Annotated in this window: 37 protein-coding genes and 3 pseudogenes; 23 read left to right on the forward strand and 17 right to left on the reverse strand. The window is 53.7% G+C overall.

Annotated features, from left to right (window positions below):
* Window positions 1-375 (forward strand): annotated as a pseudogene (locus tag DW088_RS14370) (transposase); the annotation flags it as partial.
* 798 nt (window positions 376-1,173) lie between these two features.
* Here DW088_RS14370 and DW088_RS14375 read toward each other — a convergent pair.
* The 8 genes from DW088_RS14375 to DW088_RS14410 all read right to left on the reverse strand — a co-directional run bounded on the left by DW088_RS14375 (window position 1,174) and on the right by DW088_RS14410 (window position 7,894).
* Window positions 1,174-2,523, reverse strand: a complete 1,350-nt coding sequence (locus tag DW088_RS14375; RefSeq protein WP_118361596.1) for an ATP-binding protein — start codon at window positions 2,521-2,523, stop codon at window positions 1,174-1,176.
* 318 nt (window positions 2,524-2,841) lie between these two features.
* Window positions 2,842-3,339 carry a hypothetical protein gene (locus tag DW088_RS14380; protein ID WP_118361598.1) on the reverse strand — a complete coding sequence of 166 codons (498 nt, stop codon included), beginning with the start codon at window positions 3,337-3,339 and terminating at the stop codon, window positions 2,842-2,844.
* Window positions 3,336-4,187, reverse strand: coding sequence for a metal ABC transporter permease (locus tag DW088_RS14385; RefSeq protein WP_118361600.1), 852 nt, complete (start codon window positions 4,185-4,187; stop codon window positions 3,336-3,338). The genes DW088_RS14380 and DW088_RS14385 overlap by 4 nt, the downstream gene beginning before the upstream one ends.
* The gene (locus DW088_RS14390) at window positions 4,187-4,882 is read right to left on the reverse strand and encodes a metal ABC transporter ATP-binding protein (protein ID WP_118361602.1); all 696 of its coding nucleotides are present in this window, start codon (window positions 4,880-4,882) and stop codon (window positions 4,187-4,189) included. Before DW088_RS14390 ends, DW088_RS14385 begins: the two co-directional genes overlap by 1 nt.
* Before the next feature lie 15 nt (window positions 4,883-4,897).
* Window positions 4,898-6,400, reverse strand: coding sequence for a metal ABC transporter solute-binding protein, Zn/Mn family (locus tag DW088_RS14395; protein WP_118361604.1), 1,503 nt, complete (start codon window positions 6,398-6,400; stop codon window positions 4,898-4,900).
* A 111-nt stretch (window positions 6,401-6,511) separates the two neighbouring features.
* Window positions 6,512-6,808 carry a hypothetical protein gene (locus tag DW088_RS14400; protein WP_118361606.1) on the reverse strand — a complete coding sequence of 99 codons (297 nt, stop codon included), beginning with the start codon at window positions 6,806-6,808 and terminating at the stop codon, window positions 6,512-6,514.
* 34 nt (window positions 6,809-6,842) lie between these two features.
* Window positions 6,843-7,235 carry a Fur family transcriptional regulator gene (locus tag DW088_RS14405; RefSeq protein ID WP_118361608.1) on the reverse strand — a complete coding sequence of 131 codons (393 nt, stop codon included), beginning with the start codon at window positions 7,233-7,235 and terminating at the stop codon, window positions 6,843-6,845.
* Between the two features lie 59 nt (window positions 7,236-7,294).
* On the reverse strand, window positions 7,295-7,894 hold the full coding sequence (locus tag DW088_RS14410) for a recombinase family protein (RefSeq protein ID WP_118361610.1): 600 nt from the start codon (window positions 7,892-7,894) through the stop codon (window positions 7,295-7,297).
* Between the two features lie 184 nt (window positions 7,895-8,078).
* On the opposite strand from DW088_RS14410, the gene DW088_RS14415 reads away from it, so the two are divergent.
* From DW088_RS14415 to DW088_RS14430, 4 genes are all read left to right on the forward strand, one after another.
* On the forward strand, window positions 8,079-8,393 hold the full coding sequence (locus DW088_RS14415; protein ID WP_118361612.1) for an ArsR/SmtB family transcription factor: 315 nt from the start codon (window positions 8,079-8,081) through the stop codon (window positions 8,391-8,393).
* Window positions 8,394-8,491: 98 nt separating this feature from the next.
* Window positions 8,492-8,950, forward strand: coding sequence for a radical SAM protein (locus DW088_RS14420; RefSeq protein WP_118361614.1), 459 nt, complete (start codon window positions 8,492-8,494; stop codon window positions 8,948-8,950).
* Window positions 8,951-8,971: 21 nt separating this feature from the next.
* Window positions 8,972-9,376, forward strand: a complete 405-nt coding sequence (locus DW088_RS14425; protein ID WP_118361616.1) for a hypothetical protein — start codon at window positions 8,972-8,974, stop codon at window positions 9,374-9,376.
* Between the two features lie 144 nt (window positions 9,377-9,520).
* Entirely contained in the window at window positions 9,521-10,684 is a 1,164-nt protein-coding gene (locus DW088_RS14430) for a GntR family transcriptional regulator (RefSeq protein ID WP_118361618.1), read from the forward strand.
* A gap of 140 nt (window positions 10,685-10,824) precedes the next feature.
* Here the strand turns inward: DW088_RS14430 and DW088_RS14435 are convergent, their stop codons facing one another.
* The 4 genes from DW088_RS14435 to DW088_RS14450 form a co-directional block, all read right to left on the reverse strand.
* Window positions 10,825-11,790, reverse strand: coding sequence for a hypothetical protein (locus DW088_RS14435; RefSeq protein ID WP_147356583.1), 966 nt, complete (start codon window positions 11,788-11,790; stop codon window positions 10,825-10,827).
* 102 nt (window positions 11,791-11,892) lie between these two features.
* The gene (locus DW088_RS14440) at window positions 11,893-12,498 is read right to left on the reverse strand and encodes a hypothetical protein (protein WP_118361622.1); all 606 of its coding nucleotides are present in this window, start codon (window positions 12,496-12,498) and stop codon (window positions 11,893-11,895) included.
* Between the two features lie 107 nt (window positions 12,499-12,605).
* Complete coding sequence (locus DW088_RS14445; protein ID WP_118361624.1) at window positions 12,606-13,382, reverse strand: SDR family NAD(P)-dependent oxidoreductase; 777 nt, start codon at window positions 13,380-13,382, stop codon at window positions 12,606-12,608.
* Between the two features lie 56 nt (window positions 13,383-13,438).
* A complete protein-coding gene (locus tag DW088_RS14450) occupies window positions 13,439-13,939 on the reverse strand; it encodes a VOC family protein (protein WP_118361626.1) in 501 nt (166 codons plus the stop codon).
* Window positions 13,940-14,789: 850 nt separating this feature from the next.
* On the opposite strand from DW088_RS14450, the gene DW088_RS14455 reads away from it, so the two are divergent.
* From DW088_RS14455 to DW088_RS14510, 12 genes and pseudogenes are all read left to right on the forward strand, one after another.
* On the forward strand, window positions 14,790-15,848 hold the full coding sequence (locus DW088_RS14455; RefSeq protein WP_118361628.1) for a zinc-dependent alcohol dehydrogenase: 1,059 nt from the start codon (window positions 14,790-14,792) through the stop codon (window positions 15,846-15,848).
* A 46-nt stretch (window positions 15,849-15,894) separates the two neighbouring features.
* A pseudogene (locus tag DW088_RS16470) lies at window positions 15,895-16,428 on the forward strand (oxidoreductase); the annotation flags it as partial.
* A gap of 6 nt (window positions 16,429-16,434) precedes the next feature.
* Entirely contained in the window at window positions 16,435-16,941 is a 507-nt protein-coding gene (locus tag DW088_RS14465) for an FAD-dependent oxidoreductase (RefSeq protein WP_243029981.1), read from the forward strand.
* Window positions 16,942-17,016: 75 nt separating this feature from the next.
* On the forward strand, window positions 17,017-18,150 hold the full coding sequence (iolN, locus tag DW088_RS14470) for a 3-dehydro-scyllo-inosose hydrolase (RefSeq protein ID WP_243029977.1): 1,134 nt from the start codon (window positions 17,017-17,019) through the stop codon (window positions 18,148-18,150).
* A 97-nt stretch (window positions 18,151-18,247) separates the two neighbouring features.
* Entirely contained in the window at window positions 18,248-19,099 is an 852-nt protein-coding gene (locus DW088_RS14475) for a transketolase (protein ID WP_118361634.1), read from the forward strand.
* Window positions 19,100-19,114: 15 nt separating this feature from the next.
* Window positions 19,115-20,086: a transketolase family protein gene (locus tag DW088_RS14480; RefSeq protein ID WP_118361636.1), complete on the forward strand. Its 972-nt coding sequence runs from the start codon at window positions 19,115-19,117 to the stop codon at window positions 20,084-20,086.
* Window positions 20,087-20,465: 379 nt separating this feature from the next.
* Window positions 20,466-21,587 carry a 4-hydroxybutyrate dehydrogenase gene (locus tag DW088_RS14485; protein ID WP_118361638.1) on the forward strand — a complete coding sequence of 374 codons (1,122 nt, stop codon included), beginning with the start codon at window positions 20,466-20,468 and terminating at the stop codon, window positions 21,585-21,587.
* An 18-nt stretch (window positions 21,588-21,605) separates the two neighbouring features.
* The gene (locus tag DW088_RS14490; RefSeq protein ID WP_118361640.1) at window positions 21,606-22,937 is read left to right on the forward strand and encodes an acetyl-CoA hydrolase/transferase family protein; all 1,332 of its coding nucleotides are present in this window, start codon (window positions 21,606-21,608) and stop codon (window positions 22,935-22,937) included.
* Window positions 22,938-23,185: 248 nt separating this feature from the next.
* The gene (locus tag DW088_RS14495) at window positions 23,186-24,631 is read left to right on the forward strand and encodes a 4-hydroxyphenylacetate 3-hydroxylase family protein (protein WP_442861193.1); all 1,446 of its coding nucleotides are present in this window, start codon (window positions 23,186-23,188) and stop codon (window positions 24,629-24,631) included.
* Between the two features lie 270 nt (window positions 24,632-24,901).
* A complete protein-coding gene (locus tag DW088_RS14500) occupies window positions 24,902-25,639 on the forward strand; it encodes a sulfite exporter TauE/SafE family protein (RefSeq protein WP_118361642.1) in 738 nt (245 codons plus the stop codon).
* 108 nt (window positions 25,640-25,747) lie between these two features.
* Window positions 25,748-27,250, forward strand: a complete 1,503-nt coding sequence (locus tag DW088_RS14505) for a sodium:solute symporter family protein (protein WP_158574717.1) — start codon at window positions 25,748-25,750, stop codon at window positions 27,248-27,250.
* An 867-nt stretch (window positions 27,251-28,117) separates the two neighbouring features.
* Complete coding sequence (locus tag DW088_RS14510) at window positions 28,118-28,690, forward strand: recombinase family protein (protein WP_118361646.1); 573 nt, start codon at window positions 28,118-28,120, stop codon at window positions 28,688-28,690.
* 297 nt (window positions 28,691-28,987) lie between these two features.
* On the opposite strand, the gene DW088_RS14515 is transcribed toward DW088_RS14510, so the two are convergent.
* Together DW088_RS14515 and DW088_RS14520 are read right to left on the reverse strand one after the other, a co-directional pair.
* On the reverse strand, window positions 28,988-29,779 hold the full coding sequence (locus tag DW088_RS14515; protein ID WP_118361648.1) for a helix-turn-helix domain-containing protein: 792 nt from the start codon (window positions 29,777-29,779) through the stop codon (window positions 28,988-28,990).
* Between the two features lie 18 nt (window positions 29,780-29,797).
* A complete protein-coding gene (locus DW088_RS14520; RefSeq protein ID WP_118361650.1) occupies window positions 29,798-30,844 on the reverse strand; it encodes a LacI family DNA-binding transcriptional regulator in 1,047 nt (348 codons plus the stop codon).
* A 551-nt stretch (window positions 30,845-31,395) separates the two neighbouring features.
* Here DW088_RS14520 and DW088_RS14525 point away from each other — a divergent pair.
* The 5 genes from DW088_RS14525 to DW088_RS14545 all read left to right on the forward strand — a co-directional run bounded on the left by DW088_RS14525 (window position 31,396) and on the right by DW088_RS14545 (window position 37,175).
* Window positions 31,396-32,415, forward strand: a complete 1,020-nt coding sequence (locus DW088_RS14525; RefSeq protein WP_118361652.1) for a sugar ABC transporter substrate-binding protein — start codon at window positions 31,396-31,398, stop codon at window positions 32,413-32,415.
* Between the two features lie 100 nt (window positions 32,416-32,515).
* Window positions 32,516-34,003, forward strand: coding sequence for a sugar ABC transporter ATP-binding protein (locus DW088_RS14530; RefSeq protein ID WP_117491890.1), 1,488 nt, complete (start codon window positions 32,516-32,518; stop codon window positions 34,001-34,003).
* A gap of 17 nt (window positions 34,004-34,020) precedes the next feature.
* Entirely contained in the window at window positions 34,021-35,007 is a 987-nt protein-coding gene (locus DW088_RS14535) for an ABC transporter permease (RefSeq protein ID WP_117491888.1), read from the forward strand.
* 140 nt (window positions 35,008-35,147) lie between these two features.
* A complete protein-coding gene (locus DW088_RS14540; protein ID WP_117752216.1) occupies window positions 35,148-36,164 on the forward strand; it encodes a Gfo/Idh/MocA family protein in 1,017 nt (338 codons plus the stop codon).
* Between the two features lie 138 nt (window positions 36,165-36,302).
* Window positions 36,303-37,175 carry a sugar phosphate isomerase/epimerase family protein gene (locus DW088_RS14545; protein ID WP_118361654.1) on the forward strand — a complete coding sequence of 291 codons (873 nt, stop codon included), beginning with the start codon at window positions 36,303-36,305 and terminating at the stop codon, window positions 37,173-37,175.
* Window positions 37,176-37,280: 105 nt separating this feature from the next.
* Here DW088_RS14545 and DW088_RS14550 read toward each other — a convergent pair whose 3' ends face one another.
* The 3 genes and pseudogenes from DW088_RS14550 to DW088_RS14565 form a co-directional block, all read right to left on the reverse strand.
* Window positions 37,281-37,802 carry a DUF4367 domain-containing protein gene (locus tag DW088_RS14550; RefSeq protein ID WP_118361656.1) on the reverse strand — a complete coding sequence of 174 codons (522 nt, stop codon included), beginning with the start codon at window positions 37,800-37,802 and terminating at the stop codon, window positions 37,281-37,283.
* Between the two features lie 113 nt (window positions 37,803-37,915).
* A complete protein-coding gene (locus DW088_RS14555) occupies window positions 37,916-39,169 on the reverse strand; it encodes an ATP-binding protein (protein WP_118361658.1) in 1,254 nt (417 codons plus the stop codon).
* A 205-nt stretch (window positions 39,170-39,374) separates the two neighbouring features.
* Window positions 39,375-39,521, reverse strand: a pseudogene (locus DW088_RS14565) (GntR family transcriptional regulator); the annotation flags it as partial.
* A 415-nt stretch (window positions 39,522-39,936) separates the two neighbouring features.
* Between DW088_RS14565 and DW088_RS14570 the strand changes: the two are divergent.
* Window positions 39,937-40,380: a hypothetical protein gene (locus DW088_RS14570; RefSeq protein ID WP_118361662.1), complete on the forward strand. Its 444-nt coding sequence runs from the start codon at window positions 39,937-39,939 to the stop codon at window positions 40,378-40,380.
* Window positions 40,381-40,383 lie beyond the last annotated feature (3 nt).

Raw genomic sequence — 40,383 nt, forward strand, 5'->3', positions numbered from 1 at the left:
CTCCGCGCACGGCTAAGGACTGCGCGTTGCTGCCAATATAAGAACTCTTCGACCGGAGTCGAGGAGTTCCGTAATCGCTCTCTTGCCGGTACGGTGTACCCGGTTTTGTGGGTGGACGCACTGTACGAAAAAGTTCGTGTAGATGCCAGAATTGTCAGCATAGCGGTGCTTATCGTATGCGGTGTGGACGAAAATGGACATCGAAACATCATCGCCGTTGAACCTATGGTCGAGGAATCCAGGAGCTCCTATGGAGTGCTGTTTCAGAATTTGAAGGATCGTGGTCTGTCTACGCCCAAGCTTATCATTTCAGATGCTCACTCTGGGCTGGTTTCGGCAATCCGCGAGTCCTTTCCCGGTGCCTCATACCAGCGTGGTCGGAATCTTTCCGAATGAAAGTTCCTATGTTCGTCTGGTGACAACGTATCTCATGGAATACGCTGAGGACTGGTCTGTCTCCAGAGCTTATCTCAGCCAGGAATCCATTGCGGCAACTCTTACCACCGCAGCCTAACCTCATTTTTTAAGAAGCCCTTTTTGCGAACATTACTTGACGCGGTCCCGCCGTGCGGCTGAAAAACGGGGGGCACGGGGCTTCCAACCGTCAAGCTGGATTTGCACCAGCAAATCCGTTGCTTGTCAGACCATACCACACTTTTTCTTCTCAATAAACAAAACCCGGAGCACACAGCTGAATTTCAAGCTGTGTGCTCCGGGTTTTATTGCTTGGATTGGCGTTCATAAAAATGTTCAAAAGTTTATGTCAGTTTTTGCGATCAAAGGTTGTATCCCATTCGTGAGGGGGCTCTTCCTTTTTAGCAGGTAACAAATCATCAACCGGAAAACTGCTTTATTCATACTTCACTGCTCCATCTTCCTGACAGAAAAGAGTAAGAAATACACGGTCTGAATGAATTTCTGAATTAATAAAGAGATATAACGTTATAAAGTTACACAGTTTTAACGTTACAACTGCACAGGTATATCATAAGAGTAACGCTGGAACTTTATATGCAGGAAATCCCGACGGAAGCTATGGTATTCAGGCGGAATTTTGTGTTTGATATTAAGGCAACATACACCGGTGAATAGCTGTTATGCGTCTGCGGTTGCAGTTTCTCTTTTTTCTATACCAATCAGAGTGTAAAGTTATAAAGTTACAACGTCACAAAGTTACAACTTTTCGCTCTGCGCCCCCGCCAGATACCGTTTGAGCAAAAACGCGCAAAAGTACGGGAACGTATAAATATCGTCACTAAACCCGACATTTCCGGCGGTAAATTTGATGCCATAGTGAATATCCTCATACTTATCGCTGGTGATGAGCGTGCGCAGAGATTTCGCCGTACCTCTCTGGGCCTTGACCTCGACCGGAATGAGCGCGGATGCCGTGCGGACGAAGAAATCCTGCTCGAGCGTAGAGTCCTCGCGCTTGTAGTAATACAGCTGATACCCGGCCTTGACGAGCGCCTCACCGACCACATTCTCATACAGCGCACCCTTGTACACGCCGAGGTTTTTGTTGGCGCGCAAGTCCTCCTGCGCCTCCTCATCGAGCATGGCGACGAGCAGGCCGCTGTCCGCAAAATACAGCTTGTACTTTGTCTCGTCGTAATTGCCCTTGAGCGGCAGTTCGGGGAAATTCAGACAGTAGCAGATGTTGACCATACCGGCATCGTTCAGCCATTCAATGCAGCCGCGGTAATCGCGGAAACGCGCACCGGAGGCGACCTTGGAAATCTGGAATTTCTTGTTGTCCTTGGCAAGCTGGACCGGGATGTGCTGAAACACATTCAAAATGCGGGTCTGGTCCATGCCGTCCGCGTATTTGCGGATGTCCTCCTTGTAGTCCGAGATCAGCTGGCGCTGGGTTTCGAGTGAGCCTTCAAACGTGCCCTTTTCGATGAACTCGCGGACAACGGCGGGCATGCCGCCGAGAATGCAGTAGTTGAGGAACAGCTCGCCGCAGACCGACATTTCCAGTTCGTTGAACGGCGTCAGCGTGCGCATGTGCGTCAGCATATCGTCAATAAAGGCATCGTCGTAGCCGCCGGCCCACAAAAATTCCTCAAAATCCAGCGAGAACATTTCGTAATCGGTCTTGTAGCCGACGCTGTTGCTCTCAATTTTACGGTAGTTGAGACCAAGCATGGAACCGCTGCAAATGACGTCGAACCGGCCGTCGATCTTGAAGAATTTGAGCGCGGTCGCAATGTCGGGAAACTCCTGCAGTTCATCGAAGAAAATCAGGGTTTCACCCTCAATAAAACGCTTAGAAGGGTCGATGCGCGAGATATTTTTGATGATATCCGCCGCTTTGTAGCCGTCCGCGGTGATCATTTTGTACTTTGGCTCCTCCACGAAATTGATCATGATAACGCTCGTGTAGTTGCCCTCGGCAAAGCGCCGAATGGATTCGGTCTTGCCGACCTGCCGCGGCCCTTTGACGATAAGCGGCTTTTTATCCGGATTTGCTTTCCATTCCGACAGAAAAGCGTCGATTTTGCGTTTTAGATAAAGCATTTGGGTTCACCTCTTTGAGGGTATTATACCCCGGCAGAGGAAGAAATGCAATTGCCCGCACAAAATTAAAGGGATAATTTTTAGTTGATTCACATTTTATGAGCGAGTTGTTATGAGTAAATCACATTTTCAAGGTTTTGCTGCCGTGCGGCAGAGGATGTGCAGGTCGTGCAGCTGACCGGCATCAGCAAGTCCACGCTCATCCGCAAGAGGAAGCGGCGGAATATTTGATTCTAACTGTCAGTATCAGATTACTTCTATACAGCAAAAGAGTTGGCATCAGCAGATAATCTGGCTGATGCCAACTCTTTTTATGTTTTAAGACAACACCGCATTGACCAGCCGATAGCAGGTGAACCCGTCCGCATCCTTATACGACTCGAACTCCCCGGTAACCGTGATATCCGCGCCGCGCGCCGGATAATCGTCCGGATAGGTCTTATCGTCCCTGCAGACAAATTCCAGACCCTGTGCACAGCAGGCGGTCGCATCCGTGACAACGCATACCACCTGCACCGGCGTATCCGGAATCTGATTGCCGTTCCCGTCCAGCTGCTCGTATACGCCGAACCGTCCGGTCATTTTGATGGTCTTTCCGAAATAGCTGTCCGGGTCGTAATACAGGATGTTCGCCAGCTCGGAATAGAGCATCGTGTCGCTGAGCTCGGTCAGGTCAACCGTATCACCGGCGCCGGATTGGGTATCTGCTGCGGCAGTCTGCTGCGTGTCGGTCCGGATATCCTCGACTGGCTGACCGCAGGCGCAGAGCGAGAGCGCCAGAACACCGGAGAGCAGCGCGCAAAGCGTTTTTCTCATGCCGATGCACCGCCTTTCAGCCGTCCCGCCAGCGTAAACAGGCCGAACGCCGCGATATCCACCGCAACGATGGTCGAGCCGACCGGCGTGCCCGCCAGAATGGACAGCAGGATGCCGCACACCGCGCAGAACACCGACAGCACCGCCGAGCAGATCGTCACCGAGCGAAAGCTCTGATACACGCGCATCGCTGAAAGCGCCGGAAAAATAACGAGCGCGGAAATGAGCAGCGAGCCGACCAGATTCATCGCCAGCACGATAACGACCGCGATCGTTACCGCGATGAGCAGATTGTACAGGTTCGCTTTTGTATCGACCGCCTTGGCGAAAGCCTCGTCAAAGGTGACGGCGAAGATCTTGTTGTAAAACAGTACGAACACGATGACCACCACGACCGACAGCGCCGCACACAGCCGCACCTCCCCCCGGGTCAGAGTCAGTATCGAGGTTGAACCAAACAGCGTGCTGCACACATCGCCGGACAGGTTGGAGGAAGTAGAGAACAGATTCATCAGCAGATAGCCAAAGGCGAGAGAGCCGACCGACAGCATCGCGATCGCGGCATCGCCCTTGATTTTAGTGTTCTGTCCGGTGCGGAGCAGCAGGATGGCGCACACGACGGTAACGCCGAGCGTGAGCGGCATATCATCGGTCATGCCGATAACAGCGGCGATGGACATACCGCCGAACGCCACATGGGAAAGTCCGTCACCGATAAACGAGAAGCGCTTGAGTACGAGCGTTACGCCGAGCAGAGAGGAGCACAGCGCAATGAGTACGCCGACGATCAGCGCGTAGCGCACGAACGGATACGCCCAGTAAGCAGAAAGTTTCTGGAAAACAGCCATCACTGTGCATCACCGCCTTTCGGTGCGAATTTGGTCTGATAAGCTGCCTGCGTGCCGAAAAACGGCGCATCGCCGGTCAGCAGGATATGCGTGGCATAGCGCTCGGCGGCGGAAATATCGTGCGAGATCATGATAATCGTAATGCCGTCCTCGCGGTTGAGCCGGTCGATGAGCGCGTACATTTCGGCGGCAGCTTTGGGGTCCAGGCCGGTCACAGGCTCATCGAGCAGCAGGATTTTACGGGTGGCGCACAGGGCGCGCGCGAGCAGCACGCGCTGCTGCTGTCCGCCGGAAAGTTCGCGGTAGCAGCGCTTTGCAAGCGGCGTGATGTGCATTTTCTCCATCGCATCGGCGGCAAGCTGCTTTTCCGCTCTGCGGTAGAACGGGCGCAGTCCGCACCGCGCCTGACAGCCGGACAGGACGATTTCCCGCACCGAAGCCGGAAAATCCTTCTGCACATCGGTCTGCTGCGGCAGATAGCCAATGGTGTTTTTTCTCAGCCCGTGACCTGCCGCGAGCGATCCGCCGACCGGCGGCAGCAGGCCGAGAATGGTTTTCATCAGTGTGCTCTTGCCGGAACCGTTTTCCCCCACAATACACAGATAATCGCCTGCGCGGACCGTAAAATTCAGGTCACGCAGTACGGCTTTGCCGCCGTAGCCGACCGAGAGATTTTGACAGGTGAGCTGAGTCATATCAAAAATCCTCCCTTAATTCAGTGCCTGCTTGAGCACGCCGAGGTTGTTTTCCATCACGCCGAGATAGGTCGTGCCGTTGGCAGCATCCTCCGAGGTGGTGGCCTGCATGGAGTCCATCGTCAGGATGGGCTGATTCTTTGCCTTGGTGTTCTGCACGATGGTATCGGCAATTTTATGCTGCTTTCCCTCGATGGTCAGCACGCACGGCAGGCTGAGCGCATCTACCTTTTTCGCAAGGAACGACACGGTTTCAAAGCTGGCTTCGCTCTCAGCCGAGCAGCCCGCAAAGGCGGCATAGTAGCTCAGGCCGTAATCATCCACCAGATAGCGGAACGGGAAACGGTCCCCGAACAGAACGGTCTTGCGCTTGCCGGTGTCCACGGCGGTCTGATACGCGGCATCCAGCGCTGCAAGCCGGTCGGTGTAAGCGGTCAGATTGGCCGCATAGGTGTCCTTGTTCTGCTCGTCCAGCTCCTCGAGCGCGTTCGCGATGGCCTCGCACAGCGTTTCCGCATTCTTCAGCGACAGCCAGACGTGCTCGTCGTACTCTTTTTCCTCGTGCTCGAGCATATCTTCCTTGATTTCCTCGCCGCTCATATCCGCCGGATAGTAAGTCGGCCAGTTCTCCATTTCCTGCGACAGCGCATCAAAGCTGTCATTGCCGGCAAAGATATGAAAGTGCTCGGCCTTGCCCGGAGCGATGCCGTGGTCGCTGAACTGAACGAACTTCGGTGCATCGGCATCGCCGCCGGTCTTTTGAAAGAAATAGCGCACGCCGCGGCTGCCGGATTCGTAGTCGTAGATCTGATGTCCCTTGTACTGGTAAACGCCTTTTGCGGCAATGCCGTTTTTGACAAAGCACATGGTATTGTTTGCGGAATCGATCGTAATCTGGGAAACATCGGTCTTATAGCCGGTTTCGTAATAGGCGCGGTATTCCTCGGCGGTCTTGTCGCCGTTCTCCGCCTTGCGTTCCATGACCTCATCGAGCGTGCCGTTCGTCAGGAACGGATAGACAGACTGCCAGTCGCCGTCCCAGTCGGACAGAGTGCGCTCCTGTACATCGCTGTCGTCAAAATGCGAATAGCCGTGATTATGGCCTTCCTCGGCCTGCATGCCCGGCATGGCCTCCTCGGTCTTGACGGTATCCTTGAGCACATCGAGCAGGTTGATGACCCTCCTGTCCTTGTTCGCCGCGCCTGCCAGTGCATCATCGACCCAGCCGTCCGACTCGCCGCCGACATAAAGGAACAGGTCGCAGTCGGCAATCTTTACAATATCGTCTGCGGTCGGCTGATAGCTGTGCAGGTCAACGCCGTTGTCGAGCAGCATGGTAATATCGGCATCATCTGCTTTGTCGCCGAGAATCTGGCGGACCCAGTCGTATTCCGGAAAAATGGTGGTAACGACCTTCAGTTTGCCGCTGTCCTTCTCGATGAGCAGCGTGTTGCCGCAGCCGGTCAGCATACCGAGTGACACGGTGCAGGCTAAAATCAGGGATAAAATACGTTTCATAATGAGATAAACCTCCGAATTTTTCTAAAAATGGGCGCAAAAATACAAGGGCAGCGGCAAAGCCGCACAGACCTGCCCAAAAAGCAAGCCTTACCCCTGTATTACCCATATTTAATTCGAGAGCTTTACCTTGAGGGAAACGAGCGTAAATGTGCAATCGGTTTCCGCACCGAGCGTGATCATGCGGCACAGAAGATACACCACTGCCGCAGCGGCAGCACAGACAGCCGTGGCAGTGCCAAGGCTGTTCAGCAGGTTTTCGCAGAGGTTGATCTGGTGGCAGATGGCGCAGTCCGCGCCGGTGCAGTCATGGTCGGCCTCTGCGGTGATGAAGATAAGAGGGCACAGCATGGCAGCCAGCAGCAGCACCGCCAGCAGGATTTTCGCAATTCTGAGATGCTTTTTCATGTTGTGTCCCTCCTTTGATAACGTGATAACGGTTTTATTTGCGGCAGCTTCTGCACACGCCGAACAGCACGGTTTCGCCGCAGTCGAGCGAAAAACCCTCGCGTTCGTCCAGCTGCGCGGTGAGCCATGCGGCAGTTTGCTCGGACAGGTGAAAGGTCTGTCCGCATTGGGTGCAGGTCATGTGCAGCACGCCCTTGCACGGCGCGGCATCGGTGTATTGATAGAATACCTCGCGTGTGCCGGGTCTGGCACAGCGGCGCACTTTCCCCTCAGCTTCGAGTGCCGCAAGATTGCGGTAAACTGCGCTCAGGCTGATCTTTTCAGCGGCGAGCGCCTGCGCGATCTGCCGGGTGGACAGATGCTCGTCCGGGTGTTCGCTCAGATAGTGCAGCAGCGCCTTTCGCTGCTGGGTGCTGTATTTTGGCATAGCTGCCCCTCCAATCTGCGAACGATTCGCAAATTATTATAACACAGGTTTTCGGTTTGTCAATATGCGAATGGTTCGCAGATTGCAAAAAGCTGCCTCCGCTTCCTCTCCCGGATGAGCGTAGACTTGCTGATGCCGGTGAGCTTGACGACCTGTGCGTAGGAATGGTCCTCAAGCAGAGCCATTGCATTGTCGAGCTGCTCGGTGTCGAACTTGGGCGGACGGCCTTCACGGAAATTCGGGTCGGTGGCGCGCGCGACCGCCTTGCCCTCCTGCGTGCGCTGCACGATCATGTCGCGCTCGAACTGCGCGAATGACAGCAGCACGTTGCGCAGCAGCGTGTTCACCGAGTCGTTGGACAGGATGCCAAGGTTCAATACGTTGATGGTGATGCCCTCGTCGATCATCTCGGTGATGAGGCCGGACGCCTGCGACACCGACCGCGCGAGGCGGTCGAGCTTTGTCACGATGAGCACATCGCCTTTTCGCAGCTGCGCCCGCAGCCTGTCGAACTCCGGTCGGTCCATCTTGGTGCCGGTGAACGTGTCCGTGTAGATTTTTTCCGCGCCCGCCGCCGTCAGCGCCGCCTGCTGCGCCTCCAGACTGTTGCCGTCGCGCGCCTGCGTTTTGGTGGATACTCTCGCGTAGCCGAATATCATGCCAATCCCTCCATTTTCCCGGTTTTGACACCGCGAGTTTTGAATATAGGTTTTGATATCTCTATTATAACTTATGACGCTGAGTTTTGCAATCGGTGGCAATACTTGAAGGTTTTGAGACCATCAAAAGGGAAACTTGAAGAGTACATATTGACATATCGCGAAAACGCGATATAATAGACGCATGGATATAATTGAAATTTGCAAAGCGCTGGGCAATGAGACCCGGCTGAATATTATGCTGTGGCTGCGCGACCCGGGCGCGCATTTTCCTCCGCAGGGACTGCACATTCCGGAAGGAGAGTCCTTCGAGGGCGGCGTGTGCGTCGGCTCGCTGTGCGATAAGGCGGCAGTGGCGCAGAGCACGATGTCGCACTATCTGGATCTGCTGCATAAGGCAGGCCTGCTGGAATCCCGCCGTTACGGCAAGTGGACCTATTACCGACGCAATGAGCAGACCATCCGCGAACTGCGGGACTACATCGAGCACCGGCTGTAATATTCTGTCTGCATGGGCAGGAGCGATCCTGCCCTTCTCTTGAACTGAATAAATCTACATTTCGTGAAATATAAATCAATCGAAAGGAAGGATCTTCAATGCATTATAACGGTCCGATCATCAGACCGCATACCGAGGCGAATGACCTGTTTGTGGAGGTAACAGTCGGCTGCACGCACAACAGCTGCACGTTCTGCAACTTTTACCACGGCTATCCGTTCCGCATGGCGCCGCTGGAGCAGGTCGAGGCGGATCTGCAGGAGGCACGCCGCTACACGGACGACCCGGGACGGATCTGGGCGTCCGGCGGCAACCCGTATGCCATGTCTACCGAGCGTTTGGCAGAGCTGGGACGTCTGTTCAAGAAATATTTCCCGAACACGCCGCTGGCGACCTATGCCCGCGTGGACGACCTGAACCGCAAGACGGTGGAGGAAATGCGGTATCTGCGCGACCTCGGCTGGGACGATCTGGTCATCGGCATTGAAAGCGGCGATGATGATGTGCTCCGCCATGTCAACAAGGGATACACCGCTGCCGATATTCTGGAGGGCTGACGCCGTCTGGAGCAGGCAGGCGTGCGCTACCGCGTGATTTATCTGGGCGGACTTACCGGAAAAGGGCACGGAATCGAAACCGCGTATCGCACTGCCGTGCTGCTCAATCAGCTGCACCCGTATTACCTGTTCCTGACCACGGTTTCCGTGCTGCCGGGTACCGAGCTGTATGAGGAGCGTGCCCGCGGCGAATTTGTCGAAATGGGCGAGCGCGAACGTCTGGACGAGCTTATCACCCTGCTGGACAAGATGAAAAACGATATCCGCGTATTTCAGGTGCCGAACACAACGCGGATCACCTTTGACATCGACCTGCAGAAGGAAAAGGCGGACGTTCTGCCGCAGCTGCGCCGGATCCGCGATGAAACGACCGACGAGGACGAGGCGCGCATGCAGGCGTACCGCGATTCCATGACAGGCGTATAAAAACGCGGTTTTTCGTATCAAAATATACAGAATAGTTCTATATCAAATGCTTGCACCGCCCTCTGAAATATGATACAATATTGTTACGGGCAAGAGATGATATATAGGGGAATTGATACCATTTTTTGATATAGGACGATAACTATGGCAAATTTTAAGTACAAACAGTTAGCCGACTGGCTGAAAGACCAACTGAAGAATGGCACATTTCTTGCCGGACAGAAAATACCGACAGAATCTGATCTGGCGGAGCAGTTCGCGCTCAGCCGCCGCACGGTGCGGCAGGCGGTGCTCATGCTGGAGGAGGAAGGCTATCTGCACCGGATCCAGGGCAGCGGTACCTACGTTACCGAACGGGCAGAGGAGCTTGCACCCGAAAAACCCGAGCCGGCAGCACCGGCAAACAAGCTGATCGGCATTATGCTGAGCGGCGCGCAGCTTTACATCTTTCCGGAGATCGTGCGCGGCGCTTCGGAATATCTGGCGAGCAAGGGCTATCTGCTGAACATGATGTTCAGCGATAACGATTATAATAACGAGCGCAAGCTGCTCGGTAATCTGCTGGCGGCAAAGCCGGCGGGCATTCTGCTGGAGCCGGTCAATCCGGCGATGATCTCGTATAATTACGAGGTCTATGACCAGATCATGCAGAAAACGCCGCTGATCTTCCTGCACAAGGATTATTCCACGCTTGCACCCGCGCTTTCTCTGCATGACCGAGAAGGCGGACGCATTCTGACCGACTATCTGCTGGATCAGGGTCATACGCAGATCGGCACGATCTTTGCCTTTCACGAGCAGACCGGTCAGTCGCGCTATCTGGGCATGCTGGACGCGCTGAACGCGCGCGGCATTTCGCACAGCGAGGAGCTGGAGATCTGGACGCAGCGCGGCAAGGTAGAGGATCTGTTCCAGCCGACCGGCAATCTGCCGCTCATGCGCATGCTGAAAAAGGCAACGGCGATCTTCTGCCACGATGACCGTATCGCCTATATGCTGATCCCGTATCTGCGCTCGATCAACGTCCGCGTGCCGGAAGATATTTCGGTCGTCGGCTATGACGACTGTCTGTATTCAACGCTCGATGTGAAGATCACGACCATGACACACCCCAAGATCCAGTACGGCGTGAACGCCGCAAAGGCAATGCTGGAACTGATCGAATCGCCGGAGACCTTCGATATTACAAAATACGAGGTCATGCCGGAGCTGGTCGTCCGCAGCACGGTAGCGCCGATCGCCGGCGCGGTCCCTGTCCCGGAAGAGAAGCAGGCACCGGAAACAGAAGAAAAAACAGAATCAGAATAACGGAAACCCGGCTTTCCCATAACGGAAAGCCGGGTTTTTCTTCGATCGAGAGGCTGTTAAAAACAGCCTCAAGCAAAGGAGGCAATGCATTACGCACTGCCTCCTTGCTCTTTTTAAGGGAGATGTTAGATAACTTTGGTTTACTGACGGACAACCGCCTCGTTCCGGTACTTGATGAAGGTAGAAATACCGTTCAGTACGAAGTAGCAGATGGTCAGGATAAATGCAATGCTCTTGAAGGTAACAACGGTCATGCTGCCCATGTAGGTCATGAGTGCGATGACAACGATACCAGCCAGAACGATATAGGCGATAACCGAAAGAACGGTGGTGAAGCCCGCGTTCTTGACCGGCTTGTTTTCGCCTGCTGCCAGAGCCGCTTCTGCGTCGCGGTCTACGAGTTCCTTCAGTGCCTGCTCGAATGCAGCATACTCTGCCTGCTCCTTGCTGTAATTGCCGCGGGCGCCCATTGCGCCGGCGAGAACGATGTAGAGAACAGCCGAGATGATGTACTCCGGAATGAAGATGAAGTTGCGGTGCAGCAGACCGCTCTTCAGCATAGCGAATGCGAATACAACGCTGACGATCCACGTGGTAACGGCTGCCCAGTTGATGTTCTGCTCCTTGTACATGGACCAGAAACGGGTGTAGCCGATTTTCGGGAACAGATAGTGCTCGACAATGCAGATCGCGCCGACGCCGACGACTGCCCAGCCGAGGATGGAAACGATATCGCCGATGTTGGTCATGCCGGGGAAGCATGCGAGGATGGTCATCAGCGCACCGACAATATAAGTGACCTGCTTATGCGAAAGCTTGGGCATAAGGGTGTTGAGTGCCAGTGCGGAACGGTAAATGGTCGGGTTTGCGGTTGTCCAGCCTGCAACGACTACGGCACAGATACCGGTCATGCCGAATACGGTGTTGGTAACAGCGCCCGGATCGAGTACGGAAAGCGAGGTGCGCAGAACAGCTGCTGCCGTTGCGCCCATGATCGCAACCGTTACCCATGCGAAGAAGTGACCGACAAACATGCCGATGGCGGTGATATAGCCGTACTTATAGTTCTTTGCGAAGCGGAACAGACCCATATCGTTGCAGCCCATGTGCCATGCAAGGTTGCACAGCCAAGCGAAGCAGGCAACATGTGCGATGGTGTAAGGCTCGGCATTCGGGTTGCCGCTGCCGACGTTGCTGTTGAAGATGTTTCAGATATCAGCAAAGGAGTTGATCTCCACGCCGGTAGCCTGTGCGATCTGCGGGAGCGCTACAACAGCGCCGACGAAGAAGATCGCGATCATCCAGGGTACACAGGTGGAAGAGAACTTTGCGCAAGCGTCAAAGCCGTTTGCCGCAACGATGGTAACGATAATGCCGAGAATGACAACAATGATCGGGAAACCGATGTGTGTCGGGTACCACTCGTGCTGGATCGGAATGTCGGCGGTCTCACGGATCGCGGTACTGGAAACACAGATACCGGACGCCGCAAGCGTGATACTGCAAAGGCTCCATACTAAGTTATAAACCTTCTGTGCGTGCGGACCGAGGATCTTTTTCAGATAGCTGTACAGGGTCAGGCGCGTGCTGGTGCCCAATGTAGCACAGCAGAAGGTGAAGGACAGCATTGCCAGAATGTTGCCGATGATCAGACCCAGAATGATGGATTTCGCAGAGCAGCCCCATGCTACCAGCGTTGCGCCGATAACAAACTCCTGTTGCAGCGATATGCTCGCCGCCGTACAGACCGAAGAAGTTGCCGACGCTGGACAGATTCTTTTCTGAGACAGGACGATCGACCAGAGGCACCGCATTAGGATTTAAATTTCTCATTTTTCCTCCGTTTTCCTCCCTTTGGGAAAAAGGAGGAGGAGCAGCAGAATTCTGCTGCTCCTCAATAGAACTCTACTTATTCTCTATTTTACTCCATTACCTTGCCACCGGCAATAAGTATACCGTTGCCGTTGATGTAAGCGGAGCGGTCATCGCACAGGAATGCGACCAGCTCGCCGACTTCTTCCGGCTCAGCAAGACGACCCATCGGAATGGTGCCTTCCATCTCGGTGAAGTACTCGTCAACTGTCTTGCCTTCCGCAGCGCCGCGCTGTACGAAGGAGTTGCGCAGCAGCGGGGTATTGATATGACCCGGGCATACGGCAACAGCGGTAACGCCGTACTTGCTCAGCTCCATTGCCATTACGTGGGTCATCATCAGAACAGCAGCCTTGGACATGCAGTAGAAGCCGTTGGTAGCCTCTTCCTTGAGTGCGGAAATAGAGGAAGTGCTGATAATGCGGCCTTCGCCGTTTACCTTCATGTGCTTTGCCAGCTCGGAAGCTACGATATAAGCGCCCTTGATGTTAACGTCAACGATCTGGTTGAGCACATCGTCCTCGCAGTCGATCAGCAGGCTGGAGCGGCAGATACCGGCGTTGTTGAACAGGCAGTTGATCTTGCCGAAAGCCTTAACGCCTGCCTCAACCGCTGCAGCGACCTGCTTGCGGTCGGTGGTGTTTGCCTGTACGGCGATCGCCTGACCGCCTGCCTCGTTGATCTCCTGTGCGGTCGCTGCTGCGCCGTCCAGATTCATATCAACGGCGATCACCTTTGCGCCGTAGCCTGCGCATACCTTTGCAGCTGCCTTGCCGATACCGCCTGCTGCGCCCGTAACAAAAAGCACCTTGTCCTGCAGCTTCATAGTTGATTTCTCCTTTTCCTTGTCATTTTTCTTTCTTGCTCTGTAAATGAACTGCGTCAGTCTTTAGCGGCCTTCGCAGATTTTACATAATTGGAGTCCTCGTTGAGCTGTACGATCTCGCAGCAGATACCGTCCGGATCGCGGGAGTATACCCAGCGCCATACCAGCTCACCATCGCGGACACAGTCGTTGATTTCGGAGTGGAACACAACGCCTTCGTCCTTCAGCTTTTTGTAAATGCCCTCGATATCGTCAACATTCACTGCGATATGCGCGGAACCTGCGATGGACGGGTTGCCGTGATACGGAACATTGGTCTTCGGCACTAGATACTGCAGGAACTCGATCTGCAGACCGGCGAGATCGACCATAGCAACCTTGAGCTTGCCGTAGGGATCCTTGAGCATATCGCCCATTACGTACTTGCCCAGCTCGGGACCTTCGTCAACCGTCTGGGTCAGCAGCTTGCCGCCCAGCAGGTCGCAGTAAAAGTGCAGGCTCTTGTCCATATCCATAACGGTATAGCTCATATGCCCGATTCCGACTACTTTTGCCATATTGTTTCCTCCTCTGATTTGGATCAGATGTTTTGCTGCCTTCCGGCGGTGTCGGGATCCTGCCCGATACCATAAGAGAAACAAAACATACCATGATTTATCCCTCTTGCAGCAAAAAAGATAATGTATTGAGTTGAACCGGCTCGTTGGTATGGCTTTATTATAGGCATAATTGCCCGAAAAAGGCAAGTGAATAATGTTCTTTTTTTAACAATTCTACGATATGAATAGATTTCTCTTTTTGAAATTGTGGCAACAGAAGATACTATTATACGAAAGCCACAAAAAAGTTGTTTCATTTTATAACAATACCAATAAAGTGAAAAACACCGCAGTTTGATAAAAAAGTAACAATATGATAAAAGGATATATTACGGTGATTTTTCGCCGAAATACGACTTTGATAACAATATAGCAAACATAATCTGCAAATAAGTTAGCAGCAACTTACTTACGTGGAATGATAAAAGATATCTGTTTTACGGTATGAATGATGTGCAATTAGCATATAAAAGATACAAATATATTGTAAAATATGCAGAAAAGTAATTTATTTTGAAAATTACTATTGTTTTTTCAAGACAAATAGATATAATTTAAGTCACAAGGAAACAACAAATGTTCCAAAATCCTCAAGGCAGGTTGCATCGTCCGAAGTAAGCAGAGAGATTGCTCCGGCACAAGCGAAATCATCGCGTTCACACCGCCAGATCATGTAACAACAAGATCCGGATATTCATTATATCAAACAGAAAGAACAATATCAAGCAGAAAGAACATCTTTGCTTTACATCATCTGCGGGCAGGCGGTTTTCACTGATGAGATGCGCTAATAAGAAAGGAGAAAATCATGAAAGCAAACATCGCGTTTATGCATGGTCCGAAGGACCTCCGAATCGAAAACGTAGAGGTGCCGGAGCTCAAGCCCAATCAGATCCTGATCAAGACGAAGGCATGCGGTATCTGCGGTTCCGACGTACACTGCTATCTGGGCGAGTCCGCTGAGGGCCGTTACGACATTGCACCGTACACGCCGGGTCACGAGGTAGGCGGTCAGGTCATCGGTATCGGCTCGGACGTTTCCACCTTCAAGGTAGGCGACAAGGTAACCGCAGAGTGCGTTCTGGCTTGCGGCCACTGCGCAAACTGCAAGGAAGGCCTCATGCCCTCCGCTTGCCTGAATTTCCGTGAGCTGGGCTTCCGTCCGGACTCCCCCGGCGGCATGGGCGAGTATATCGTGATCGAGGAAGAGTACGCTTACAAGATCCCGGACGACTGGTCTTATGACTGGGGTGCCTGGGTTGAGACCTTCTCCATCGGCTACTTTGGTATCTGGGGCAACGGCGGCTACATCGACGCTTCCGATTACGCTCTGATCATGGGCGCAGGTCCGGTAGGTCTGTCCGCTGCGATGGTTGCTAAGACTTCGGGTGCAAAGGTCGTTGTTGCAGACGTAAACGCAGTTCGCCGCGAGCGCGCACTCAAGTTCGGCGCAGACGTTGTTCTCAATCCGATGGATCCGGATTACTACGATCAGATCAAGGCAGCAACCGACGGCCACGGTCCTTCCGTTATCGCTGAGGCGTCCGGCAGCAACGCTGCACTGGCTGCGATCTTTGACGTTGCAGGTCACAGCTGCCGCGTAAACCTGATCGGTCACTCCATCGGCAGAAAGGTTCCGGTAGAGATCGGCAAGACCATCTGGTCCACCCTGAAGATCAAGGGCTCCGGCGGCACCAAGAACTGGATGCAGCGCACCATCCGTTTCATGAACCAGATCAAGGACCGCTACAACTTCGACGAGCTGACCACCCACCACATTCCGTTCATGGAGCTGGATAAGGGCATGGATCTGGCGATCAACCATCCGGAAGAAGCATTCAAGGTTATGCTGACCTTCGAGGATTGAGTTTCCTCCGATGAATACCGACTATTCCAACACGGACGGCTCCCCGATGGAGCTGATGATGGATTACTATGCACGGCGTGCAAAGGGCGGCGCAGGACTGGTAGTGGTAGAATCCACGACCATTGATCCGACTTCCCGCAACCACGGCGCACAGTCTCAGTTTTCGGATACCTCGTATATCCCGCTTTCCTCCAAGCTGGTGGACAAGATCCATCGCTACGGCGCAAAGGCTGCCATCGAGCTGACGCACTTCGGTGCAGACGGAACGGTCAGCTCAGGCGGCGAGGAACCGGCACCGTCCGATGTTACCTCCCGCGGCGCATAGTATGCCGTTCATGCGATGACGATCGACGATATCCACGCCATGCAGGAGCAGTACGTACAGGCAGTTGTCAACGCAAAGAGCGCCGGCTTTGACGCCGTTACGTTCCACGCAGCACACGGCAACATCATGCCGGAGTTCTTCTCCACCCTGTACAACAAGCGTACCGACTGGTACGGCGGCAGCCTGGAAAACCGCGTCCGCTTTGCCCGCGAGATCGTAGAGATGGCGCGCAAGGCAGTCGGTCCGGCATATCCGCTGATCATGCGTATTTCCGGCGACAAGGTCGTTATCATCGGCGGCGGCGCGACCGGCTGCGAGAGCGCAGAGTTCTTCGGTGCGCAGGAGTACGAGCTGAATGTACACCGTTTGAAGAATTTCGCCGGTGATCTGGATATCACCGTTACCCATAACGACAAGTTCCACAACAAGGACGTTACCATCGTTGAGATGATGCCCGAGCTGGGTATCGGCATGGGCGACTTTGAGAAGCGCATTCTGTTCGCAACGCTCAAGGAAAACGGCGTAAAGAGCATGGTGAACACCAAGGTCTGGAACATTGACGACGGCGTTGTCCGCGTAGTGGACAAGAACCGCGGCGACGTAGTAGAGCTGCCGGCGGATACCGTTATCCTGGCAGGCGGTCTGCGCCCGACCAGCATTGATACGTCGAACGTCACCATTCCGGTATACTCCATCGGCGACGCAGACCGTCCGGGCCGCATTATCAATGCGCTGCTCCAGGCGTACTGCACCGCACGAGAGTTCTAAATATTCTATTCCAATATAAGCTCCGATCCATTTCAATCTATCCAATCAAAAATTCCAAAAAAGGAGAGACAGATCATGTCGAGAAAGACCTACAAAAAGGAAATCATGGGCGAGACCTGGTGGATGACCGATTACCCGCGCATCCAGTTTGAGAACACCAGCAGCGGCCTGCTGAAAAAGCGTATCTGGGAGGCAAGCGTTGAGGAGATCGACAAGATCCTCGAGGACTACGGTCTGCCGGCAGAGTCCGAACTGGGCAAGGGCGGCACCTACATCCAGAACACGCCGCGCCACATCGCAATGGAGAAGCGCCGTAAGAACGACGTTGTCCTGATCCCGATCGGCACCACCGAGAACCACGGCATTCACAACCCGTCCGGTCTGGATACCTACATGGTAACCCAGATCTGCGAAGGCGTTCGCCGCAAGACCGCAAAGATGGGTATCGAAGTTGCGCTGGCTCTGCCTCCGATCAACTACGGCGGCCATCCGTACCACCACGTTGCAATGCCCGGCACTTACATGGTGACCGAGGAAGTTGTTCGCGAGACCCTGATCTACACCATGCTCGGTCTGTGGGATGACGGCTACCGCAAGTTCATTCTGGTAAACAACCACGGTCATAAGTGGATGCTCGAGTCCGCTGTACAGGAATTCTTCAAGCGCTATCAGCTGCCGGCGATCGTTTCCGAGCTGGAGTGGCACCGTGCGATCCGTGAGTTCTGGGTACCGATCGACGAGCCGGATTCTCTGACCACCCACTTCGTACACGCAGACGAGGCAGAGACCGCCGTTGCAAACTTCCTGTTCCCGGATATGGTAGATATGAGCGTATGCGTAGACGCACAGCCGAAGAATCTGGCGCTGGCAGGTCACTACGATACCTCTGTTGACTCTTACGCACGTCCGCATACCTGGTCCGAAGGCGAAGGCCACAACGTCATCGAGCGTTACGGTACGCCGGAAGGTGTCGTAGGCTATCCGAGCCGCGGCGACGCATTCAAGGCAAAGCGCCCGATCGCAGCGATCTGCGAGTACATCACCCTGATGATCCAGGAAATGCTCGAGAAGTATCCGGCAGGCACCGCACCGGTAGAGGGCTTCACCACCCGTCCGGCAGAAGAGGTTGCAGGCTGCTTCAAGGAGCCGCTGAGCGAGGGCTGGGTATCCGTACACGAGCTGCCCAAGCGAGGTATCTTCACCCGATAACTGACGAAAAAGCTGCGTAAACAGCGAAAATAAGAGAATAGCGGAGGCATTTCGCCTCCGCTGCTCTCAAACTATAACGAACAGGAGGGCTTATGTTATGCTGAGTGACGCCCGAATCAATGAACTGAAACGATTTGCCGGAGAGATCCGAATGGAGACGCTCAAGGCGATCTCCCATGTACCGTCCGGACATCTGGGAGGCGCACTGTCCATGGCAGAGGTTCTCTCCGTACTGTATGGGGAGCAGCTCAAGTGCGACCCCGAAAATCCCAAGTGGGAGGACCGCGACTGGCTGGTTCTTTCCAAGGGACACTGTGGTCCCGGTTTGTATGCAGCGCTAGCGCTCAAGGGATTTTTCCCGATGGAAATGCTGGAAACGCTCAACAAGCCGCATACCGATCTGCCGAGCCACGCAGACCGCAACCACACTCCCGGCATTGATATGTGCACCGGCTCTCTGGGTCAGGGCGCGTCCACTGCCGCAGGCGTTGCGATGGGCATGAAAATGGACGGCAATCCGAATTACACCTATCTTATCCTCGGTGACGGCGAGCTGGACGAGGGTCAGGTATGGGAAATGGCGCTTTTCGCCAATACGAAACATCTGGACAATCTGATCGCGTTTGTTGACTACAACAAGCTGCAGATCGACGGCCGTACGGATAACGATGATGTGTGCAATCTGGGCGATATCGCGGCGAAGTTCGCGTCCTTCGGCTGGTATGCACAGACGGTAAACGGCCATGAGGTGGCAGAGATCAACGAAGCCATCGAAAACGCAAAGAAGAACACCGGCTGTCCCTCGGTGATCGTTCTGGATACGATCAAGGGATACGGCTGGAGCAAAACAGCAGGTCAGGTCGGCAGCCACAGCCGCGGCGTATCGCCGGAGGATCTGGCAGAGGCACTGGCAGAAATTCAGGCGGCAATGCCGCCCGAAGGCAAGTAAAAGGAGGCTGAAAGCATGGATCAGGTCATTTTAGCAAAGGAAAACGGCAATGACGTATCGGATATGCGCACAGCCTACTGCGAGGCAATGGTCGAGCTGGCGGAAAAGGACAGCCGGATCGTAGCCGTTGACGCAGACCTTATGAGTGCGATGGGCATGAAGCCTTTCGCAAAGCAATTCCCCGAACGAACGGTGGACTGCGGCATTCAGGAAGCGAACATGATCGGCGTGGCATGCGGCCTGTCGGTCTGGGGCAAGATCCCGTTTGCGCACACGTTTGGTCCGTTCTGCACGCGCCGCGCCTGCGACCAGATCTTTATGTCCGGCGCATACAACAAGGCGAATGTCAAGGTGGTCGGCTCCGACCCCGGCATTACGGCAGCGTACAACGGCGGCACACATATGCCGTTCGAGGATATGGGCATTATGCGCGGCATTCCGACCATGACGGTCGTGGAGCCGACGGATATTGTAATGCTCAAGAATCTGATGCCGCAGATCGCGGACACCTACGGCATGTTCTACATGCGTCTGGTGCGCAAGGGCGTCAGAAAAGTGTATGAACCCGGTTCTACATTCACCATCGGCAAGGCAGTACACCTGCGGGAAGGCAAGGACGTTACCATCATCGCAAGCGGCTACTGTGTTGCGGAGGCGATCAGCGCGGCGAAGATCCTGCAGGAGCAGGGCATTTCGGCACGCGTGCTGAATATGTTCACCTGGAAACCGCTGGACGAGCAGGCTGTCATCGAGGCAGCGGCGGAAACCGGCGCGATCGTTACGGCAGAGAACCACAACGTGATCAACGGTCTTGGTTCTGCGGTGAGCGAGGTGCTGGCAAAGCACAACCCGGCTCCGGTCGAAATGGTCGGCGTACAGGACGAGTTCGGCGAGGTAGGTCCGGTAGATTATCTGCGCGAGCGCTTCGGACTGACGGACGAGAACATCGCTGCGGCAGTGCACCGCGTTCTTCAGCGCAAACATTAATTTGCAGGAATGTGCCGAACTTGTATTGCAATACACTCCTATTTTAATTTTATCTCTCTTTCCAATGCTACAATGCTACTATGTACTCAATACTCAATTCCCTTAAACCCCTTGGCACATTCTGATTCACACCTTTTTTCTTCTAACCCCGGCATGACACGGTGATGCAGCGCCGTGTCATGAACAGGGTAGAGCAATGCAAGTTTCGGCGTAATAATAGATAAGACAAGCCTATTGTAAAGCCGCCTGTTTCAGAGCGGGCGGCTTTTAGTCTTTCGATCGAAACCACGCTTCCGATCGAATTTCCGAAGAAAAACCGCACGAAGCATAAAAATAGAATCACAGCTTTTATTTTCACCAGCAACAGGAGATGTACGATATGAAAAGCTTTAAGATCGTGCCGGCGATCGCGGAATACAGCGATTTTGCGGCATTTGCGAAGGAAATAAACCTCGGTCCCACCGACCTGATCCTGACCAACGAATACATTTACGAACCCACAATCGCGGCGCTGAACCTCGGCTGCCACACCTGTTTTCAGGAGAAGTTCGGCGGCGGCGAGCCGACCGACATCATGGTAGACGCGATCCTCGACAGCCTGCGTGGCAAGAAGTTTGACCGCATTATCGCGGTCGGCGGCGGCACGATCATTGATATCGCCAAGGTGCTTGCCGTTGTGGACAGCACGGACAACGTGGACAGCCTGTATGACAATATGTCCGGTCTGCGCAAGGTGCACAAGCTGTTCATCGTACCGACCACCTGCGGCACCGGTTCGGAAGTGACCAACATTTCTATCATCAACCGTACGACCAAGGGCGTCAAGGTCGGTCTGGTATCGCCCACCATGTTTGCGGACGAAGCCGTCCTCATTCCGGCAATGCTGAACAGTCTGCCCTATCCGGTGTTTGCGACCTCGTCCATTGACGCAATGGTCCACGCCGTAGAAAGCTACCTTTCTCCGAACGCATGCGCACTGAGCGAACTGTTCTCGGAAAAGGCGCTGCACCTCATTCTTTCCTGCTGGAAGGACGCCGTACAGAAGGGCGGCAAGGACGCATGGAAGGAGCACGCGCTTGAATTCCTGCGCGCCTCCAACTACGCCGGCATTGCCTTCGGTCACGCAGGCTGCGCGGCAGTTCATGCGATGGCGTATCCGCTCGGCGGCGTGCACCACATTCCGCACGGACAGGCAAATCAGCTGATGTTTGCGGACGTTATGCGCAAGTACCAGCAGAAAAAGCCGGTCGGCAAGATTAATCAGCTGGAAAAGCTGCTTGCAGCCGAGCTGGGCACCCAGCCGGTATTCGCGCTCAACGCGCTGTACGAGCTGATGGACGATGTGCTCAAAAAGGCGCCGCTGCGCGAGCACGGTGTCACCGAAGACGAGCTGCCGGCATTTGCAAAGAGCGTCATCGAAACCCAGCAGCGTCTGCTCGGCAACAACTATGTGGAGCTGACCGAGGAAGATCTGCTTAACATCTACCAGAAGGCGTTCTAAACCCAAGGAGGAACGGTTATGGAATGGACAAAATATTATCAGGAGCACACGCTGACACCGGAGCAGGCAGTTGGTCTGATCCATGACGGCGACCGCGTTGTATTCGGTCACGCGGTCGGCGAACCGATCATCTTCCAGCGCACCATGGCAGAAATGGCGGAGCAGTTCCATGATGTCGAGGTCGCGCACATGGTTTACCTCGGCTCGGGCGAGTATCTCCAGCCGGGCATGGAGAGCCACTTCCGCCACAATGCACTGTTTGTCGGCGGTCCGGCGCGCAAGGCAATTGCGGAGCACCGTGCAGACTACACGCCGGTGTTCTTCTCGGACGTACCGCGCATGTTCCGCGACGGTACGCTGCCGATCGACGTTTTTGCCTTCACCTGTTCGCCTCCGGACGAGCGCGGTTATGTTTCGCTCGGTCTGTCCTGCGATTACAGCCTGCAGGCAGTAAAATCCGCAAAGACGGTCATTGCAGAGATCAATCCGAATATGCCGCGCACCTATGGAGAGAGCTTCATTCATGTTTCCGAGATCGACGGCTTCCTGTGCGCATGGGAGCCGCTGCCCGAGTCCAGACCGCCGGTCATCGGCGAGGAAGACCGCGCCATCGGCAGATATGTTGCCGACCTGATCCGGGACGGCGACTGCCTGCAGCTTGGTATCGGCGCTGTGCCGGACGCGGTATGCTCGTTCCTCGGCGACAAAAAGGATCTCGGTCTGCACACCGAGATGATCTCGGACGGCGTGCTTCCGCTGCTTGAAAGCGGCGTTATCAACGGCAAGCGCAAGCAGCGTGATGTCTGCAAGGTATGTGTTACCTTCCTGATGGGCACCAAGAAGCTGTACAAATATGTCGATAATAACCCGATCATCAACATGCTGCCGGTCGATGTGTGCAACAATCCGGCGGTCATTTCGGAAAATGACAACGTGGTCTCCATCAACTCCTGCGTAGAAGTTGACCTGCAGGGTCAGGTATGCGCGGAAGCGATCGGTCTGCGGCAGATCTCCGGTATCGGCGGTCAGATGGACTTCGTACGCGGCGCAAACCTGTCGAAAGGCGGTCGGTCCATTATCGCGCTGCACTCCACCACCGCGGACGGCAAGCACTCCAAGATCGTGGCGAACCTGACCGAAGGTGCGCCGGTCACGACCAGCCGCTGCGATGTCAACTATATCGTCACCGAGTACGGCGTGGCGCAGCTGCGCGGCAAAACGCTGCGCGAGCGTGCACAGCAACTCATCGCCATCGCACACCCGAAGTTCCGCAAGGAGCTTGCCGAGGAGTACGAAAAGCGCTTCGGTCTCAAGCTGGAAGAGCCGGCTTCCGAAAAGGCTGCTGTTTAATTTCATATGGACTTACACCGGCCGGACGATTCCCCTATATATCCGGCACAGGGAAATTCCCCTAAGTTTCCGTTGTGCCGCAACAAATCATTTTTGTACAATGCTCCGAAAAAACAGTTCTCGGTTTTTCGGAAAATTCCCTTTATGTTCATGTCTCCTCATGATTTGTCGGCCGGTGTGTTTCCAAATATAATCCCTACATGAAAATGCAGGGAAATCTGTTCCGGGATAAGAAAGAAGGAATCCTTATGATGACAAAAGACCAGTATATCGAGTCCCTGCGCAAGCTGAACCTCAACCTGTACAGCTTCGGCAAGAAGGTCGAGAACGTCGTGGACAATCCGATCGTTCGTCCGTCGCTCAACTCGTTTGCGGCAACGTACGAGCTGGCAGAGGACCCGCAGTACGAAGATCTGATGACGGCAACGTCCAACCTGACCGGCAAAAAGGTAAACCGTTTTACCCATCTGCACCAGTCTACGGACGATCTCATTAAGAAGGTAAAGATGCAGCGTCTGCTCGGTCAGAAGACCGCAGCGTGCTTCCAGCGCTGTGTCGGCATGGACGCAGCAAATGCGGTTTATTCGACTACGTTCGAGACCGATGAAGCTTGCAGCACCAAGTATCACGAGAATTTCGTCAAGTTCTGGACCGATGTGCAGAACAATGACTGGGGTGTTGACGGCGCCATGACCGACGTCAAGGGCGACCGTGGACTGTCCCCGTCCAAGCAGGCGGATCCCGACCTGTTCCTGCACGTTGTAGAGCGCACCGCTGACGGTGTTTATGTTACCGGCGCGAAGGCACACCAGACCGGCTATCTGAACAGCCATTACGTTCTGGTTATGCCGACCATTTCCATGCGTGAAGGCGACGAGGACTACGCGATTTCCTTCGCGTGCCCGACCGACGCAGAAGGCATTACCCTGATTCTGGGCCGTCAGTCCTGCGACACCCGCAAGACCGAGGAATACAACGACATTGATGTCGGCAACAAGGTTTACGGCGGTCACGAGGTTCTGGTTATTTTCGACCGTGTATTTATCCCGAATGACATGATTTTCCTCAACGGCGAGACCCAGTTCGCAGGCATGATGGTAGAGCGCTTTGCAGGCTATCACCGTCAGTCCTACGGCGGCTGCAAGGTTGGTGTAGGCGATGTGCTCATCGGCGCTACCGCACTGGCAGGTGAGATGGCTGGCTCTGCAAAGGCTTCTCATGTTAAGGATAAGCTGATCGAGATGACCCACCTGAACGAAACCCTGTACTGCTGCGGCATTGCATGCTCGTCTCAGGGCACCAAGACCAAGAGCGGCAACTACCTGATCGATCTGCTTCTGGCGAACGTCTGCAAGCAGAATGTCACCCGTTTCCCGTACGAGATCGCGCGTCTGGCACAGGATCTGGCCGGCGGCATCATGGTTACTCAGCCGTCCGAGGCAGATTACCGCAACCCGGCAACCCACGATTACATCGAGAAGTACCTCAAGGGTGTGGCTTCCGTTCCGACCGAGGACCGCATGCGTCTGCTGCGCCTGATCGAGAACATGACCATGGGCACCGCTGCTGTCGGCTACCTGCCCGAGTCCATGCACGGCGCAGGCTCGCCGCAGGCACAGCGCATTATGATCGCCCGTCAGTCCAACATGGAAATGAAGAAGGAACTGGCGAAGAAGATCGCGCGGATCAAGTAAATCAACGTCATTTCTGTAGGTCTGCCGTGCCTGTGACGGCGCTCCGGTTCCATGTCAAAAGTGGAGTATGTCTGACCGGAACGCAGGAGCAGCACAGCAGACGCACTGAAAACAGCACACAAAAGGAGGCAGCGTGATATGGCAAAACTCATCGGTTTATACCTTCTGACAATGGTATTCATGGCATTTTTGTTCATTGCACAAGCCTCTTCGGGCTTTATCGTACAGACGTTTCCGCTCTGGTAGCATGCCGGGAAGGAGGAAAACAGCATGACACTTTCCATCGCGGTTTACAGCTTTGTCGTTATTATGATCGCCTACATCGTCAAGGGACTGGTCGGCTTCGGTGATCCGCTGCTGTCCAATCCGCTTTTGGCAATGCGGCTGGACAACAAGGACATCACACCGGCGCTGCTGCCGGTGTCGCTGATCCTCAACGCGGTCATCGTGTGGAAGAACCGGCATTCGCTGGCGCTGCGCACGGTCGCGCCGATCGCATTCTGGGTCATGCTGGGTACGATCCCGGGCACGCTGCTGCTCAAGGTGAGCGCGCCGTGGATCCTCAAAGCGGTCCTCGGTGTGTTCATCATGGGTCTGGGCGTGGAAATGCTCACCCGTAAGGAAAACAGCTCATCGCAGCCGAACGCCGTCGCACAGGCGGTCATCTGCCTTGCGTCCGGTATGATGGGCGGACTGTTCGGGATCAATCTGCTGTTTCTGGTCTATCTGGAGCGTACCGCAAAGGGCAGAGGAGAATTCCGCGGCAGTATCTGCTTCGTGTTCCTCGTGGAGAACATTTTCCGCATGATCGTGTACGGCGCAAACGGCGTGTTCACGCCGCTGAGCTGGCAGATCGCGGCGCTGTCCATTCCGGCGGCGCTCATCGGCATGTGGATCGGCGGCTGTATCGACCGCCATATCGACGAGACCCAGATCCGGCGGATCATTATTTATGTGTTCATCCTCGGCGGTCTGAGCGTGCTGGTAAAGGCGCTGCTGAGTATGTAATATCCGGCTGCTGAAAACACAGGCAGACCGAAAGTTATTTTCGGTCTTCCTTTGATATACATATTTCATTGAAACAATATGCAAAACGAAGGAGGCAATGATGAAAAGATGAAATGGGACATTATTATCTGCGTTGTGGTATTCAACGTAGCAGCCATGCTGATTGCCGGCTGGTATACCAATCGCAGTAATAAGAAGCAGAATCAAACTTTGGATATGGCAACCGGCGGACGCAGTCTAGGTGCGTTTGCGGTCGGTTCAACGCTTTGTATGACGCTGCTAGGCAGCGGCAACATCACCGGCACCTATGAGGGCGTTTACACAACCGGACTTTCCGTTCTCTGGCATTCCATGGGCAACGGCTTTGCCCTGTGTCTCGGTGCGGCAAGCATTATGATCTGGGCTCGTCGCATGCGTGTTACTACAACAGGCGAAATGCTGACAAAACTGTACGGAAAGGTGCTTGCCGTTATCGTCAGCGCCTTCAATATCGTAGTCGGTTTTGCGGTAGCCTGCTGTGAGATTCAGGCGCTCGGCATTGCGATCAACGCGGTAACCGGCATGGAACTGCGTTCGGCAGTTATCGTGGCTACGATCCTTGCATTGATGTACATCCTGATCGGTGGCATGAAGCAAGGCGCACTGCTCAATCAGGTCTTTATCGTTGTGCTGTATATCGGTGTTATTCTGGTATTTATCATGGTCGGCAAAATGCTGCCCGACGGAAGCTATAACTCGATCCGCGATTACTATGCGGCGAACGGCAAGATGGAAATGTTGTCGATCACCGGTGGAATGCAGCATTTCTTTACGATCGCGCTGCCGCTTGTCATGTCGAATTTCTTCTGCCATATGTCGGGACAGTATCTCATGCAGACTGCCTGCTCCGCAAAGAGCGAAAAGGCAATCCGCCACACCGTATGGTGGGTCGGACCGGTCAATTGTATCGTAGCCGCAACTTCGGCCGTTGTTGCACTGGTGGCAAATACCATGCCGGCATATGAACATCTGGATGCCAAGACCCAGACCATGGCTATGCTGGTAGGCGAGCTGCCGCACTGGCTGGTTATTGTGTTCCTGATCGCCTTTACCGTCGGTATTCTTTCCACCTTTGCAAGCTTTGTAATGAGCAGCGCTACAACGATCACAGTTGATTTCGTTGCGCTGTATCGTCCGAATATGACCGGCACCGAAAAGAACCGTTATATCCGCATTGGTCTGGTCGTCAGTGCGGCGATCATCGCTATTCTGGCACAGTTCCTGCCTACGGTCATCGTACTGTTCCAGTGGCTGTTTGCACAGATGCTGCCGATCATCTTCTTCCTGATCATCGGTCTGTTCTGGAAGCGCAACACCGGTCTGGCGGTTGCAACGATGGCATTGACCTGGATCGTTACCAATGTCTGGACCTTTACTTCTCTGCCAGCCGTACTCGGCATGGAAAACATCAATATGATCTGGATCATTCTTGCAATCACACTGATCATGCAGATCATCGGCAATCTGATCCTGCCGGGTCGCAAGGGTTATTTCCGCAGTGATGACTGGTTCGAGTCCGAACAGTTCGCAATCTATGAACGTGAAAAGCACGGTCTTTCGGAGGTAGAGTAAATGGATTTAGGATATGTATTTGTAGCGCAAGCCTTTGGCATTCAGTTGATCTGGGCGCTTGCTGTACTGCTGCTGGAGAAAACCGTATTCCGTCGTCTGGGACAGAAAAGAGGGAAGTAACAATGGGTGAAAATTTCCTGATGATGCTTCTCGAAGCATTGATCGCGTTTTTTGTGATCGTCGGTATGATCGGCATTCGCAAGGAGAAAAACCGCAAATAGTCCATAAAAATATTGCTATACTCGATAAAGCAGCCAGTGCCCTGCCAAAATTGGCAGGGCACTGGTGTGTTGCGTGCTATCTAAAAGAAGGTCCGGACTAGTACAGCAATCGCAGGATCAAGGCAAAATTGAAGGACTTGCCGCCTGCTATTCACAGACAGCAAACCCTTTCGGCAGCTTGAACCATTTTTGCTTTGAAATATTGTCTGACTTCATCTGTTCCGGCGAGAGTACGCAGGCGTATTGACAGCAAAGTTTGCACGCGCAAATGATCGCTTTTTGCCGTGAAACTACCGCCCGATCTTACCGGGTCGCGGTAATTGACTTTACAAAATTGCAGAATATGAAATGATTTCTGCTGTTTTTAAGCAGTTTTATCCGATTATTGATCAAAATGATAATCAAATCGCCGTTTTATTTTGCCCTCTCACACGGGCGGTACTACCGCCTTTGTGGGAGGGCGTTTTTACCGCATGATTTGCGGCTTTGGAGATTCAAAATGAAATGCCAAAAACTTATGTTCTGGTTCCAAAACTGAAAACTTCCGACACCGGTTGCAAAACCCGGTGGCATAAGCTATAATATGGGTATCAAAACCTATATTCAAAACTCGCGGTGTCAAAACCGTGAAAACGGAGGGATTGGCATGATATTCGGCTACGCGAGAGTATCCACCAAAACGCAGGCGCGCGACGGCAACAGTCTGGACGCGCAGCAGGCGGCGCTGACGGCAGCGGGCGCGGAAAAAATCTACACGGACACCTTCACCGGCACGAAGATCGAGCGCCCGGAGTTCGACAGGCTGCGGGCGCAGCTGCGGCGCGGCGATGTGCTGATCGTCACCAGGCTCGACCGGCTGGCGCGGTCGGTGTCGCAGGCGTCCGGCATGATCACCGACATGATCGACGAGGGCGTGACCATCAACGTATTGAACCTCGGTATCCTGTCCGACGACTCGGTCAACACGCTGCTGCGCAACGTGCTGCTGTCGTTCGCGCAGTTCGAGCGCGACATGATCGTGCAGCGCACGCAGGAGGGCAAGGCGGTCGCGCGCGCAACCGACCCCGATTTCCGCGAGGGCCGGCCGCCGAAATTCGACACCGAGCAGCTTGACCATGCGATGACTCTGCTTGAGGACCATTCCTACGCGCAGGTCGTCAAGCTGACCGGCATCAGCAAGTCCACGCTCATCCGGGAGAGAAAGCGGCGGCAGGCGTGACGCCGCACGGCGCTATATACAATAAGGTATTCGTGCGGAGCGACGCAGGCAAAACAACCGAGCGGCTGAAAATGCAGTCGCTCGGTTGTTTTGCGTATGATTCAGAGGTTTCCGCCGTCTTGATTATTTAGACCACGGAAACCGGATCGGAACGCCATGGCAACTCTGTATAATTTCCCCTTCTATTTTCCGACAACCAGACAAAAAGAAAGGCACTGTGTCTAAATCACAGTGCCTGAGGCTGCTCGGAAAACGTTAGTTTTTCCAACCGCCTCTCGATCCCATAAAGTCGTTTCCTCAAGCCAGCATATCCGGGCGTTCGCCAATGACCTCGCGGTATCGAACTGGCGATACCCCCACCAGACGCTTGAACATCCGGTAAAAGTAATTGCGGTTGATCATGCCGACCCGACCGCCAATATCGCCCGCACTGTCCTCCGTTGTGCGGAGCAGATGCTGCGCTTCCCCGATCCGGCGGCGTACCATATACTGAATGGGCGGCAGGCCGAACTGCGCCTTGAACATATGGATCATGTGGCTGGTCGAAACGTGAAACCGATTGGTCAGCTCGGTCAGCGAAAGCTCATCGGCAAAGCACAGGTTCAAATGCTGCAATACCTCGGTTGCAAGCGAAAACGCGGCATCCGGCGCACACAGCTCGAAGCCATGCGCCATAGGCGCCATCTGCATCAGCAGCGCATCTAAAAGCGGTGTCCGGGCGGCAGCCGTGGTCTGTTCCGAGTAGAGCAGCTGCAGCAACGTCCATGCCGGTGTTCCCTGTAACTGCGGAAACTCAAACATCGCCTGTCCGTCATCCGCGGCGGAAAATTCCAGCATCAGACAGGGTGCCTGTACGAACGGCAGCTCGTGACAGACATTCGGCGGCAGCAGCAGCGCACTGCCGGGTTTGATCGGCAGACAGCGGTGCTCGGTCCGCAGAATGATCTGCTCCCCGTCTGCAGCAAGCGAAACAAACAGCACCCAATCCTCCGAGGCGCAAGGCAGATAGTTGCCGCCCTTATCCTGCGGATGAATCACACATTGCTGCGTTAGTCTGACACGGCGAAATGTCGGAAGCAGAACAGACATAATACCTCCTGACCCGGATTAAAGCAAATTTTCGATATTGTGTCGCAGTAGCACCCGAATATCGGTATGGTAAAACTCCTTCGGCGGCTGCTGTTTGAGTTGAATGTAATCAGCCAACAGGGACAGCGGCAGTGCGCCCTGCTGCACCGCATCCTGTCCGATGACAAAATCCGCAACACCGCGCCGAAGCTCGTACAGGTTGGCGGGGATCTCATCGTGCATGATCAGGTGCACCCCCCGTGCGCGGCCGGAATCGACCAGCGCACTGCATACGCCCGCATAACCCGGTGTGATCGCGTAGATACCGGTCAGATCGGGAATCTCCTGCAGCAGACGGAGCGTATGCTCGTAAACCACATTGCTGTCATCGTTCGGCAGCATGACCTCCCGCAGCTGAAGCGACGAATCGGGGGTAAGCAGCTCCTCCTTAAAGCCCTTCAGACGTTCGCGGAACGCACTGTGATACATCCAGGACGAACTGATCGTAACCACCGTGCCGCTCTCCCGCGTCACCAGACGCATCAGCTCGGCCACTGTACGGCCGGAAGAAAGGTTTTCCTGCCCGACATAGCACAGCCGACGGATGTTGGGAAGATCGGTGTTAAACGTAACGACCGGTATTCCGCGTTGGTCGATCAGCTCATTGATCTTGGTTTCGACCAGCAGACAGTCGAGCGGCGTGATCGCCAGCGCACTGATATGATGCTGCTCGACCAGCTCCTCGATCATCGAGACCTGCTCGACCGGATCGAGCGAGGGCGACAGCCGGAAGATGACCTCCACGCTGAACGTAGCCAGACGGCGGGCTTCGCGCCGGGCGGCATCCAGAACGATCTGCATGAACGGAGTCTGCACCGAAATAATGATCACGCCGATGCGGATCGGATGCGATGCGCGGGACAGTGCCAGTCCGGCACGGTTGGGGGTGTAGCCATATTCGTTGGCTACCGCCTTGATCCGCTCCGCCACCGCAGGGCGAACATTTCCTTTATTATGGAGTGCCCGATCGACTGTACCGCGGGACACACCGCAAATCTCAGCAATTTGATTCAGGGTAATTGCCATATGATATCACCTCTGTCAGAACGGTTCTTTCCCGTTTTTATAGTTAAAGCATAACATAATACCCCTAATAAGTCTATATCTAAAGTGAATAAAGCGGTATTCACAATATTGTGCACGTGTACGGATTTTGCTTATTCGAGCCGTGCACGCAAAAATGCACTCTTTTCCGGACCCTCCGTGTTTTGTTCATATTTTCGTACAATGTATCTTCTGCAAACGCCATAAAACAAGCAAAATACATGAAATATTAAACAAATACCGAGTTGTTATGAGATTGAACTAACAGCCGGATCCTGCATCTGAGGCGGGTAGTTTTGCATAAGCGATTCCCCCGCTCTGTCGTGCAAAGCCTATAAAATCACAATTTTGTGCAGACAGAATCACCAGTTTTCACAGGATTCGTATGTGCGGTTTGGTGAAAATTCAAAAAGCCGGTTGACGCACATCGAAAAAGAGTGTAAAACTAAATCAAGACAAGCGTAAATCGCATTTTTCCAAAATGTGAACGTGTACGGCTAAGAAAAAAGTTGAGAAAGATGAGGTAAAAGCAAATGAAAAAAAGACTTTTCGCAGGATTGATTGCATCGGCAATGATGGCATCCATGCTGGCAGGCTGCGGCGGCAGTTCTGGTTCGAATGGCAACGCACAGGGTGGAGACAAGGCATCGGGCGATGGCTATAGCATGACGCTGATTATGTCGCTGCGTGATGAGTTCCTGAGCACGTTGGAAGCTGGCTCAAAGTCGGCGGCTGATGAGCTTGGCGTTACGCTCGCTTCGCAGGACGCACAGAACGATACCGGCAAGATGCTCCAGTTTATCGAATCTGCTAAAAATGCAGGCGATGACGCAGTGCTGATCAATCTGGTAGATGCCGCAACGGCACAGCAGTGCATCGAGGCTGCCGGTGATATGAAGGTTGTTTTCGTTAACCGCGCACCGTCCGATACCAGCGTTCTGGAAGCAGGCAAGTCCGTAGCGGTTGTTTCCAATGAGAACACCTCCGGTTACTATCAGGGTGAATTTTTGGCTAATTACTTCAAGGATAAGGGTAAGACCGAGATTAAGTATCTGATGCTGCAGGGCACGCTGGGTCTGGTACATACTGAACAGCGCTCCGCTTCCGTACTGAAGGCATTGGAGGACAATGGCATCAAGGCAACGCAGGCGGCGGCTCCGCTGGTTGCAGATTATGACCGTGCAAACGCAATGGACATGATTTCTCCGCTGCTGGGCAACACCGAATTTGACTGCATCATCGCGAACAACGATGCGATGGCACTTGGTGCGGTAGAGGCGCTGAAGGCTAAGGGCATGGATCCGACTTCGATCCCGATCGTTGGCATCGATGCAACGGTAGATGGTATTCAGGCAATCAAGGATGGTACGCTCGCGATGACCGTATTCCAGGATGCCAACGGTCAGGGCTATGGCGCTGTGAAGGCTGCAGTTAATCTGATCGAGGGCAAGGCAATCAACGATGGTACGAATTATGAAACCGATGAGACTGGCAATATTTGCTGGGTACCGTTCGAACCTGTTACCCCGGACAATGTAGCAGATTACGAATAAGCACACAGTCAGGAGGAAAGGGACATTGAAACGATGTCCCTTTCCTAAATCAAACAAGATAATGGGGTGAAAAGCAGTGAGCCAAGAATATATCCTCGAAATGACCGATATTGTCAAGGAATTCCCCGGTGTACGCGCACTGAAAGGCGTACAGCTCAAGGTGCGGCCCGGTACCGTTCATACGCTGATGGGCGAAAACGGCGCAGGCAAGTCTACCTTGATGAAATGTCTAATCGGCATTCATCCGCCTACATCCGGCAAGATTGTATTTGAAGGCAAGGAGATCCAGTTCAAAAATACGCTTGAGGCACTGAATTCCGGCATTTCCATGATCCATCAGGAGCTGTCTCCGGTTCCCGAGCGCAGCGTTTGCGAAAACCTGTGGCTGGGACGCGCACCGCGCAAGGGACTGATCATCGATCATAAAAAAATGCGGCAGGACAGCATTGAGCTGTTCAACAAGCTGAATCTGGACGTTGATCCGGATGAGAAGATGGGTAACCTGACCGTTGCAAAGATGCAGATGGTTGAGATTGCCAAGGCTGTATCCTATGACAGCCGTATTGTTATCATGGACGAGCCTACGTCCTCGCTGACCGATGCAGAGGTCGAGCATTTGTTTCGCATTATTGCAGAACTCAAGGAAAAAAATGTTGCTATCATTTATATCTCGCACAAAATGGACGAAATCTTCCGGATTTCGGACGATATCACGGTTTATCGCGACGGCGAATACATCGCTACGGATCGCGCGGAAAACCTTAATGTAGACAAGGTTATTCAGTTGATGGTTGGACGCGAAGTGAACAACATGTTTCCCAAGGTAGAGTGTCCGATCGGGGAAACCATTCTTAAAGTGGAAAATTTGTCTGCCGGCCGCGCAGTTAAAAATGTTTCGTTTGAACTGCATCGTGGTGAAATTCTGGGTATGGCGGGTCTGGTCGGTGCGGGCCGCACCGAGACGGCGGAAGCAATCTTCGGCATGCGCCATATGACAGGCGGCAAAATCTATAAAGACGGTCAGGAACTGCACATCAAGTCTCCTGAGGATGCGATCGCCAACAAGATTGGCCTGCTCACAGAGGATCGGCGCGGCAACGGTATTGTCGGCTTGCTGAGCATTCAGGATAATACGGTGCTGGCAAACCTGAAAAAGTACGGATTCCCGCTGAATCATAAGAAAATGCGCGAAGACACCGAAGAATACGTTAAAAAACTCAACACCAAAACGCCGTCTATCGAAACGCCCATTCAGAATCTGTCGGGCGGCAATCAGCAGAAGGTGCTGGTTGGGCGCTGGCTGCTGACCAATCCGGATATTCTGATCGTTGACGAACCGACACGCGGTATTGATGTTGGTGCAAAGGCAGAGATTCATTCGCTTATCACAAAGCTTGCCGGTGAGGGTAAGGCCATTATCATGATTTCGAGTGAGCTGCCCGAGGTCATGGGTATGTCCGACCGTATCGTAGTTATGCACGAAGGCATTATGACCGCTATCCTGGATCGCAAAGACTTCTCGAGTGAGCTGATTCTCAAATATGCAACCAGCGAGATACCATATCAGCCTGCTGCGGATGAACAATAAGAAAGAAGGTACATGGTATGCAGAAAACATTTAATACGAAGAAATTCTTGTCCCAGAATTCAATCTGGCTGGTATTGATCGTGTTGGTCATCATTATGAGTATCGCACAGCCCAGCTTTTTCTCGGTGGATAACCTGCTGACACTGCTCTCCGGTGAGGCAGTCAAGGGTATCATGGCCTTTGGCGTTATGTTCGCAATCCTTTCTAAAGGTATCGACCTGACGATCGGCGCATCCGCTGCGTTAGTTGCGTGCATCACCGCTTCGCTCGTGCAGCCAGAAGGCTATGCAAATGCCATTCTGCCGGGTGTGGGCACTCTGCCAGCTCCGTTGGTTATCCTGATTGGTCTGGCACTTGGTGCAGGCATTGGCGCAATCTACGGCGCGATCATTGCTTATACCAAAATCCCGCCTTTTATCGCTACTCTCGGTGCACAGTTGATTTGCCGTGCAGGTGCTAAAATGTATACGAACCGTCCGGTTTCTAACCTGTCTGAGCAGTTCCGTTTCCTGGGTGCGTACCGTATTGGCGGCGTATTCCCAATCATCATCGTTGTTTTTTTCGTAATGTTCGCAATCTCGGCATTCCTGCTGACCCAGACACGCTTTGGTAAGAACGTATATGCTATCGGCGGCAACGATCAGGCGGCCCGCGTAGCTGGTATCAATGTTGAGAAGAACCTGATTCTGGTTTACATCTGGTGCTCGCTGTGTGCTGCTATCGCTGGTATGCTGCTGGCAGGCCGCGCAGGCTCTGCGGATCCGGCAAACTCCGGTTTGAACTACGAGCTGGATGCGATTGCGGCAGCAACGGTAGGCGGCACCTCTCATACCGGCGGTATCTGCCGTGTATCCGGTGTTCTGGCAGGTATCCTGATCCTTGGCGTTATCAATAACGGTCTGGTTATGCTGAAGGTAGACGATAACATGACCAACATTGTCAAGGGCGTTATCATTGTCGGTTCGGTTGTACTCGACATGCGCAAGAACGCAAAGCGCGCGTAAAACAGACACACACAATCTCTCTTCTCTTTCCGAGTTTTCAGGGGTCGCAGCAATGCTGCGACTCCCGAAATACTCGCACATAATCCATTAGACTTGAACTCTGCCGTACAGCGGCATATTTTGAAAGGATGAGCTTTATCATGGAAAATCTGAACATTGCACTGATCGGCTGCGGCATGATCGGCCGTGAGCACATCGAGCGTATCCAGAACCGCATCCGCAATGCACGCATCGTTGCTGTATGCGACGTATTTGAAGAAGGTGCAAAGAAGGGCGCTGAGATCGCCGGCGCCGGCACCAAGGTTTACACCGATTTCAACGAAGCAATCAACGATCCGGACGTAAACGCTGTTGTAGTTACCACCCCGGGTCAGTTCCACAAGGGTCCGGTTCTGGCAGCGATCAAGGCCGGCAAGCCGGTATTCTCCGAGAAGCCGCTGGCTAACACCGCTGCTGACGGCAAGGAGATCGTTGAGGCCGAGATGGCAGGCGGCAAGCACCTCGTACAGGTTGGCTTCATGCGCCGTTACGACCGCGGCTACCGTCAGGTTAAGGAGCTGATCGATTCCGGCAAGTTCGGTGCCCCGATGGTAATCAAGTGCACCCACCGTGCAGACGGCGTTGCCGATGACTACACCACCGCAATGGCTGTTACCGATACCGCAATCCACGAGATCGACGTTCTGCCGTGGCTGGTAAACGACGAGTGGGACGAGGTTCAGTGCATCATGCCGAAGACCAACAGCAAGGTTAAGAACGCGCTGAAGGACCCGCAGATCATGATCATGAAGACCAAGGGCGGCATCATCAACATGCTCGAGGTAAACGTAAACTGCGGCTTCGGCTACGACATCAACTGCGAGGTTGTATGTGAGAACGGCGTTGTAAACCTGCCGTGCCCGTCCTTCCCGACCGTTCGCTACGCTAACGAGGTTTCCACCAAGATCGAGGACAACTGGATCCTGCGCTTCATCGATTCTTACGATGTAGAGATTCAGGACTGGGTTGACCACGCACTCAAGGGTGAGACCGGCGGCTCCTCTGCTTGGGACGGCTACGTTGCATCCATCACCGCTGACGCTCTGGTTAAGTCCCAGACCTCCGGTGTGCCGGAGAAGGTTGTTACCGGCGGCACCCCGGACTTCTACAAGAAGTAATCCACCTCATATTTTCTATTCATTGCTACTCACTCGCAAGGGCGGCCGAGCTTCCTGCTTTACTGCCCTTGCATATCACCTTAACCACTATACCGCGTTTTACAACGTGAAATTCATACGTTAAAAGGAGTTACTGCTATGAAAATCGGTTTTAACGAAGGCTGCAACCGTTTCTGCGAAAACCACTCCGTACTCGAAGACCTCGACCTGTGCGAGAAGTACGGCTTTGACTACATCGACATCCAGTCCGAGTGCCTCGACCGCGAGATCGCTGCCGGCAAGTACACCATCGACGATCTGGCTGCATGGTTCGCTGACCCGAAGCATCACCTGAAGATGCTGTCCTACAACGCCCTGATCTTCTTCAACATGAAGCAGACCCAGGAGGAAAAGGACGCCGTTATGGCAAAGCTCGACCAGATCATCGCAGACTGCAACAAGCTGGGCTGCAAGATGATCGTTGTTGTTCCGTCCATGGATCTGACCGTTCCGGCTACCGTTGACGAGATCAAGGCTGATGCTGTTGCAGTCCTCAAGGAGATGGTAAAGAAGGTTGAGCCGCACGGCATCAAGCTGTCCATCGAGTTCTGCGGCGCACCGACCATGTCCATCAACCGCTTCGAGTACGCTTACGACATCGTTACCGAGGTAGATCATCCGCTCGTCGGCATCACCCTCGACCAGTACCACTTCCATGCAATGGCTTCCGAGTGGGCTGCTCTCGAGAAGGCTGACGGCAAGAAGATTTTCGTATGGCACCTGAACGGCATGGAGAATATGCCGTGCGGCGCTGCTTACAACAACGACGAGAAGCGTCTGTGGCCGGGCGAGCCGGGCGACTGCCTCGACCACAAGCGTTACGCAGATACCCTCAAGAAGATCGGCTTTGAAGGCGACGTTTGCACCATGGAGGTGTTCCGTCCGGACTACTACAAGCTGTCCAACGAGGAGAATATCAAGAAGGCCGCTGAGGTTACCAAGGCACATGTTGCAAAGTACTGGGCTGACTAAGTTCATAGCGTGAAGATTGAAGAGTGGAGAGCGAAGCGCTTTCCACTCTTTTTCTGTATAACTGTAAAAGAGAAAGAGTGGAGAAAATCTCCACTCTTCACTCTTTTATAAGGCGCTGCTGACTACCGCCGCGACCTCTGTCTCACTGATTCCCTGCTCCGAGGACACAGAGTAAGCAAAGCCGCCATTCGACCACGTTGCCACATTCACCTTATCATTACCGCGCAGTTCGACCGAAACGCCGTTCACATCCACGGTTTTCTTGCTGGAATAGGTGTTATAGTCGCCGGAGTTATCGCCTTCGCCGCGGCTTACGCGGTACACGAGCGTATCATCGCCCTTCACATAGAACACCTCAGCCAGCTCGCCGGAAATGTCGATATACGCATCTGCCTGATAGCCAGCGGGTACGGTCGGCGTCTTGATGTCAAAGCCGACTGCCTTTGCAAGCTCTGCAAGGGACTCATAGCTGGTCAGCGGATTCGGAATCTGTGAAGAATCGCCGTCTTCGGTCTTGGCATCCGGGTCAATAATGATGGTGTCGCCGCCGGTCTTTACGGTTGCCGGGTCGTTGCCGCAGAGCGATACGAACAGGTTGATCGGAACATAAAAACGTAAAATACACATAGATACAGCGGCGCCTCTACCATTTTGGTACGCTTCCGCAGATAAAAACACGACAGTCCGGCTTGTCTGTCTGCCTCGGCGGCAGCGCTCATTTTCAATTATGCGGTATTGCCTTAAAACTCCAGACTGTCTGCGTTTAGGAGAAAATACTTCATGCCCATGATAACGAAGCCTTCATCGTTGCGCCACGGTTTGCGGACGCCGTTTACGATGACGATTTTCTTGAACGAGTCCGGGATATGGCGGAGCGAGTTGAATTCCTGCGCCTGCTTCTCCTCCGAGGTGAGGTCGTAGGCAACCTGGATATAATATCGCTGACTCGCCTGATTGACGACGAAATCGACTTCGAGCTGCTTGCGCAGGCGTTTGCCGCTGCTGTCCCTGCCGAACGTTTCAACGATGCCCACATCGACATGATAACCGCGAATGCACAGTTCATTATATACGATGTTCTCCATGATGTGAGTCGGCTCCTGCTGACGGAAATTCAGCCGGGCGTTGCGCAGACCGAGATCAGTGAAGTAATATTTGAGATTGGCACCGATATACTTGCGCCCTTTGATGTCATAGCGCTGCGCCTTCTCGATCAGAAAAGCATCTGCCAGAAAATCAATGTGCTGTGAAATGGTCTTGTTGGTGTAGCTCATCTGGCGCTCGCTTGCAAAGGTGTTCGCAATTTTAGACGGGTTGGTCGGCGCGCCGATCGCAGATGCCAGAACGTCAACCAGAATGTTGATCTCCGCATCGTTCTGAATGCGGTTGCGCTCGATTACATCCTTCAGATAGACGTTAGCAAAGATGTTTTTCAGATAGTCGGCCTTCTGGCGTTCGTTCTGAAAATTCACCACCTGCGGCAGACCGCCGTAGAGCATATATTCGTCCCAGGCATCGTCAAAGTCGCCGTCCCAGACCGAATAGAACTCTGCAAACGACAGCGGATGAATGCGTATCTCGTCACCGCGGCCGCGAAATTCGGTCACGATGTCGCTGGAAAGAAACTTGGAGTTGCTGCCGGTCACATAGACGTCGATATTGCTCATGCGCAGCAAGCTGTTCAGAACTTCCTCAAACCGGGGCATGAACTGCACTTCATCGAGCAGAAGATAATACGGCCCGTCGCCGCGCATGGCATCCGTGATATAGCGGAAGCATACCTTGGGGTCGCGCAGATCCTCGTTCTCGATGCCGTCCAAAGCGATCTCGATAATATGATCCTCCGGAACGCCGCTTTCAAGCAGATACCGCTTGAATATGGTGAACAGCAGATAGGATTTTCCGCAGCGCCGTATGCCGGTGACGATCTTGATCATGCCGTTGTCCCTGCGCTCGATCAGTTGGTTCAGATATGCCTCTCGCCGGATCTCCATGCAATCACTCCTATTTTTTGTGCCATGCACGTTTTTTAGTAATATCATTGTAGCATATCAGCTTTGACCGCGCAATCGGTGCAGTCCTATTTTCTGCGGCACAGAACAGATTTATGTATCGCGCCTATTCGCCGAAAGGACGGAAATCGAAGGTCGATCCACGAGTGCTGTTCAAGGTAATGGTGTACGGATATCAATGTGGGATCTATTCCAGCCGGAAGCCGGAAGAAGCGTGCCGGTATCGAATAGACTGTGTGCGGCTGATGCCAAGCTGTGCGGAAAGTGCTTCTTCGGTAAGCTGTTCGCCCGGCTTGAGTTCTCCGGTCAGAATTGCCTCGCGCAGCATCTGATAGGCTTTATCCGAAAAGACTCCCTTTTCTTGAGTGCCTGTAAAGCCATTCTACTACTCCTTTGCTTAATTCAATGTATACAGTACACAGAATGCACTTTGAATCGTCAAGTATAAAATATGCACCAAAATAGAAATGCACCGCAACCTAACGTTATAGCGTTATAACGTTATAACATCATAGCTTTTTAACGTTATAACTTTACATAACAAAAAAGTCCTGCATATCGACCCATCAAGGCGGTTGATCGAGGAAATACCGGTCGGCTGCGGGCAGCCGCAGATCATAAAGAGAACGTTCACACGGCATGGATCAAGCGCCGCGCGTATATCCCAGACAGTAATTTTTAGTCTGAGAAGTTCAAAATCCGCCTTCCTTGCGAAGATCAAAACGCAGGTTTCCCGCATCCGTAAAAACGTGTGTGTTAACAAAAAGGACAAGCCGCGTGCCGTCCGCCGCAGGCTGCGCAGGCAGATCGAGCAGCAGATCAACGCCGTCACGCTCCGCCGTCAGTTTGGCAGCGAGCTGACCGGAACGGTCGTGACGGCAGTCTGCAACATCAAGTACGCAGACAAGCTGTTCATCAAGGGCGCTGCGGTCACGCAGGAGCGCCGCGAAACTGTCGCGCAGATGATTTCCTCGGAAAGCGTGGAGCGCTTCCTCGACAGCACCACGCTGGATTTCAGCCGCATCAAAAACCCGGCCTCCTACTTACAGACCGCGCTGTTCGCTTTCCTCGAAAAGCAGTGCAGCACGGACTCCTCCCCTGCCGACGAAGCACCGGACAAGCCGCTGGCCGACTGGGAACTGGAGTGGTTCGAGCGCGTAAAAGCAAAACGCCATTCGCAGGAAACCGAATAACCT

The organism is Butyricicoccus sp. AM05-1 (assembly GCF_003474415.1).
In the GTDB taxonomy this organism is placed as follows: domain Bacteria; phylum Bacillota; class Clostridia; order Oscillospirales; family Butyricicoccaceae; genus Agathobaculum; species Agathobaculum butyriciproducens.

Coding starts and splice junctions, on each gene's coding strand:
- DW088_RS14540 (WP_117752216.1), top strand. CDS start 35,148: ATGGAAAATCTGAACATTGCACTGATCGGCTGCGGCATGATCGGCCGT.
- DW088_RS14505 (WP_158574717.1), top strand. CDS start 25,748: ATGAAATGGGACATTATTATCTGCGTTGTGGTATTCAACGTAGCAGCC.
- DW088_RS14490 (WP_118361640.1), top strand. CDS start 21,606: ATGGAATGGACAAAATATTATCAGGAGCACACGCTGACACCGGAGCAG.
- DW088_RS14485 (WP_118361638.1), top strand. CDS start 20,466: ATGAAAAGCTTTAAGATCGTGCCGGCGATCGCGGAATACAGCGATTTT.
- DW088_RS14520 (WP_118361650.1), bottom strand. CDS start 30,844: ATGGCAATTACCCTGAATCAAATTGCTGAGATTTGCGGTGTGTCCCGC.
- DW088_RS14535 (WP_117491888.1), top strand. CDS start 34,021: ATGCAGAAAACATTTAATACGAAGAAATTCTTGTCCCAGAATTCAATC.
- DW088_RS14380 (WP_118361598.1), bottom strand. CDS start 3,339: ATGAGAAAAACGCTTTGCGCGCTGCTCTCCGGTGTTCTGGCGCTCTCG.
- DW088_RS14550 (WP_118361656.1), bottom strand. CDS start 37,802: ATGTGTATTTTACGTTTTTATGTTCCGATCAACCTGTTCGTATCGCTC.
- DW088_RS14555 (WP_118361658.1), bottom strand. CDS start 39,169: ATGGAGATCCGGCGAGAGGCATATCTGAACCAACTGATCGAGCGCAGG.
- DW088_RS14400 (WP_118361606.1), bottom strand. CDS start 6,808: ATGAAAAAGCATCTCAGAATTGCGAAAATCCTGCTGGCGGTGCTGCTG.
- DW088_RS14475 (WP_118361634.1), top strand. CDS start 18,248: ATGCTGAGTGACGCCCGAATCAATGAACTGAAACGATTTGCCGGAGAG.
- DW088_RS14465 (WP_243029981.1), top strand. CDS start 16,435: ATGCGTATTTCCGGCGACAAGGTCGTTATCATCGGCGGCGGCGCGACC.
- DW088_RS14480 (WP_118361636.1), top strand. CDS start 19,115: ATGGATCAGGTCATTTTAGCAAAGGAAAACGGCAATGACGTATCGGAT.
- DW088_RS14525 (WP_118361652.1), top strand. CDS start 31,396: ATGAAAAAAAGACTTTTCGCAGGATTGATTGCATCGGCAATGATGGCA.
- DW088_RS14495 (WP_442861193.1), top strand. CDS start 23,186: ATGATGACAAAAGACCAGTATATCGAGTCCCTGCGCAAGCTGAACCTC.
- DW088_RS14450 (WP_118361626.1), bottom strand. CDS start 13,939: ATGGCAAAAGTAGTCGGAATCGGGCATATGAGCTATACCGTTATGGAT.
- DW088_RS14430 (WP_118361618.1), top strand. CDS start 9,521: ATGGCAAATTTTAAGTACAAACAGTTAGCCGACTGGCTGAAAGACCAA.
- DW088_RS14385 (WP_118361600.1), bottom strand. CDS start 4,187: ATGGCTGTTTTCCAGAAACTTTCTGCTTACTGGGCGTATCCGTTCGTG.
- DW088_RS14405 (WP_118361608.1), bottom strand. CDS start 7,235: ATGCCAAAATACAGCACCCAGCAGCGAAAGGCGCTGCTGCACTATCTG.
- DW088_RS14420 (WP_118361614.1), top strand. CDS start 8,492: ATGCATTATAACGGTCCGATCATCAGACCGCATACCGAGGCGAATGAC.
- DW088_RS14515 (WP_118361648.1), bottom strand. CDS start 29,779: ATGTCTGTTCTGCTTCCGACATTTCGCCGTGTCAGACTAACGCAGCAA.
- DW088_RS14510 (WP_118361646.1), top strand. CDS start 28,118: ATGATATTCGGCTACGCGAGAGTATCCACCAAAACGCAGGCGCGCGAC.
- DW088_RS14445 (WP_118361624.1), bottom strand. CDS start 13,382: ATGAAGCTGCAGGACAAGGTGCTTTTTGTTACGGGCGCAGCAGGCGGT.
- DW088_RS14395 (WP_118361604.1), bottom strand. CDS start 6,400: ATGAAACGTATTTTATCCCTGATTTTAGCCTGCACCGTGTCACTCGGT.
- DW088_RS14500 (WP_118361642.1), top strand. CDS start 24,902: ATGACACTTTCCATCGCGGTTTACAGCTTTGTCGTTATTATGATCGCC.
- DW088_RS14415 (WP_118361612.1), top strand. CDS start 8,079: ATGGATATAATTGAAATTTGCAAAGCGCTGGGCAATGAGACCCGGCTG.
- DW088_RS14530 (WP_117491890.1), top strand. CDS start 32,516: ATGACCGATATTGTCAAGGAATTCCCCGGTGTACGCGCACTGAAAGGC.
- DW088_RS14435 (WP_147356583.1), bottom strand. CDS start 11,790: ATGGGCTGCAACGATATGGGTCTGTTCCGCTTCGCAAAGAACTATAAG.
- DW088_RS14440 (WP_118361622.1), bottom strand. CDS start 12,498: ATGCGGTGCCTCTGGTCGATCGTCCTGTCTCAGAAAAGAATCTGTCCA.
- DW088_RS14375 (WP_118361596.1), bottom strand. CDS start 2,523: ATGCTTTATCTAAAACGCAAAATCGACGCTTTTCTGTCGGAATGGAAA.
- DW088_RS14410 (WP_118361610.1), bottom strand. CDS start 7,894: ATGATATTCGGCTACGCGAGAGTATCCACCAAAACGCAGGCGCGCGAC.
- iolN (WP_243029977.1), top strand. CDS start 17,017: ATGTCGAGAAAGACCTACAAAAAGGAAATCATGGGCGAGACCTGGTGG.
- DW088_RS14545 (WP_118361654.1), top strand. CDS start 36,303: ATGAAAATCGGTTTTAACGAAGGCTGCAACCGTTTCTGCGAAAACCAC.
- DW088_RS14390 (WP_118361602.1), bottom strand. CDS start 4,882: ATGACTCAGCTCACCTGTCAAAATCTCTCGGTCGGCTACGGCGGCAAA.
- DW088_RS14455 (WP_118361628.1), top strand. CDS start 14,790: ATGAAAGCAAACATCGCGTTTATGCATGGTCCGAAGGACCTCCGAATC.